The following is a 57383-nucleotide window of genomic DNA, read 5'->3' as shown; positions in this document are numbered from 1 at the left end:
ACCAGGTCACTGTCGCCGTTGCGGCACGCCCAGGCCCACCCGATGAGCCGGCCGTCGTCGTCATGGCTCAGCCAGGCATCCCGGTCGAGGTCCAGGGCCGGGTCGGCGAGCTGGTCGGCGATGTCGTCGAGGGGCGTGTCGACCGTACCGAGGACATCGAGGTCGGTGGCGGTCACAAGGTCGTGGATGGCGGCGGCGTCCTCAGCCCGTGGCCGTCTGATTGATTCCATGGTGGGAATTTTGCACAACACTCGTCCCGAACGCCGCTTGTTTTCCTGTCGGTCGTTAGGCTGGGTACGTGCCTGACGAACGGCCACTGCACATCGAGATCGCGACCCCGGACCCGACGACCGTCCGGGCCGTGCTGAAGGGCGACCTCGCCTATGACACGGTGGCGCAGCTGGCGGCGCTGGCGCCGGCCACCGGATACCGCCTGCTCGAGCTCGACCTGTCGGAGCTGTCGTTCGTCGACTCCTCCGGCCTGGCTGCGCTGATCCGGCTGCACCAGCAGGCCGAGCTCGCCGACGCGGCCCTGCGCGTGGTGGCGTTGACGCCCCACCTGCGCGGCATGCTGCGCATCACCGCGCTCGACCGGCTGCTGGCGCTGCCGCCGCCCTGACCGGGCCGCCGTTCAGCCGGCCGCGGGAGTGACCCGTTCCTCCTCGCCGGGCGGCGTGACCGGCGCGCCGCGCAGCGGGATCTCCTTGATGAACACCGCCAGCAGCGGCACGGCGACGGCGAACAGGATGGCCCAGCCGAAGACGCCGGAGATCGACGAGGCCAGCGACTCCAGGATGCCGGTGCGGACCTGTGGCTGCAGCTGGGCCAGCGCGCCCGGGTCCATCCGGCCGCCGCCCTTGACGGTCTCCTCCGCCGCCTGGGCGCCGAACCTGGTGGTCAGTTCCGACTGGAAGCCGTGGTTGAAGATCGCGCCGAACAGGGAGACGCCGAACGAGCCGCCGATGGACCTGAAGAACGTACTCGCGCTGCTGGAGACGCCGAGGTCCTTCTGCTCGACGCTGTTCTGCGCGATCAGCATCGTGGTCTGCATGAGGAAGCCCATGCCGAGGCCGAGCACGGCGATGTAGATGCCGGTCTGCCAGCTCGGCGTGCCGGCGTCCATGGTGGACAGCAACCACATGCCGAGCGTCATGACCACGCCACCGACGACGGGGTAGATCTTGTACCTGCCGGTGGCGGTGATGGCCCGGCCCACGAAGAGCGAGACGACCATGGACGCCGCCATCATCGGCAGCAGCAGGAGGCCGGAGTTGGTGGCGGTGGCGCCCTGCACGGTCTGCTGGAAGAGCGGCAGGAAGTTGATCATGCCGAACATGGCGAAGCCGAGCAGGAAGCCGACGACCGAGATCAGCGTGAAGTTGCGGTCGCGGAACAGGTTGAGCGGCATGATCGGCTCGATCGTCCGGCGCTCGACCTGCACGAACAGCGCCATCGTGACCACGGAGACCGCGACCAGGGCGAGGATCTGCCAGGAGCCCCACGGGTACTCGTTGCCGCCCCAGGTCGTGACGAGCACGATCGCGGTGATGCCGATCGACAGCAGGATCGCGCCGAGCCAGTCGATGCGCACCCGGTCGCGGTGGCGGGGCAGCTTGAGCCGGACCGCCAGCAAGGCGATCGCGATGGCGCCGACCGGCAGGTTGACGTAGAAGGCCCATCGCCAGTCGAGGTAGTCGGTGATGAAGCCGCCGACCAGCGGGCCCGCGATCATGGCCAGCGACATGACCGCCGCCATGATGCCCTGGTACTGGCCGCGCTCGCGGGGCGGGACCAGGTCGCCGATGATGGCCATGACGTTGACGATCAGACCGCCGGCGCCGAGGCCCTGCAGGGCGCGGAAGGCGATCAGCTCGGCCATGCCACCGTCGGGGCCGCCCAGCAGCGCCGAACCCGCCATGCCGCAGAGCGCGGACCCCACCATGAAGATGACGATGGAGATCATGAAGATGGTCTTGCGGCCGTAGAGGTCACCGATCTTGCCCCAGATCGGGGTGGAGACGGTGGTGCCCAGCACGTAGGCGGTGACGACCCAGGACAGGTGCGACAGCCCGCCGAGCTCGCCGACGATGCGCGGCATGGCCGTGCCCACGACCATGTTGTCGAGCATCGCCAGGGCCATCGCGAGCATCAGCGCGGGTAAGACGACCATGACTTCGCGACGGCGTCCGACTGCCTCGTCCACGACTTTCCCCCTGTGAGATCATGCTTACTTGCCGACCGGCAAGCCCCCGATAAACTAGATACTTACTTGTCGGCCGTCAAGTCGAAATAGGTGCACAGTGCGGGAAGACACGCGGACCCGAATCCAGGAGATCGCGCTCAGGCTCTTCACCGAGCAGGGCTACGAGGCGACCTCCCTGCGGGAGATCGCCGAGGAGCTCGGCGTGACCAAGGCCGCGCTCTACTACCACTTCAAGACCAAGGACGACATCGTCGCCGGTCTGGCCGACCAGCGGGTGGCCGAGATCGAGGAGTTGCTGGCCTGGTTCAAGGAGCAGCCCCGCACTCCGGAGGCACGACGCGAGCTGCTCCAGCGCTACGCGGTCCAGCTGAAGCGGACCCGCTTCGTGGAGGTCAACCGGTTCCTGGAGCGCAACCAGACCGCGATGCGCGACCATCCGAAGCTCCTGCGGATGCGCGAGGCCATGCTGGAGCTGACCGGGCAGCTGAGTGAGCCCGGCGATCCGCTCGCCACCCGGATCAGCCGGTCGATGGCGCTGTTCACGTTGCACGCCGGCAAGTGGCTGACACACGACGAGACCGTGCCGGAAGACGAGATCATCGAGGCCAGCATGGAGGTGGCGCTCCGGCTGCTGGAACCGTGACCGTGATTGGGATAGCCGATCGTGGGCAGGCTGCTTCACGCATCCGAACGGGAGGAGAAACGGTGGAGGCGACGATAGCGCTCCGGCTGCCCAGGGATGCGGCGAGTGTCCCGCTGATCAGGCAGATCTTCGAAGGCGCACTGCGCACTCTGGGGGTCGATCCGCAGGTCCGCGACGACATCGAGCTCATGCTCACCGAGGCGTGCGCCAACGTGGTCAGGCACGCCGCACCCAGCGACGAATACACCGTGAGCGCGGGAGTCTATGACGATCTGTGCGTGATCAGGGTCATCGACACCGGCGGCGGCTTCGACCCCGGCAAGCTCGGCGAGGCGCCCGCGGGCTCAGAGCACGGCAGAGGGCTGCAGATCATGCGCGCGCTGGCCGACGACATCCGCTTCACCAGCAAGCCCGAGCACGGGGCGATGGTGTGCCTGGAGAAACGGCTGACGTTCGTGCCAGGCGCGGTGGGACCGCATCTCATGACGAGCGACCACTCCGTATGACTCCCCGCCGGGTCGTCCCCGCCACGACGACGAGCGCGATCAGCACGACGACCGAGACGACGAAGAGGGCCACGAACATCAGGGAGAAGGCGATCGCCAGCGAAGCGATCATGCCGAGGATGGCCAACATCAGCCCACTACTTCCCCACTACCAGGACTTATACCTCTTTTGAGGATATGTCAGGGTTACCGGGGAGCGAGGTCGAGTCGGCTCGGCAGCAGGTCCAGGCGGCGGAGAATGACGCCCTCGCGCAGGGCCCACGGACACACCTCGAGCCGGTCGACCTCGAACAGGTCCATGGCCGCGTCGGCGACCACGGCCCCGGCCGCGAGCTGACCGGCCCGCCCCTCGGACACCCCCTGCAGCACGGCGCGCTCGGCGGCGGCCATCGTGGTGAGCTTGGCGGCCCAGTGGGCCATGTCCTGGCGTGACAACGAGCGCGAGACGTAGAAGCCGTCGCCGGACGGGGCCGCCCCGGCGATCCTGGCGAGCTGCTTGAAGGTCTTGGACGTGGCCACGGCCCGGGTGGGCTGGCCGAAGCGCACCACGTCGCCGACCTCGCGGGCGATCTCCGCGCGCACATGCCTGCGCAGGCCGCGCACCTCGTCGGGTGTGGGCGGGTCGCCGGCCAGCCAGTCGCGGGTCAGCCGCCCGGCGCCCAGGGGCAGGGACACGGCCACGTCGGGCTCCTCGTCGTAGCCAGCCGCGATCTCCAGCGAGCCGCCGCCGATGTCGAAGGCGAGCAGCCGTCCCGCGGACCAGCCGAACCAGCGGCGCACGGCCAGGAACGTCAGCCTGGCCTCATCACGGCCCGACAGGACCTCGATGTTCACCCCGCAGCGCTCGTCGATCCGGGCCAGCACCTGCTCGCCGTTGGCGGACTCGCGGACGGCGGAGGTGGCGAAGGCCAGGAAGTCCTCGACCCCCTTGTCCTCGGCGATGCGCAGGGCCTCCTCGACGAACGCGCCGAGCAGGTCGATGCCCTCGGCGGACAGCTCGCCCGCCGCGTTGAGGTGCTCGGTGAGCCGCATCTCCTCCTTGTGGGAGTAGGCGGGGATGGGCCGGGCACCGCGGTGGGCGTCGACGACGAGGAGGTGGACGGTATTGGAGCCGATGTCCAGCACGCCGAGTCGCATGGGACGACGCTACCGGTCGGCGACCGGCGCGGCGAAACCGGACATGACCGGCGCCGGGGGCGACGACGTCATGGCCGAGCGACTACCCTTCCAGGTGGTCACCACACATAAGGGGGCATGGTGGGCGCGTGCTGCGGTCCGAGCAGGAGCCCTGCCGCTCCGCCGTACCCGGCCGGGGAGCAGGCGAGGCCGCCGGAGCCGGGCCCGGCGCGACGAGAGCCGCCGCGCGGGATGGCGCGGGTGCCCGGCGGGACGTTCCTGATGGGCGGCGACGACCCCGACGGCTGGCCCGAGGACGGTGAGGGGCCGGTGCGCGAGGTTCGGCTGGCGGCGTTCCTCATCGATCCGGCCTGCGTCACCAACGCGCGGTTCGCCACCTTCGTCAAGGAGACCGGCTACGTCACGGAGGCCGAGCGGATCGGCTGGTCGTTCGTGTTCCGGCAGTTCGCCCGGCGCGGCGTCATGGACGCGAGGGTGCCGGGAGCCCCCTGGTGGGTCGGCGTCGAGGGGGCGACGTGGCGCTCTCCCGAGGGGCCGGGCTCCTCCGTGGGCGAGCGGCAGAACCATCCGGTGGTGCACGTGTCGTGGCACGACGCCCACGCCTACGCCTCCTGGGCGGGCAAGCGGCTGCCGACCGAGGCCGAGTGGGAGATGGCGGCGCGCGGCGGGCTGGAGCGCCGGAGATACCCGTGGGGCGACGAGCTGGCGCCGAAGGGGCGGCAGCGGTGCAACATCTGGCAGGGCCCGTTCCCGTCGGCGCCGAGCAGGGGCACGATGCCGGTGAAGTCGTTCCAGCCCAACGGCCACGGCCTCTACGACGTCGCGGGCAACGTCTGGGAGTGGACCGCCGACTGGTGGGGCACCACCTGGGAGGCGTTCGCCGAGAACCCTGCCGGGCCGGTCGAGGGCGCCGCCAAGGTGCTCCGCGGCGGTTCCTACCTGTGCCACGATTCCTACTGCAACCGCTACCGGGTCGCCGCGCGCACCGCCAACACCCCCGACTCCTCGACCGGGCACACGGGTTTCCGCTGTGCGGCCATACCCTGATCGCATGTCACGAACTCTGCGACTGTTGATCACCGGGGGCGGCACCGGCGGTCACACCTATCCGGCCCTGACCACCCTGTCGGCCATCCAGCGACGTCAGGTGGCGCACGACGTGCTCTGGGTGGGCACGGCCGGCGGCCTTGAGGCCAGGATCACCACCGAGCACGGCATCCCGTTCAAGGCGATCACCACCGGTAAGCTGCGCCGCCGGCCCAACCTGCGCGAGCTCGGCACCAACCTCGCCGACGTGTTCCGCATCCCCGTGGGCGTGATCCAGGCGGTGGTGCACGCCGCCCGCTACCTGCCCGACGTGGTGCTGTCGACCGGAGGGTACGTGGCGGTGCCGATCGGGGTGGCGGCCAAGCTGATCCGTCGGCCGCTGGTCATGCACGAGCAGACCACGGTCGTGGGGCTGGCCAACCGGATGCTGGCCAGGCTGGCGACCCGCATCGCGCTGTCGCACGAGTCGTCGCTCGAGTACCTGCCCGCCTCGGCCAGGGACAAGGCCGTCGTGACCGGCAACCCGATCAGGCCCGAGCTGCTGCACGGCAGCCAGGCGGCGGCCTACGACCTGTTCGGGCTGACCTTCGAGGTGCCGCTGATCTACGTGACGGGCGGCGCCCAGGGCAGCAAGCAGATCAACACGCTGATCGCGGAGATCCTGCCCGGGCTGCTGCCGCACGCCCAGGTGGTGCACCAGTGCGGGCCCGCCTGGATCGAGCAGATGCGCGCCATCCAACTGCCGCCAGAGCTGGCCGACCGCTACCACCCGGTGCCCTACGTCGGCGCCGAGCTGGCCGACCTGTACGCCGCCGCGGACGTGGTGATCGCGCGCAGCGGCGCCGGCACGGTGTCGGAGCTGACCGCCGTCGGCCGGCCGTCGGTGCTGATCCCGCTGATCCCGACGGGCGGCGACGAGCAGCGCAAGAACGCCGCCTACCTGGTCTCGGCGGGCGCGGCGCGGGCGCTGCTGGAGCCGCGTCCCACCGCGGACCTGCTGCTGGCGGAGCTGATGCCGCTGCTGGCCGATCCCGGGCTGCGCGGGTCGATGGCCGACGCGGCGCGCAAGCTGGGCCGGATCGACGCGGCCGACGTCCTGTGCGACGTGCTGCTCGACGCGGCGCACTGGCCGCGCTAGCCGGAGCCTCGGCGGGCGAGGTGGCGAAGTCCTCGTGGGCAAAGCTCAGGGGGCGAGGTGGCGGAAGGCCTCGTGAGCGGAGCTGACGCTGTCGCGCAGCGCCCGCTCCAGCAGGTCGGCCTCCTCGCCCAGCCTGCCCAGCTCGGGGACGGCCGCCTCCCCGGCGCCCGACTCGGCCAGCAGTTCCTCGTAGCGCGGCAGCCTGACGTTGAGCTGCTCGATCTGGTGACGCGCCCGATAGGCCCGCTCGGCGTCGGCGACGTGCCCGGCGTAACGTTCCAGCGCCTCGACGCGCGCCAGCACCGCGCCCTCGCTGCTGTCGAGGGCCCTGGCCAGCGGCTCGGCCACGGCGGCGACCTCGGGCGTCACACCCTCGGCGACGACCTCCTCGTGCTCGGCCCGGAGCGCCGACAGCTTGGCGAGCAGCCGGGCGATCTCCCACTCCTGCGCGGGCAGCATCACCGCGTTGCGCACGCGGTCCAGCAGCCCCTCGGCGTTGACCCGGGAGACCAGCACCGACTCGATCGCCGCCTGCGCGCGGGTCATGAGCGCGCGGGCCGCGTCGTCGAGTTCCTCGCGCAGCACGAACCGTCCCGCCAGCCGCCGCGCGTTGTCGTAGACCTTGAGCTCGGCCTGGCGCCGCCGCTCCAGCTCCGCGTCAGGACGCGGCCTGAGCAGCACGGTGACGACGAGCAGCGCCGCGCACATCATGATCAACACGAACGGGGTGTACCGCCCGCCGCGGAAGAAGTCGAGCGCGGTGGCGGCTGCCGCGAGCGCCAGCGCGACGGCGGTCAGCGGCGCGGCGGGGCCCAGGACGGCAACGTGCCGCCGGTGCGGAGGCGCCCACCCGGCGCGCATCCTCAGCAAGACCTTGCGATGGTCACGTAAAAGCTCGGCGATCTCGTCGGGCACTGCCGGATCCACTACCACCTTCGCATGACGGCCGGGCCCTCTACGGATCCTATGTAGCGGTCTGTCCCGGTGTCAGCCCTCCAAGTAACGGAACGCCTCGTGCGCGGAGCTCACGCTGCGCCGCAGCACGTGTTCCAGCGCGTCGGCGTCCTCGGCGAGCCGTTCGATCTCGGGCACGGCCAGCGCGTCGGCGCCGGACTCGGCCAGCAGCTCCTCGTAGCGCGGCAGCCGGGAGCGCAGCTCCTCGATCTGGCTCCGGGCGTGGAAGGCGCGCTCGGCGTCGGCGACGTGCCCGGCGTAACGTTCCAGCGCCTCGACCCGGGTCACGACAGCCGCCTCGCTGTTGGCCAGCGCCTTCTCCAGAGGCTCGACCACGGCGGCGACCTCGGGGGCGACGCCCCGGGCCAGCAGCTCGCGGTGCTCGGCGCGTAACGCGGACAGCTTGGCGAGCAACCGGGCGATCTCCCACTCCTGCTCCGGCAGCATCACCGCGTTGCGGGCGCCGTCGAGCAGGCCCTCGGCGTTGACGTGGGAGCGCAGCACCGAGCCGATGGCCTGCTGCGCCCGCGTGAGCACGGCCGCGGCCTCCGCGTCGAAGTCCTCCGGCAGCAGGTAGCGGCCGTCGTACCAGCGGGCCTGCTCGTAGACGCCGCGCTCGCGGGGCCGGGCGGTCACGGGCAGCTCGTTGAGGGAGGCCATCTTGATCAGGACGACCAGGACGAACATGCCCAGCAACACGAACCCGACCGGCGCCGCCGGCGACTCCAGCAGCACCGCCATCACGGCGAGCACCACGGGCGTGGCCGCCAGCAGCATCACGCTGGAGGTGCCGCGCCGCCGGCGCTCGGCGGGCGGCACGGCGGGCGGCACCCAGCCGGCCCGGAACCTGGACAGCAACGGGGCGTTGGCGCGCAGCACTCCGGAGATCTCCCGGGGCACTCCGGGATCCACTACCACACCCACGCTCTGCCCTGGCACCTGGCGCCCCCAACGCTCGCGATGTCCGGATCCTACGAGACATTTCGCTCGTGCGTCAGCCTCCCCGAGGACAGTCCGGGAAACCACCAGTTGCGCTCGCCGAGCACCTCCATGGCGGCGGGGACCAGGACCAGGCGGACCACGGTGGCGTCGACCAGCACGGCGGCGGCCAGCCCGACGCCCATGATCTGCAGCGCGCGGTCGTCGAACGCGCCGAACGCGGCGAACACGCAGAACATGATCGTGGCGGCGGCGGTGATGACCCGGGCCGTCCTGGCCAGCCCGGCCGTGACGGCCCGCCCGTTGTCGCGAGTCCGCTCGTACTCCTCCCTGACCCGGGAGAGCAGGAACACCTCGTAGTCCATCGACAGCCCGAACGTGATGACGAACAGCATCATCGGCACCCAGGCGTCGATGGGCCCGGAGGCGCCGCGGCCGAGCACGTCCCACTGGAAGACCGCGACGACCACCCCGAACGCGGCGCCGATGGACAGCAGGTTCACCACGATCGCCTTCACCGGCAGCACCAGGCTGCGGAACACGGCCATGAGCAACGCGAACGAGGCCAGCAGCACGGCGGCCACGGTCCACGGCAGCCGCTCGGCGGAGAACTCCGCGAAGTCGCCGGCGGCCGCGGTGGAGCCGGTCACCAGGACGGGCGCGGGCAGTTCGGCGCGCAGGCGGTGGATCAGCGCGGTGGTGGCCTCGTCCTGCGGCTCGCCGGTGGGCACGACCAGCGCGGCCCGCTCCCCCACGGCGTACGCCCGTGCCACGCCGGGTGTCCGCCGGGCCTGCTCGACGACCTGCTCGACGGCGATCGCGCCGCCGTCCGGCGCGATCGCCAGCACCAGCGGGCCCTGCGCGCCGGGTCCGAAGCCCTGGGCCAGCAGGTCGTGGGCGCGCCTGGTGGTGTCGGTGACCGGCCGGTCGCCCGCGTCGGACCAGCCGGCGCGCAGTTGCGTCGCGGGCAGTGCCAGCGTGAGGAGCAGGCCGAGCGCCAGCAGTCCGGCCGTCCACGGCCTGCGTTGCACGACCCTGCTCCACCGCGAGGACAGCGGCTCCTTCCCGGTACGGCGCGGCAGCGCGAACCTGTCGACCCGGGTGCCGATCATCCGCAGCAGCGCGGGCAGCAGGGTGAGGGAGGCGAGCATGACCATGAGCACCCCGCAGCCCGCGGCCAGCGCGACACCGCCGCCGAGCGAGGGGCCGAGGAACAGGATGCCCGCCCCGGTGGTGATCACGATGATCCCGGCGAACAGCACGGACCTGCCCGCCGTGCGCATGGCCTGTTCGACCGCCTCCTGCACACCGAGCCCCTCGTCGAGGCAGGAGCGGAACCGGGTGACGATGAGCAGCGCGTAGTCGATGCCCACGCCGAGCCCCAGCATGATCATGAGATAGACCGCGAAGCCGGGCGCCGGCACGACGTTCCGCAGCACGGTGAGCAGGGCGACGCCGCCGGTCACGCCGGTGATGCCGATGATCAATGGAAGGGCGGCGGCGACCAGCGACCGGAACGCCACCAGCAGCACCACCGCCGCGGCCACCAGCCCGGCGCCCTCGACGGCTCCTCCGGGGGTGAAGTCCGCCAGGTCGTCGCCGGCCAGCTCCGCGGTCACCCCGGGCGCGCGGAAGCCGTCACGAAGCTGCCTGATCCGCTCGGCGGCGCCGGAGCCGGAGAATTCGAGGGGGATGGCGCCGATCGTCCCGTCGGGAGAGATCTGCCCGTACAGCTCGTCGTCTCCGTCCGGCGTCTCGGCCGGCGTGGCCGGCCGGTCGGCCGGGCCCGCGTGCACGCCGGGGACGCTGTTCAGCCGGTCGACCAGACCGGCCACGGCCTGGCGCACCGCCGGGCCGCCGACCCCGGACGGGGCGGAGATCACGAGCGTGCCCGGCGGCTCGGCCGGCAGGTCGCCGAGCAGTTCGGCGGCCCGTTGACTCTCGGAGGCGGGGAGGGTGAAGTCGTCGTTCGCCGGGCCGGGCCAGGCGGTCGCGGCGGCGACCAGGGCGGCCGTCAGCGCGAGCCAGAGCATCAGGACGAGGCGCCGGTGGCGGGTGCAGAAGGCGATCATGCCGCCGACCGTAGAAACCGCGGACCCACCAGGTCGTCCACCCAGCGCGGACGACGTCGTACACCGAGCGCGGTATCAGGCGTGCCGGCCGGGGCGGACGAGGCCGGTCTCGTAGCCGAGCACCACGAGTTGCGCCCTGTCGTGTACGGCCAGTTTGCTCATCATGCGGTTGACGTGCGTCTTGACCGTGGCCGGGCTCATCACCAGCCGCTCGGCGATCTGGTGGTTCGTGAGGCCCTGGGTGACCTGGACCAGCACTTCGCGCTCGCGGCCCGTCAGCGGGGCCAGGCGGTCGGCGCTGACCGCGCCGGACCGGGCGGCGAACTCCTCGATGAGCCGCCGCGTGACGCCCGGGGAGAGCATCGCGTCGCCGCGGGCCGCGACCCGCACGGCGTGCCGGATCTCGGCCGGTTCGGCGTCCTTGACCAGGAAGCCGCTGGCCCCGGAACGGAGCGCCTCGTAGACGTACTCGTCGAGGTCGAAGGTGGTGACCACGACGACCCGAGTGCGGCCGGACACGATCCGGCGGGTGGCCTCCAGCCCGTCGAGGCCGGGCATCCGGATGTCCATGAGCACCACGTCCGGCGAGAGCCCGCCGGCCAGTCGCACCGCCTCCAGGCCGTCCGCCGCCTCGGCCACCACGCTCAGGTCGTCCTCGGTGTCCAGCAGGGCCCGTAGCCCGGCTCTGACCAGCGGCTGGTCGTCGGCCAGCAGGATCGTGATCACGCGGGCAGCCTGGCCACGACGCGGAACCCGTTCGAGGGGCCGTCGCCGGTGGTGAGCCGCCCTCCGACCGCGGCCACGCGTTCGGCCATCCCGGTCAGGCCGTGGCCGTACAGGTGGCCGTCCGGGTGGCCGTGCGGGTGGCCGCCTGGGGCATCGCCGCCGCCCCCGTCGTCGTCCACCTGTACGGTCACGGCGTCCGGCTCGTAGGTCAGGGTGACCACCGCCCGGGTGGCGTCCGCGTGCCGGATGGTGTTGGTCAGCGCCTCCTGCACCACCCGGTAGACGACCAGGTCGACGGCGGGTGGCAGCGGGCGCCGGGCGCCGACGACGGACAGGCCGACCGGCAGCCCGGCCCCGTCCAGCAGTCCGGGCAACCGGCCGGTGCCGGGCGGCGGCTGCCGCGAGCCGGGGCGGAGGACGCCGAGCACGCCCTTCATCTCGGCCAGGGCCTGGCGGCTGGCCGTACGGATGACCTGGAGGGCGGCCCGCGCCTCCGGCGGGCCGCCCGCGCGCTCGACGGCCTCGACGGCGACGGCGGCATGCAGCGCGATCACCGACACCGTGTGGGAGGTGACGTCGTGCAGCTCCCTGGCGACGCGCAGCCGCTCCTCCTGGGCATGGCGCAGCGCCTCCTCCTCGCGGGTGCGTTCGGCGTCGGTGGCCCGCCGCTCCACCTCGGCCGTGTAGGCGCGCCTGGCCCGCGACACCTCGGCGGGCTGGGCCACGACGAGCACGAGCAGCGCCCAGATGACCACCCCGGCCACCCGGTCCGGCTCCGGGTGCGGCGCCACCGCTGCCGCGGGCACGCCGATCAGGAACGCCGCGCCCGCCCAGCCGGCCGCCCGCCGGCCGGCGGAGATGGTCGCGAACATCGCGACCAGGGCGGGCGCGGGCCAGAACGCGTAGGCGTAGCCGCGCGCGAAGCAGACGGCCGCCACCGCCGCGCAGACGGCCAAGGCGACCTCGGGCCGCCGGCGCAGCCAGGCCAGCCCGAGCGCGGACAGGACCAGCAGCGCGTAACCGGGCAGGTCGAGCGGTGTGGCGGACGGCTGGTTGCCGTACGCCAGGGACGTCGAATGGACGACGATCACCGCCATGCCGCATACCAGCGCGAACGTTCTCACACCGGCACACGGTAATCCGCTCGCCTCCCTCGCGCGATACCGCCGGCGCGGTACCCGTGTACGGCGAGCGCGGCGGCGACGCAGGCGAACGGGATGGCGGGCAGCACGTAGCGGTGGTCGAAGTCGAGAGCGGCCACCGGCGCGACGAGCAGGAACATGGAGAACGTCCACGGCAGCAGCGCCGGGCGGCGCCGGCCGATCGAGCCCGCGCCACCGGCCAGCAGCAGCACGCCGAAGAGGGTCCCGTGCAGGAACCACGGATAGGGGTAGGCGGCCAGGATCGTGCCCCAGGGCTCGACCGAGCTCATGCCGCGGATGCCGGTGTCGTACTCGCGGCGGACCTTCCCGATGAGCCCGTGCTGCTCCGGCAGCGTCCACGAGCCGTGCGGGAAGGTGGACATGGGGGTGACCCGGTTCGGGTGCGGCACCGGGTCCCAGGTGAAGGCGAGTGAGGTGTTCACGACCACCTCGCGCAGGTAGTCCAGCGGCTGGGCGGCGATGGCCCGCACGGCGAAGCTCCTGGCCAGGTCGTTGTAGGCGAACCGGTCGCCGGGCAGCTGGTTGAGGGAGGCGCCGGGCGCCCAGACGTATTCGGAGGCGGCGTCCACGACGGTGCCGTTCGGGCAGAGCACGGCCTCCTTCGCGGGCGGCCGGATGATCGAGCAGTCGGCGAAGGTCATGGTCCGCGCCCACAGCGCGACGCCGTCGGAACCGCTGAGCGCGAACCTGCCGTGATGCTGGGCGTACCAGCCGGCGTAGGCGACCAGCGGCAGCGCCCCCGCGACCGCCGCGGCCACGATCCTCCGCCATCCCGCCCTCCGGATGAGCAGGTAGAGCAAGAGCAGCCCGAGCAGCGGCACCGCGGCCGTGCGGGTGAGACCGGCCAGCGCGAGCAGCAGCCCGGCCAGCGCGGCGGCCCGCGTGGAGACCCGCTCACGCCACATCACGACGAGCAGCGCCGCCACGACCAGGAAGATGACCTGCAGGTCGGACAGGATGGCGTGCTCCAGCCGCACGAACGACGGGTCGAACAGCACCGGCACCGTGGCCAGGCTCGCGCCCCAGCCGGGCAGCGACCGGCGGCGCAGCAGCACGTAGATCATCACCCCGATGCCCAGCCCCATCGCGTGCTGCACCCCGGCGACCAGCTCCACGCTGTGGAAGGGCCGCAGCAACCACAGGAACCAGGAGTAGCCCGCCGGGTGCAGGGCTCCCTGCGGTCGCAGGTGGAGGGCGGTGTCGAGGTAGGTGAAGGAGTCGTACCAGTAGAGCTGCGCGGTGTCGTACCCGAGCATGACGAGCACGCGCAGCGCGGCGGCCAGCGCGAGCACGATCACGAACAGCCGGTGCCCCTGGCGCTTCCGCGCGGTCACGCCGTGCGGGCGTGACCGGCTGAACGCCGTGAGGGTGTTGGCCATGGTTGTCCCCCGGTGACGGGGCCGGGCGGATCCCGGCCATAGGGGACGAAGTCCAGCGATTTCGCGATAACGTCGGCGTCACCGATTGTGGTTATGCCCGCGTTATGTCGGTGTGGGCACACTGGCGGACTCATGATCTTTGGGGCCAGGTTGTGTGTTCTGTTTTGGGGGGCCAGGTGCGAGTTCTGATCGCCGAGGACGAGCGCATGCTCGCCGACTCGATCGCCGAGGGGCTGAGAGGTGAGGCGCTGGCCGTCGACGTCGCCTACGACGGTGAGGCGGCGATCGAGCGGCTCAGCGTCCACGACTACGACGTGCTGATCCTCGACCGGGACCTCCCGCTGGTGCACGGCGACGACGTGTGCGGCACGGTCGTCGAGCGGGGGTGGCCGGTCAGGGTGCTGATGCTGACCGCCGCGGGCGACGTGCGTTCCAGGGTGGCCGGGTTGTCTCTCGGGGCCGACGACTACCTGCCCAAGCCGTTCGCGTTCGAGGAACTGGTCGCGCGGGTGCACGCCCTCGGCCGCCGGGCCAGGCGGGCCGACCCGCCGATGCTGGAGCGGGCGGGGGTCCGGCTGGACTGGGCGCACCGGCAGGTGTTCCGCGAGGGCCGGTACGTGCCCCTGGCCCGCAAGGAGTTCGGCGTGCTGGCCGAGCTGCTGCGCGCCCAGGGCGCCGTCGTCTCGGCCGAGGAACTACTGGAGAAGGTATGGGACGAGCACATCGATCCGTTCACCAACACGGTGCGGACCACGATGGCCAAGCTGCGCAAGAAGCTGGGCGAGCCCCAGGTCATCGAGACCGTGCCCGGCTCGGGGTACCGGATCCCATGAGCCTGCGCCTGCGGTTCGCGCTCGCCTGCGCCGTGGTCTTCCTGTTCGTCGGGACGCTGCTCCTCGCGACCCTCTACCTCGTGGTGCGGCAGAGCCTCGAACCCCGCTCGGGGCTCGGTCAGCCGAAGTACATCACGCTGGACATCGGACAGTACTGGCGGGGCGATCTCGGCTACGCGGTGGCCCAGCAGCGGGTCAGCCAGGTCCGCGCCATCTACCAGGACGACACCCTCTACACCGTGCGCACCCTCGGCTCGTTCGCGGTCCTGGCGGGCGCGGCGGGCGCCTTCGGGCTCGGCTGGCGGACGGCGGCCTGGGTGACGCGGCCGATCAAGGACGTCACCGAGACCGCGCGCCGCGTCGCGCAGAGCCACGACCTGACCGAGCGCATCGGCTACGACGGCCCGCGCGAGGAGGTGAAGGAGCTGACCGACATCTTCGACACCATGCTCGACCGGCTGGCCCGCTCGTTCGACGGGCAACGGCGGTTCGTCGCCAACGCCTCCCACGAGATGCGCACGCCGCTGACCATCAACAGGACGCTGGTGGACGTCGCGGTGCGCCGCCCCGACGCGACCGACGACGTCAAACGGCTCGGCGAGTCGCTGCTGCTGGTCAACACCCGGCACGAACGGCTCATCGACGGGCTGCTGGCGCTGGCGGAGGGCGAGCAGGCGGTGCTGGACCGGCGGCCGTTCGACCTGACCGACGTGGCCGAGCACGTGATGGACCAGGTGGCCGGAGAGGCGGCCGAGCGGGAGGTGACGATTCACCGGCTGCTCGACTCGGCGCCCACCACCGGGGAGGCGGTGCTGGTGGAGCGGCTGGTGCAGAACCTCGTGGAGAACGCGATCCGGCACAACCACCCCAAGGGCGAGGTGTGGGTGACGACCCGGCAGCGGGCCGAGCGCGTGGAGCTGGTGGTGGCCAACACCGGGCTGCACGTGCCGCCGTACGAGATCGAGGCGATCTTCCAGCCGTTCCGGCGGCTGCACGGCGACCGGCTGCGGTCCGACCGGGGCAGCGGGCTCGGGCTGTCGATCGTACGGGTCATCACCGAGGCGCACGGCGGCACGGTCACCGCCCGGCCCCGGGACGAGGGCGGGCTGACGATCACCGTGGAGCTCCCGGCCGCCTAGCGATCTTTGGCCGCCAGGTGCGCGCCCGGCCGGTGTCGCGTCCGGCCGGTGTCGCGTCCGGCCGGTGTCGCGTCCGCCGCGTCCGCCATCGCCGGTGCGCGCCGCCCGTCAGAGCGCGTCGGCGATCTCCGTCAGCGCCGCCGGGTCCTCGATCGTGGACGGGGCGCGGTAGTCGCGCCCGTCGGCGATGTCGCGCATGGTGCCGCGCAGGATCTTGCCGGACCGGGTCTTGGGCAGCCGGCCGACCACCACGGCCCGACGGAAGGCGGCGACCGGGCCGATCCGCTCACGGACCAGCGCGGCCAGCTCCCGCTCCACCTCGGCCGGGTCGCGGTCGGCGCCCGCCTTGAGCACCACGAAGCCGACCGGGAGCTGCCCCTTGAGCTCGTCGGCGACGCCGATCACCGCGCACTCGGCCACGTCCGGGTGGGCCGCGATGACCTCCTCCATCTGCCCGGTCGACAGCCGGTGGCCGGCCACGTTGATGACGTCGTCGATGCGGCCCATCACATAGAGGTAGCCGTCGTCGTCGAGGTAGCCGCCGTCGCCCGTCAGGTAGTGGCCGGGGAAGCGCGACAGGTAGGACTCGGTGAAGCGGGCCTCGTCGCGGAACAGCGTCGGCAGGTTGCCGGGCGGCAGCGGCAGCCTGATGGCGACCGCTCCCTCGGCGCCCGGCGGGCACTCCTGGCCGGAGGAGTCGAGGATGCGCACGTCGTAGCCGGGGACGGGCCTGGTGGGCGAACCGGGTTTGATCGGCAGCGCCTCGATGCCCACGCAGTTGGCGGCGATCGGCCAGCCGGACTCGGTCTGCCACCAGTGGTCGATCACCGGGATGCCGAGCAGGTCGCTCGCCCAGTGGTAGGTGTCGGGGTCGAGCCGCTCGCCGGCCAGGAAGAGGTAGCGCAGCATCGACAGGTCCCACTTTTGCGCGAAATTTCCGGACGGGTCCTCTTTCTTGATGGCCCTGATCGCGGTCGGCGCGGTGAACAGGGTCCGCACCCCGTGCATGGCCACCACCCGCCAGAACGACCCCGGATCCGGCGTGCCGACCGGCTTGCCCTCGTACAGCACGGTCGTACAGCCGGCCAGCAGCGGCCCGTAGACGATGTAGGAGTGGCCCACGACCCAGCCGACGTCGGAGGCGGCCCAGAAGACCTCTCCCGGGGCGGCGCCGTACACGTGGGACATGCTCCAGTGCAGCGCCACCGCGTGACCGCCGTTGTCGCGGACCACGCCCTTGGGCGCGCCGGTCGTGCCGGAGGTGTAGAGGATGTAGAGCGGGTCGGTGGCGGCCACGGCCACGCAGCCGGCGGGCTCGGCGTCGCGCACGGCCGACGCCCAGTCGAGGTCGCGCCCCTCCACCAGCGCCGCCGGCGCCTGGGGCCGCTGCAGGATCACGCAGCGCTCGGGCCGGTGCGTGGCCTCCTCCAAAGCGGCGTCCAGCAGCGGTTTGTACGCGACCACCCGGGACGGCTCGATGCCACACGACGCCGACAGCACCACCACGGGCCTGGCGTGGTCGATCCGGACGGCCAGCTCACTGGCGGCGAACCCGCCGAACACCACCGAGTGCACGGCGCCCAGCCGCGCGCAGGCCAGCATGGCGATCACCGCCTCGGGCACCATCGGCATGTAGATCACCACGGTGTCGCCCGTGCCGACGCCCAGGTCGCGCAGCAGGCCGGCGGTCCGCGCCACCTCGTCGAGCAGCTCGGCGTAGGTGTAGGCGAGCGCGGTGCCGGTGACGGGGCTGTCGTAGATCAGCGCCGTCCGGTCACCGTGGCCCGCCTCGACATGCCGGTCGAGGGCGTTGAAGCAGGTGTTGAGCCGCCCGTCGGGGAACCAGCGCCCATCGCGCAGGACCGTCTCGGGCGCCACCTCCCAGTCGATGCCCTCGGCCGCCTCCGCCCAGAAAGTCTCGGGCTCGTCGATGCTGCGCCGGTAGACGGCGTCGAAACCACTCACACGTCGATCAGACCAGCGTCCCGGCGGCGCGCGCAAGTCCCCATGCCTGCCAGGGTGGAAGGGTGAGCGATGATCTGATCCTGTCCGTGGTGACGGGCTCGCGGGCCTACGGCCTGGAGACCGGCGTCTCCGACACCGACCGGCGCGGGGTGTTCGTGGTGCCCACGCCGGACTTCTGGCGGCTGACCAAGCCGCCGACACACCGCGACGGCCCGCTGCCCGAGCAGTTCTCATGGGAGGTGGAGCGCTTCTGCGTACTCGCCCTCGACGCCAACCCGACGGTGCTGGAGTGCCTCTGGTCACCGCTCGTCGAGGTCGTCACCCCGTCCGGGGAGCGGCTGCGGGAGCTGCGGGGGGCGTTCCTGTCGCGGCGCGCGCACGAGACGTTCGCGGGCTACGCCGACGCCCAGTTCCGCCGTCTCGACCCGGCGGCGCCCAGGTGGAAGCAGGCCATGCACATGATCAGGTTGCTGCTCAGCGGGCTGCACCTGGTCCGGCAGGGCGACCTGGAGGTGCGGGTGGGCCCGCACCGCGACCGGCTGCTCGCCATCAGGCACGGCGAGGTGTCGTGGGCCGAGGTCGACGCCTGGCGCCGTACGCTGACCGCCGAACTGGCCGCCGCCGACAGCGTGCTGCCGGCCGTGCCCGACCGGGCGAAAGTGGAGGATTTTCTCGTCGGCGTCCGCAGGGATCATCTGTGAACCTCCCCGCCGGGCTGCCCGCGTGGTTGTCCGAGATTCCCGGTGAGCAGCCGTATCCTCTGGTGTTCGCCACGGTGAGCGGGGCGCACCTGTACGGCTTCCCGTCCGCCGACTCCGATGTCGACCTGCGGGGCGTCCACCTGCTGCCGGTCGAAGAGGTCGTCGGGCTGCGCACCGGGCCCGGCACGCTCGACCGCATGTGGACCCGTGACGGCGTCGAGGTCGACCTCGTCACGCACGACCTGGCCAAGTTCTGCGGGCTGCTGCTCAACCGCAACGGCTACGTGCTGGAGCAGCTCCTGTCACCGCTGGTCGTGGCCTCGTCGCCGCTGCACGAGGAGCTGGTCGCCCTCGCGCCCGCGTGCCTGACCCGCCACCACGCCCACCACTACCTCGGGTTCGCCCGGACGCAGTGGCGGCTGTTCGGGAAGACGGGCGAGCTGAAGCCGTTGCTCTACACCTTCCGGGTGCTGGTGACGGGCATCCACCTGATGCGGACCGGTGAGCTGGTCGCCGACCTGACCCGGCTGTTCCGGTACGGGCCGCCGTACCTGCCGGAGCTGGTGGCCGCCAAGCGCGAGGCCGAGCACGGCGGGGCGCCGCCCGTGCCGGCGGCCGGTGACGATGTGGCGCGGCTGACCGCCGAGCTGGAGGCGGCCCGGGACGCGTCCCACCTCACCGAGACGGGTACGGCCGCCGCGGCGCTGCACGATCTGGTGGTGCGTGCCCGGCTCGGCCGGTCCGCGACCTGACAGGGCGTCCCTAATCCGGCACGGCCCGACCGCGACCTGACAGGGCGTCCCTAATCCGGCACGGCCCGACCGCGACCTGACAGGGCGTCCCTAATCCGGCGCGGGGCCGTTCCAGCCCCGCGCCTGATCAGCTCCTAGCGGTAATGACGGCCCATGGTCACGGTTGGGGCGACAGGACCAGTCTGATGGCGAAGACGTCGTAGCCGGCGCGGTCGAAGGCCCGCGCCATCGGGACGTTGGTGACGTCGGTGTCGGCGATGATCCGGGCGGCGCCGCGTCCGGCGTGGAAGCGGGTGATCTCGGCGAGCAGGTCGTCCGCGTAGCCGTGGCCGCGATGTTCCGGCACCACGCCGAGGTAGCCGACGACCGGGCCCTGGTTGTTCGCGGACGGCAGCGCGACGCCTGCCAGGTCGCCGTCGGAGGTGAAGGCGAGCCGCCACCACGCGCGGTCGCCCGGCATGCTCCGGTAGTCGGCCACGTCCGCGCGGGCCTGCGCGTCGCCGTCCATCGTGGTCAGCGCCTGCCGGGTGTACGCGTCGAGCGAGCCGACGGCCACCCGGCGGAACGCCGCCACGAACGCCTCGTCGTCGGGCTCCGGACGGAAGACGAGCCGGTCCGGCTGCTCGGGCACCGGCGCGCCGGGCATCCACTGGTAGCGGAGCCGTTCCAGCTCCTCGGTCAGCCCGGCCCTGCGCCCCGCCTCCTGGCGCCAGGCGATGGCGGCCGTCGATCTCGGGTCGTCCCGCCAGCCCGTCCGCAGGAAGACGTGGTACGCGGGCGCCTCGCCGTACGCCTCGTGGGCGTGGCGCAGCAGGTCGGCGGCGAGGCCGACGCGGTCCTCGACCGAGGGGTGGACGTAGAGGCAGTCGAGCGCGAGCGGGCGGTCGCCATCGGGGAAGCCCCACCAGACGGCGCGGGCCCTGATCTCGCCGTTCTCCTCGGCGATCCAGACGCGCTCGTGCCGGTACTGGCGGTCTTCCAGGAAGGTGAGCAGGCGGTCGGGGTGGGCCCAGCTGATGGACTCGTCGACGACGCAGCCGAGCAGGCGGTCGAGGTCAGACTCGACCGTGGGACGGAAAAGCACGGTTCCTCCGAAGAGTGGGAACGGACGCGGTGAGCGTCCGGTCGTTGCGGGACATCTCAGCGCCTCCCTTCTTCCGACTTTTCGGGTACGGCGGACTTTAACCTAAACCCGGCGGGGGTGCGACAGGATGAGTTCCGTGGGCACCTACGACGACGACACCCTTCCCCTCCAGCCACCCATCCGCCTGCCGGCCACGCCCGAACTGGCCGCGGCCGTTCGCGCCACTCCCCTGGCCGCGGCTCTGCTCCGCTCTTCCGATCCCGCCGCTCCGGCCTCTGGGGCCGAACTGCCTGACGCCGTCGATGTCGATGCGCTCGGTGGTGCCGAGGTGATCGAGGTTCTGCGGCACGGGGACGACGAGGCGGTGCTGCGGGTCTGGGGGGACGTTCGCCGGCAGGTGCTCGGCGAGGCGCACCTCGTGCGGATCGTACGTTTGTTCCTCGGCCGCGAGACGGGGAGCGAGACGGCCGGCGAGACGGCCGGCACCTCGGCGGGCGAGGTGCCCGGCGAGTTCGTCTCGCTCGGCCTGACACACCCCGCGGAGCCGCCCGTGCTGACGCCGCTCGGGCTGTGGGCGGGGCGGCAGGTGATCGCCGAGGTGACCGGGCAGGAGATTCCCGTGATGGGGTCGCTCGCCACCGGCGACGCCGCCGCGCTGCTGCACGGCCTGCGCTGCTACCCCGAGCGCGAACGGCTCGAAGAGCTCACCGGCTGGCTGGCCACCCGCGAGAGAGGCAAGGCTGCGGAAGAGCTCGGCGCCGCGCTCATCGAGGCGAGCCCGCTGGGCCGGGCGATCGGCGTGGAGCTGCTCGCCACCGACCTCGGCGACGAGGGCCGCGAGGTGCTCGACAGGCTGCTCGGCACGCCACGGGTGGGAGCCGTGATCGGCGCCCGGCTGGGCCGCGACGATCGCCATCCGGCGCCCGACGAGATCGCCTGGGTGCTCGTGGACATGGCGGCGACGCTGCTGGAGTTCGGCGGGGAGTCGGACGAGGTCGTCGAGTCGGTCGGGATGGGCATGGAGCCCGAGGATCAGGCCGGCACGATCGCGCTGCTGGCACTCGGCGATCATCCGTGGACCGAGCAGGTGCTGCGCGTGTTCATCGACCGGCATCCGGATGCGCAGGTGTCGGCCGCGGCCCGCAAGGCGCTGCGCCGGCTGCACGGTCTCGCCCAGGCTCGCGGGTAGGGTCGGCGGGATGACAAAGCACACGATCACCCCGCAACCTGGTGCCATCCTCGGCAACACATACACCTGCGACTGCGGTCTCCACCTGGCCGACCGTATGACGGCCGAGGTGCACGCCGCCGAGCACCAGCAGTGCACGGTCTGTCTCGGGTCGGCCGAGGAGGTGGTGGCGCCGGATCTTTCGCGTGGCTGCACGGCCTGCGCGGGGACCGGCGGCCGGCGTGAGCAGATCACCTGGCAGCTGGCCTACACGGAGGCCGAGCAGCTGATCACGATGAGTGTCGTGCGGGGGGTGGTGGGTGAGCTCGACGGGCCCTTCCATCTGTCCCGGATCGCCGATCTGGTGCGGGCCGGGCTCGGGCTGCCCGCCGGGCGGTTGCCGGTCGGGCCGCGGGTCCGGGATCTGTTGCTGGAGTTGCAGGCTACCGGCGAGATCACCATGATGTCCGCGCCTGATGAGCTCATCGACGGTACTGATGTCGTGCTTTATCGGGATCCGCAGTGGCAGCGGGTGCGTACTTTGGGGCTTTGACGGGGTTGTGCGGGTGCCGCGGAGGCGGGTGGGCGTTCCGGCCGACCGCGATTGCCCGGGGGCTGGTGATGTTCGCCTTCGGCCTTACTTCGGGCGCGGGGGTACCTGGCACGGTCTTAAGTCGGCCGGAACGCCCACCCGCCTCCGCTCTACGGCGCCCCGCCGTCCTGTCCACCCGCCGCAGAACGGGCCAGGATCCGTCGCCCTCCTACTCGCCGATGCTGAAGCATCTGTTTCCGGGGATCGGACTGATTCGCCGTAGCTGAAGCTTTCACTTGCCGGCACAGTGCGGGCCGGGCGCCGTAGCCGTGGCGGGCGTCAGTGTTTGTACGTTTTCATCAGGCGTGGTGGTGACACCCTCAGTGAAGTAACGGCCGACGAAAGTCGATCCACCCGGTCAGGCCGTGCAGAGGATTTCGGCGTGGAGGATGGAGAGCCAGCCGTCGGGAGCGTCGGACCACTGGAGCCAGGCGTCGGAGATGCGGCGCAGGGCGGCGGGGGTGGCCACGCCGGAGGCGAGGGCCTGATCGGCCAGCGCGGAGTGCAGGATCCGGTCGGCCCACATGCCGCCCCACCACCCCCGGTCGTCCGGCGTGGCGAAGCACCAGGTCGACGAGGTGGCGGTGAGGTCGGTGAAGCCGGCGGCACGGGCCCAGGAGAGCAGTCGCCGGCCGGCGTCCGGCTCGCCGCCGTTGGCCCGGGCCAGCCGCTGGTAGAGCGCCATCCACTCGTCCAACTCCGGCAGGCGGGGATACCAGGCGAACGCCGAGTAGTCGCTGTCCCTGGCCGCGACCAGGCCGCCCGGCCGCGTCACGCGGCGCATCTCACTCAGGGCCAGGACCGGGTCGCCCAGGTGCTGGAGGACCTGGTGAGCGTGGACCACGTCGAAGGTGTCGTCGGCGAACTCCAGAGCGTGCGCGTCCGCGAGGGCGAAACTCACGTTGGCCGTGCCCGCGAGCCCGGCTCGGGTGAGCGCCAGTGCCTCCTCGGTCACCTCACACGCCGTCACGTGGCTCACCCTGGTCGCGAGGTCGGCCGTGATCGTGCCGGGGCCGCTGCCCACGTCGAGCAGACTCGTCTGCGGGGTGAGGTGGGGCAGCAGGTAGGCGGCCGAGTTGGCGGCGGTGCGCCACCGGTGCGAGCGCAGCACGGACTCGTGGTGGCCATGCGTGTATACGGCGTCCATCAGAACTCCCTGTCCCGGTACGGTGCCAGGACTCTACTCCTTGTCTCAAAATAAGAGAATATTTGTATCAGCATGCGAGAATCCGGCGGCGTCCCGGTTCGCCGTAGACTTGCGGCGACACAGTCCCAACCGGAAGGGCGTTGGTCGTGGGAGAGGTCCGGCCGATCGTTCACGTGGGCGACCCGGTGCTGCACGCGCCGTGTGAGCCGGTGACCAGGTTCGACGACACGTTGGCGGCGCTGGTGGACGACATGTTCGCGAGCATGTACGCGGCCGAGGGCGTGGGCCTGGCCGCCAACCAGATCGGCGTGGCGCTGCGGGTGTTCGTCTACGACTGCCCCGACGCCGACGACGAGCATCACAAAGGCGTGGTGATCAACCCGACGCTGGAGCTGCCTCCGGTGGGAGAGCGCCGGCTGGACGCGGGCGAGGAGGGCTGCCTGTCGGTGCCCGGCCAGTACGCCCCGCTCCCCCGCCCCGATCACGCCGTCGTCCACGGTTTCGACGCCGAGGGCGCCCCGGTCACCGTCGAGGGCACCGGCATGCTGGCCCGCTGCCTCCAGCACGAGACCGACCACCTCGACGGCCACCTCTACATCGACCGCCTGCCGGCCAAGCGCCGCAAGCAGGTGCTCGCGGCGTACGCGGAATCACGCGCGCCGAGCGTCTGACTGACGCCCAGAGAACCGGGTAGAAGGGTTCGATCGATGACAAATCGATCGGAACCCGCACCAGGAGGGACTCTCATGGCGAACACCGTGGCAGACGTGATGACGGCCCACCCCGCGACGGTCGAGGCCGACCAGTCCGTCGCCGTGGCGGCGGCGCTGATGCGCGACCACGACACGGGCGCCGTGATCGTCAACGACAACGGCCGGATCAGCGGCATCGTGACCGACCGCGACATCACCGTGCGACTGGTCGCCGCCGAGAAGGGTCCCGACACGCCGGTGCGCGAGGCCTACACGCCGGCGGTCGAGGCGGTCGGGCCCGACACCACCATCGACCAGGCCGTCCAGCTCATGCGGAGCCACGCCGTGCGCCGCCTGCCGGTCGTGGAGGACGGGCGCGCCGTCGGCATCGTCAGCCTGGGCGACCTCGCGAGGGAACGCGACCCGAAGTCCGCCCTCGCCGACATCTCGGCCGCCGAGGGCAACACGTAGATTGTCCGTGTGGTCACAGTCGAGGACGTACGACGGCTCACGTCGACCTTCCCCCGCTCCTCGGAGCACCTCATCAGAGACCGGATCAAGTTCCGGGTGGGCTCGATCGTCTACGTGGCGTTCTCGCGCGACGAGTCGGTGATGGGGTTCGCGTTCCCCAAGGAGGAGCGCGACGCGCTGGTCGCCGCGGAGCCGGACACGTTCATGCTGCCGTCGGAGTCCGACCTGCGCTACAACTGGCTGCTCGTACGCCTGTCCGCCATCGACGAGCAGGAGATGCGCGAGCTCGTCCTGGAGGCGTGGCGGATGGTGGTGCCGAAGAAGGTCTACGCCGCCTACGCCGGCTGAGCCGCAGTCCGCATCGCCGAGGCGGCCCGCTCACACGGGCAGCTGCGCGACACCGTCGAGCCGGACCTGGTCGTACAGCAGGTCCCTCGATTTCCCCTCTACCTGGAGGAGTTCGGGCTCCGTTGCGCTACCAGGTGACCGGCAGGCCGGCCACGCCGTAGATGGTGGCCCGCGGCCGCAGCGGCACCTCCTCGGCGGGTACGGCCAGCCGCAGCTTGGGGAAGCGGCGCAGCAGGGCCGGGTAGGCCAGCCGCATCTCCAGCCGGGCCAGTTGCTGGCCCAGGCACTGGTGGATGCCGTGGCTGAAGCCCAGTTGCTGCCCGGCCTGGCGGGTGACGTCGAAGCGGTCGGGGTCCGGGAAGCGGGTCGCGTCCCGGTTGACGGCCGGGAGGGAGATCGTCACGGTCTCGCCGCCTTTGATCGTCTGTCCGGCGAGCGGCACGTCGGCCCTGGCGACCCGGATCGGGCCGATGTGCGTGATGCTGAGGTAGCGCATCAGCTCCTCGACCGTGGTCTCCGCGACGCCGGGATCCGTGCGTACGAGGTCCGCCTGCTCGGGGCGGCACAGGAGCAGGAACGTGCCCAGGCTCAGCATGTTCGCGGTCGTCTCGTGCCCGGCGGTCAGCAGCAACGTGGCCACCCCAGTGAGCTCCTCGTGGTTGAGTTCGCCACCGGCGACCAGCTCGCTGAGCAGGTCCTGGCCGGGTTCGGCCCGCTTGCGCCCGACCATCTCGGAGAGGTAGCCCATCAGCTCGGCGCCCGCGGCACCCCGCTGTTCGATGGAGTTGTCGAGGTTCACCGCCTGCGCGGTGGTGTCCTGGAAGCGCGAACGCTCGCCGTATGGCACGCCGAGCAGCTCGCAGATCACCAGCGACGGGATCGGCAGCGCGAACGCGCGGACCAGATCCGCGGGAGCTCCCGCGCGGGCCATCTCGTCGAGCTGACCGTCGATGATCTCCTGGATCCTGGGCTCCAGCCGCCGCATCTTCCGCATGCTGAAGTGCCCGGTCAGCAGCCGCCGGTAGCGGGAATGTTCGGGGTCGTCCATCGCGATGAAGAAGCCTGGCGGGATCACCAGATCCGCCTGCCCCTCGGGCGGCGCCAGCTCCTTGATCGGCGGCGCGGCGCCCTGCGAGGTGTTGCTGAAGCGCGCGTCGTCGAGCACCGCGCGTGCCTCGGTGTAGCCGGTGACCAGCCAGCCGGGCCGCCCGTCGGCGTAGGTCATCGGGTGCAGCGGTCCGTGGAGCTCTTTCAGTGCGGCAGGCGGCTCGAACGGGTCCTCCCGGTCGAGCCGCAGCGTCTTGAGGGTTTCCATGTCTCTCAGGAAAACGCATAGACTGCGAAATTGCAATGTACGTATAAACGCAGAGCCTGCGGTAGGGTGGCGTCGTGGAAGGTCATCGCGAACGCAAGAAGGTCCGCACCCGCCGTGCGCTGCTGGAGGCCGCGGTGCGGCTGTTCAGCGAGCGGGGCTACGAGCAGACCACCGTCGCCGAGATCGCCGCGGCGGCCGATGTGGCCCCCCGGACTTTCTTCGCGTACTTCGCGAGCAAGGAGGATGTGATCTTCCTGCACGCCGACGATCGCGGGCAAACCATGCTCGACGTGATCGCCGGGCGGAAACCGGGAGAGCCCCTGAGCGCTCTGCTGAGCCGGATGTTCGAGGCCCTGGTGCGCAGCCTGGCCGAGGACGACGAACTGGACTTCGCGCTGTCGCCCCTGCGGGCACGGCTGATGTTCGCCGAACCCGCGCTGCGGGCCCGCGGGCTGACGCTCATGATGGAGGCGCAGCCCCGGGTGGCCGAGGCCCTGTGCGAGGTCTATCCCGAGCTGGATCCCGTGTCGGCAGGCGCGGCGGTCGGCAGCTTCATGGGCGCGCTGGCCGTGGCGGGGCTGGTCGCCCAGCAGCAGGGCGGCTCGAACGAGGACGTCCTGACCGCCGGGCGGCGCGGGATCGAGATCGCGGTCAACGGGTTGTCGAGCCTCGACGGGTCGTGACGCGTAGTCCGGTAACCGTACAGTCCCGCACGATGAGGTGCGGGGTGTCGGGCAGGCTGAAGCCGGCTTGCGGACGAACGGCTCTGTCGCCCCCGGTCCGGTCGAGTCCAGGGACGGCCGCCGGCGATGCGCGGCACCCGGATCCTGTCCAGCACTGGGGTGATCATCCGGAGCAGGACAGTGGCGCTCACGGCGGTCCGCGGATTGATTCGGCCGCGGGCTTGCAGCACTATCATGATCATGACTGATCGCGACTGGGTGGACTGGCACGACGACTACGACCGGCCCGGCACCCCCTTGCGGGAGCGGCTGCTCGTCGTGCGGCGGTGGATCCGGCAGTCCCTCGACGAGGGGGCCGAGAGTGTGGTCAGCCTGTGCGCCGGACAGGGGCGCGACCTGCTGCCGGTGCTCGCCGAGCATCCCGGTCGCGGCCGGGTGCGGGCGCGGCTGGTGGAGCTGGACGAACGCAACGTCCGGCTGGCTCGCGTCAACGCGCCCGAGGGCGTCGAAGTGGTGTGCGACGACGCCGCGCTGACCAGCGCCTATCTCGGCGCCGTGCCCGCCGATCTGGTCATCGCGTGCGGCATCTTCGGCAACCTCAGCGACGACGACGTCGAACGTACCGTGACCGTGCTGCCCCAGCTGTGCGCGCCCGGCGCGACCGTGATCTGGACCCGGCACCGGCGCGAACCCGACCTCGTGCCCTCGATCCAAGCGTGGCTCGAACGCGAAGGGTTCGAGCACGTCCACCTGGAGAGCGGCGACGGCTTCTGCGTCGGCGTGCACCGCTACACCGGGCCGCCGAGAGGGCTGGAGCCGGGCGGCCGGATGTTCACCTTCCGTTAGGAGGCGCTCCGGTAGAGGGCGGCGGTCAGTTTCGTGATCCGCTGGACCGAGGCGTTCCACGTGCCTCCGGCGGGGTGCGCGGTCAGGACCGCGAGGACGAAGCGGTCGCCCTTACCGGCCAGGCCGGTGGTGTGCAGCACCGGGCGCCCGTAGTCGGGGACGCCCGTGCCGGCGGCCCGTTGCGCGACCAAGGAGATCGACCCGCCCGAGACCGGAGCGCCCAGGACGGCCGCCCCGTCCAGGACCGGCTCGGCCGGGACGGCCGGGCCGCCAGAGGCTGTCGTGCCGGCTGACGGGCGGCAGCTGACCGGAGGGACTGCGCCGAAGCCCGACCAGCCCTGTTTGACCGCCCATGGCCGGCGGACGGCGCGCGGGATGCCGAAGGTCTGGTCGAAGCCGTCGGTGCCGCACGATGTGGCCTTGCGCAGGTGGCCGAGGATGGTGTCCCTGACCCGGGGCGCGGCCCGGTCGAGCAAATAGCGGTAGGTGCGCACGATGTCGTACGCGCTCAGCGAGGTGTAGCCCCAGAAGCCGGGGTGGGTGGCGGGCGGCGGGGCGGTGTCGGACAGACCGAGCTTGCGCGCCGTCCGCACGATGATGGCGCCCTTGCCGTTGCGCGACCAGAAGCTCGTGGCCGCGTCGTCGTCGCTGGACCGCAGCATGATCCTGAGCAGCCGGGCGTCGGCGGCGGGGACGGTCTTGTGCGACTCCAGGTAGTCGATCGCCATCAGGATCTTGACCACCGAGGCCGAGCGGTATCTCCGGTGCGCGTTGCGGTGCGCCACGATCCTGCGCTGCTGCCGGTCGAAGACGACCCAGGCCGCGGTGGTGCCGGCCGGGACGCGCGGCGGCCGGGCCGAGGGGGTGGCCGCCGCGCCGGGCGCCGGGACGCTCACCTTCTCGCTCGACGCGGGGGTGCCACCGGTGGCCGGAGCGGCCTGTGGGGCGGCGACGCAGCCAGCGGCGAGGGGCACGGCAGCCGCCATGGCGGCCCACGGCTTGATTCGCATCCGACATACCTACCAGACTCTTGACCTAGCCACAGAAACGGGTATAAACACAGGGGAAACCAACTGGAAACGGCGGTGAATCAACATCATGTACGCCGAGGAGCGGCAGCAGGAGATCCTCCGCAGGGCGCGGGCCGCGGGCCGGGTCGATGTGGTGTCCCTGGCCGACGAGCTCGACGTGACGACCGAGACGATCCGCCGCGACCTCACCGTGCTGGAGCGGGCCGGCGTGCTGCGCCGGGTGCACGGCGGCGCCATCCCCGTGGAGCGGCTGGGATTCGAGCCCGCGCTGGCCACCCGCGACGAGGTGATGACCGCGGAGAAGGAGCGCATCGCCAAGGCCGCGCTGGCCGAGCTGCCTGAGGACGGCTCGGTGATCATCGACGCGGGAAGCACCACGGGCCGCCTGGCGCAGGTGCTGCCCGCCGACCGGGAGCTCACGGTCGTGGTCAACTCGCCGCCGCTGGCGACCGCGCTGGCCACGCGCGGCAACCTGAACGTCATCATGCTGGGCGGCCGGGTGCGCGGGCGGACCCTGGCCACGGTCGACGACTGGGCGCTGCAGCCCCTGGCGCACCTGCACGTGGACGTGGCGTTCATGGCGACGAACGGCTGCTCGGTGACCAAGGGCCTGACCACGCCCGACCCGGCCGAGGCGGCGATCAAGCGGGCGATGGTCCGGGCCGCGCAGCGCTGCGTGCTGCTGGCCGACCACACGAAGTTCACCAACACCTACCTGGCCGGGTTCGCCGCGCTGAGCGAGATCGACGTGGTGATCAGCGACACGGGTCTGGACATCGCGCTGGCCGCCGACCTATCGGCGGCGGGCCCGGAGGTGGTGCGCGCGTGATCCTCACGCTGACGCTCAACCCGAGCCTCGACCGCACGATCGAGATCGCGTCGCTGGCCCGGGGCGCCGTGATCCGCGCCGCCGCCGCCCGCCTCGACCCCGGCGGCAAGGGCGTCAACGTCTCCCGCGCCCTGCTGGCCAACGCGGTCGCCTCGCGGGCCGTAGTGCCGTTCGGCGGCGACGAGGGCAGGCAGCTGGTCCGGTTGCTCGCGCTGGAAGGGCTCGACATGGTGACCGTGCCCGTGGCGGGCACGACCCGGTCCAACGTCACGCTGGCCGAGCCGGACGGCACGGTCACCAAGATCAACGAGCCGGGCACGGCCCTGACGCCCGCCGAGCTCGACACGGTCGCCGACGCCGTGCTGGCCGCCGCGCACGAGGCCGACTGGGTGGTGGCCTCGGGCAGCCTGCCGCCCGAGGTGCCCGCCGACGTCTTCGCGCGGCTGTGCCGCAGGTTCGCCGGGGCGGGCATCCACGTCGCCGTCGACACCAGCGGCCCGGCCCTCGTCGCCGCGCTCGGCGCCGGCCCGGCCCTGGTCAAGCCGAACCTCGACGAACTCGCCGCCGCCACCGGCCTGCCGATCCTCCGTGTCGGAGACGTGGTCGAGGCGGCGGACCTGCTGCGCGCGGCGGGCGCGCGCACCGTGCTGGCCAGCCTCGGCGCCGACGGCGCCGTCCTCCTCCAGGACCGGGGCGTCTGGTACGGCGAGGCGGCGGTGAGCGAGCCGCGCAGCTCGGTCGGCGCCGGTGACGCCATGCTGGCCGGGTTCCTGGCGGGCGGCGGCCGGGGCGAGGCCGCCCTGGTGGAGGCGCTGGCCTGGGGCGCGGCCGCGGTCCGCCTGCCCGGCAGCCGGATGCCCGGCCCGTCCGACATCGACCGCGCGCACGTCCGCACCGGCCCGCCCGACCTGACCCGCCCGCTGACCACCTGCCACCCCGCACCCGGCCGGGAGCCGCTGCCGCCAGTGCCGACGCCCTGACCTCCTCGACTCCCACCCCGGAGAGCCTGCTCACCCCCCTGAAGGAGCACGTGCAATGGCCGACACCTACACTCCCCCGGTCTACGGATCCGGAGTCAAGGCCACCGTCCAGCGAATCGGCGGCCATCTGGCCGGCATGATCATGCCGAACATCGGCGCGTTCATCGCCTGGGGCCTGATCACCGCGCTGTTCATCCCGACCGGCTGGCTGCCGAACCCGGCCATGGAGGCCATGGTCGGCCCGATCGTCAAGATCCTGCTGCCCGTCCTGATCGCCTACACCGGCGGCCGGATGGTCCACGGGCAGCGTGGCGCGGTGGTGGGCGCGGTCGCCGTGATGGGCGTCGTGGTGGGGTCGGACGTCCCCATGCTCCTCGGGGCCATGATCGTCGGCCCCCTCGCCGCGTACATCCTGAAATATGTCGACAAGTTCACTGAGCAGCGGACCAGGGCCGGGTTCGAGATGCTCGTCGACAACTTCAGCGCGGGCATCGTCGGCGGCGCCATGGCCGTGGCGGGCGTCTGGGGCATCGGCCCCATCGTCCGCACGGTCACCGCGGGAGCGGGCAACGCGGTCGGCTGGCTGGTCAGCAACGACCTGCTGCCCATCGCCTCCGTCCTCATCGAACCGGCCAAGGTCCTGTTCCTCAACAACGCCATCAACCACGGCGTGCTCGGCCCGCTCGGCATCGCCGAGGCCGCGCAGACCGGCAAGTCGATCCTGTTCATGCTGGAGTCCAACCCCGGTCCCGGCCTCGGCCTGCTCCTCGCCTTCCTGCTGTTCGGCCCGCGTTCGCTGCGCCCGAGCACGCCCGCCGCGATGATCATCCACTTCTTCGGCGGCATCCACGAGATCTACTTCCCGTACGTGCTGATGAAGCCGCGCCTCATCCTCGCCGTCATCGCCGGCGGAGCGGCCGGGGTGTTCACGTTCCTCATCACCGGCGCGGGGCTCGTCTCGACGCCGTCGCCGGGCAGCATCTTCGCCTACGTGGCGGTGACCCCGAGGGGCGGCTGGCTCGGCATGCTGGCCGGGATCGTGATCGCGACCGCGGTGACGTTCGTGGTGGCGGCGGTCCTGCTCGGCTTCGGCCGGGGCGAGAAGGAGCCGCCCGCCGAGGCCGGCCCCGAGCCCGCCGAGACCGCGCCGGTCACCCCGGCCCCGCAGCCCGAGCGGAGCGCGCACGCCAGCGAGAACGGCGAGGCCGCCGAAGAGTCGCCGGCCCGTCCCGTAGTCAAGGAGGCATGACCATGGCCGGTATCGACAGCAAGGACATTCGCAAGATCATCGTGGCCTGCGACGCCGGCATGGGCAGCAGCGTGATGCTGGCCAGCCAGCTGCGCAAGCAGCTCAAGGCGAGCGGCGTCGTGGTGGAGCACACGCCGGTCAACTCCATCCCGGACGACGCCGACGTGGTGCTGTGCCACGCCGGGCTCGCCGACCGGGCCCGGGCCTCCGCCCCCGGGAAGGTGCTGGTGCCGTTCCAGATCTTCCTCGGCGACCCGGCCGTGTCGAAGCTGATCGCCACGATCAGGAACGGCGGCGTCGTCGATGCGTGACGACCTGCTCGACCTGCGCGCCGTGCTGCTGCACGAGCGGGCGGCCGACCGTGACGAGGCGATCCGCCGCTGCGGACGCGCCCTGGTCGACGTCGGCGCGGTCACCGAGCCGTACGTCGAGGCCATGCTCGAACGCGAGCGGACCCTGTCCACGTACGTCGGCGAGGAGGTCGCCATCCCGCACGGCACGGCGGCCGCCAAGGAGGTCGTCCGGCACGACGCGATCTGCATCGTGCGCTTCCCCGACGGCGTCGACTGGGACGGCGAACGCGTGACACTGTGCGTGGGGATCGCCGCCAAGGGCGACGGCCACGTGCCGCTGCTGGCCGCGCTCGCCGACATCCTGCTCGACCCCGAACGCGCCAGAGCCCTCCGGGAGGCGACGGAGGTCCACCAGGTGGTAAAGGAGCTCATATGAAGGTCGCCAGATTCCACGCTCCCGGCGACATCCGCGTGGAGGACGCGCCGGAGCCCGTCGCCGGGCCGGGCGAGCTGAAGATCCGGGTGCGCAACTGCTCGACGTGCGGCACCGACGCCAAGATCTTCAAGTTCGGCCACCACCACATCCGCCCGCCGAGGGTGATGGGCCACGAGATCGCCGGCGAGGTGACCGGCACCGGCGAGCGGGTGCAGGTGATCGCCGCGATCCCGTGCGGCGCCTGCGCGGAGTGCCGCCGTGGCCGCCTCACCGTATGCCCGAACCAGGAGTCGATGGGCTACCACTACGACGGCGGCTTCGCCGAGTACCTGATCGTGCCCGCCAAGGTGCTGGCCGTGAACGGCGTCAACGCCATCCCCGACGGGGTCGGCTTCGCCGAGGCGTCGGTCGCCGAGCCGCTCGCCTGTGTGCTCAACGGCCAGTCGCTGGCGGGCGTGGGCGAGGGCGACGACGTGGTCGTCATGGGCGCCGGCCCGATCGGCTGCCTGCACGTACGGCTGGCGCGGGCGCGCGGCGCGGCCCGGGTCTTCCTGGTCGACGTCAACGCCGAACGGCTGGCGATGGCCGCCGCCCTGGTGTCGCCGGACGCGGTGATCGACTCCGACCCGGTGGAACAGGTGCTCAAGCTGACCGGCGGCCGGGGCGCCGACGTGGTCATCACCGCGGCGGCCTCGGGCGCGGCCCAGGAGCAGGCCGTGCGGATGGCGGCCCGGCAGGGGCGCGTCAGCTTCTTCGGCGGCCTGCCCAAGGACGACCCGTACATCAGGCTGGACTCCAACCTGGTCCACTACCGTGAGCTGACCATCGTCGGCGCGAACGGCTCCAGTCCCGCGCACAACGCCGAGGCCCTGCGGCTGATCGCCGGCGGCCTGGTGCCGGTGGCCGACCTGATCACCCACCGGCTGCCGCTCTCCCAGGTGCTCGACGGGATCGACCTCGTCAGCCGGGGCGCGGCCATCAAGGTCACGATCGAGCCCTGAGGAGGGTTGGCGATGGCACAACGAACGGTCACCGTGGCCGCGGCCAGCGGCCTGCACGCCCGGCCGGCCAAGCTGTTCGTGCAGGAGGCGGTGCGGCTGGGGGTGCCGGTGCGGATCCGGGCCGGCGAGCGGACGGTCCCGGCCACCAGCATGCTGGGGGTGCTGTCGCTGGGGGCGGTCCAGGGCACCGAGGTGACACTGGAGTCCGACGCGCCGGACGCCGACCAGGCCCTCGACGCGCTGGCCGCCCTGCTCTCCCGCGACCTGGACGCCGAGGAGGCGCTCGATGCCTGACCCCGACCGGCCGGACCGGGGCACGTCGGTGGCCGGTCCCGGCCCGCGGAGCCTGACGGGGCTGGGGGTCAGCCCCGGCCGGTCGGCCGGGCCGCTGATCCGCATGGCCGGGCCGCCGGCGCTGCCGTCACCGCGCGCCGTCGCCGACCCGGCGGCCGAGGTGGCGACGATCGCCAAGGCGCTGGAGGCGGTGGTGGCCGACCTGCGGCGGCGCGCCCAGGAGACCACCGACGCCACCGCGGCCGAGATCCTCGACGCGCTGGCCATGATGGCCGACGACCCGATGCTCCGGGAGGAGGCGGAGCGGCACGTGCACGACGGGCAGGACGCCCCGCACGCCCTCGACACGGCGTTCACCCACCACCGGGAGACCCTCGCCGCGCTCGGCGGCTACCTGGCGGAGCGGGCCGCCGACCTCGACGACCTCAGGCACCGGGCGGTGGCCGCGGCGCTCGGCCTGCCGATGCCCGGTGTGCCCTCCCCCGGCCACCCGTACGTGCTGGTGGCCGAGGACCTGTCCCCCGCCGACACGGCCGGGCTGGGCGAGGAGGTGCGGGCCCTGGTCACCTCGCTCGGCGGGCCGACCAGCCACACCGCCATCCTGGCGCGGGGCCGCGGCCTGCCCGCGGTCGTCGCCTGCCACGGCATCCTGGACGTGCCGGACGGCACGGTCGTCTCGGTCGACGGCGGCACCGGCGCGATCGGCCTCGGCCTCACCCCGGAGGCGGCGGCCGAGGTCGTCGACGGCGACCGGCGCGAGCGCGCCCGCCTGGCGGCGAGCAGCGGCCCCGGCCGGACGGCCGACGACCATCCGGTGAAGCTCCTGCTCAACATCGGCTCGGCCGCCGACCTGCGGCCGGGCGCCGAGGGGGTCGGGCTGTTCCGCACGGAGTTCCTGTTCCTCGATCGCAGGCAGGCTCCTGGGTTCGAGGAGCAGGTGACCGCCTACGCCGAGGTGTTCGCCGCGACCGGGCACGTGGTGCTGCGCACGCTGGACGCGGGCACCGACAAGCCGCTGCCGTTCCTCGGTCTGCCGTCCGAGCCCAATCCCGCCCTGGGCGTCCGGGGCCTGCGTGTGGACCGCGTACTGCCGGCCGTCCTCGACACCCAGCTCGACGCGATCGCCGAAGCGGCCCGCGTCACGGGCACCACGCCGTGGGTCATGGCCCCCATGGTCACCACGGTCGCCGAGGCCGCCGGCTTCGCCGGTCGCGCCCGCTCCCGGGGCATCACCCGGGTGGGCGTCATGGTCGAGGTCCCCGCCGCCGCCCTCCAGGCGCGCGAGCTGCTGGCCGAGGTCGACTTCCTCAGCATCGGCACCAACGACCTCAGCCAGTACACGTTCGCGGCCGACCGCCAGCACCCCGCCCTCGCCGACCTCCTCGACCCCCGTCAGCCGGCCCTCCTCAGGCTCATCGCGATGTGCGCGGAGGCCGGCCGGGCGGCGGGCAAGCCGGTCGGGGTGTGCGGCGAGGCGGCCGGTGATCCGCTCCTGGCCCCCGTCCTGGTCGGGCTGGGGGTGACGAGCCTGTCGATGGCCGCGGTCTGCGTGCCCGCCGTACGCGACGAACTGGCCCGCCACACCCTGGCCGACTGCCGCCGCCTGGCCGCCGACGAGTGACCCGGAGCAGCACGCCTGCAGCTTCAGATCCACATAAGGATCTGTTATATTGGCAGCATGGCTTGGGAAATCACGCTGCACGCCGATGTGAACGCCTGGTTTCTCGACGTCTGCAAGAACGACATCGCCACCGCGGAGAAGATTGAAGAGGCGCTGGACGAGCTCGCGACGCAGGGTCCGAAGCTCGGTCGGCCGCTGGTCGACCGGATCCACCACTCCCGCATCCTGCACAACCTCAAAGAACTCCGGCCTCGGGTGCCCGGTGAGGCGGAAATCCGTCTGCTGTTCGTGTTCGATCCCACCCGGGAGGCGATCGTACTGGTCGCCGGCGACAAGTCAGGGGAATGGAACCGGTGGTACCGGAAGGCGATTCCACTCGCCGAGGAACGCTACGCGGCCTACCTCGTCGAGAAGGAGAAGGAAGAACGATGAGCGAGTTCGTGAAGTGGTCCGATACCAAGGCGAAGGTCCGGGAGATCGATCCCGACTGGGACTCCCTCGAGCGGGTCGCCGCGCGTGAGATCAGCCGTGAGCGGCTGCGGGCCGAGCTTCGTGGTGCTCAGCTCGCCGACATGCGTAAGCGCATGGGCGTCTCCCAGAAGCTCCTCGCCGAACGCATGGGCGTCTCCCAGGCGCGCGTTTCTCAGATCGAGCACGGCCAGATCGGCGGCCTGGACACCCTCCGTTCCTATGTCGTGGCTCTGGGCGGGACGCTGGACGTGGTGGCCGACTTCGGGGACCACACGGTGAAGGTCGCCTGAGCTGAGGCATCGACGATTGGCAGCGCGCCGGGTGGAGGTGGCAGTCAGCCGAGTGTGTCGTCGGCCGCGGGCGTCGGGCTCGGCTCGGGGGTGTCCATTTCGGTGAGCAGGGCGAGGGCGCGGCTTCTCGTCGCATCGGCGGTCACGGGGTCTCCGTGGGCGGCCTGCGCGTCGCCGAGCGCGTTGAGCGCCCGTGCCTGCCACAGCGGGCTGGGAATCGCGGCGAAGATCCGGACCGCGTCCGTCAGGTGGCCGATCGCCTGGTCGGGCTCACCGCGCCGGTGGTGCGTGATCCCCAGGCCGGTGCGGATGCGGCCGTCGGTCAGGGGTTCGCTGAGCGGCCGGTTGAGGGCGAGCGCCTGGCGGAAGAGACCGGCGGCGGCTCCGTAGGCGCCGGTCTCCAGCCGCACCAGCCCGAGCGCGTAGCGGGCCTCGGCCTCCTCGCGCGGGTCGCCGAGCTGCTCGGCGATGCCCAGCATCTCCTTGAACATGGCCTCGGCCCGGTCCACCTGGCGTGAGCCGAGCTCCAGCTGGCCCAGCCAGTAGAGCACCTCCGCGCGGACCCGCCGGTCGCCGTCGCGGCCGACCGTGAGCGCCCGTTCGAGGTGCGGCCGGGCCTGGTCGAGCCTGCCCATCTCCACCAGTAACTGGCCCAGTGAACGCAGCAGGAGCGTCTCGGCGCCGCGGTCGCCCGAGGCGCGGTGGACCTCCAGCGCCTCCTCGTGCCGGGCGACGGCCTGGTCGTAGCGGCCGATCATGCCTTCGATGTGCGCGGCGATGCCCAGGGCGTAGACGCGCCCGCGCGGCTCGCCGACCTCCCGGAAGGTGCGCACCGCCTCGTCGAGCGCGACCGCCGCCTCTGTGTAGTCGTGCCGGTAGGCGCCCAGCATGCCCATGCCCATGAGCATGGTCGCCGTGCCGCGCTGGTTTCCGGCGCGGCGGGTGCAGGCGATCGCCCAGCGCAGGGTGTCCTCCCAGTCGTCGTTGTGGCCGCGGGTCAGGAACAGCGCGTACGTGCTCGCGACCAGGTCCCAGCACAGCTCGTCCAGCCGGTACTCGGCGGCCTGGCGCACCCCCATGACGATGTTCAGGTGCTCGGTCTCGTACCAGGCGAGGGGATCGTCGTCGATCCGCCCGGCCAGTTCCTCGACGGCGGGCGTCCACCGCGGCGCGGTGCCGTGCAGGGTGGCGAAGTCGCCGCCGGACAACGCGATGTGCGCGCGTTCGGCGAGCGCCAGCCAGCCGCCCAGGGCTCGGGCGACGGCCGGGCGGGGGTCCTCGGCGGTCATCTCCCGGGCGAACAGCCGGATGAGGTCGTGCAGGTGGTAGCGCCCGGGCACGGTGCCGGACGATTCCAGCAGCCGGACGTCCACGAGCTCGCCGATCAGCTTCCCGGCCTCGGCGATGGCGGCGTCGAGCAGCGCCGCGCACACCCAGGCGGCGAAGTCGGGCGCGTACAGGTGGCTCAGGAGATGCAGCAGGCGGCGGGCCGGCGGGCTGAGCCGCTGGTAGCTGAAGGAGAGGCTGACCCGCATCTCGAGGTCGCTGTGGGCGAGCTCGTCGAGCCGCCTGTTCTCGTCCGCGAGGCGGCCGGCCAGCTCCGTCACCGTCCAGCCCGCGTGGGTGATGAGCCTGGCTCCGGTGATGCGCAGGGCCAGCGGCAGGTGGCCGCAGAGCCGGGCCAGCTCGCGGGCGGCGGCGGCCTCGGCGGCGATCCGCGCGGCTCCCACCATCCGGCCGAGCAGCGCGACGGCCTGCCCTGCCTCCAGGACGTCGAGGTCGACCAGCCGCGCGCCCGGCAGGCCGGCCAGGCGGGAGCGGCTGGTCAGCAGCACGGCGCAGCTCGCCGTACCCGGGATCAGCGGGCGCACCTGCGCCTCGTCGGCGGCGTCGTCGAGCACCACGAGCACCCTGCGGTCCGCGAGCCGCGACCGGTACTCCTCGGCGCGCTCCTCCAGGCCGCGCGGGATCTCCGGCCCGGCGACGCCGAGCGCGCGGAGGAAGCGGGCGAGCACCTCGCTGGGTTCGGCCCGCTGGCCCTGCCGGCCACCGCGCAGGTTCACGTAGAGCTGGCCGTCGGGGTAAGAGCCGGACAGCCGGTGCGCCACGTGCACGGCCAGCGCGGTCTTGCCCACCCCGGCCTGACCCGCGATGCCCAGCACCGTCACAGCGCCGGTGTCGCGGCGCGCGCGCAGAGCCTCCCAGACCTGTCCCGCGATCCGGTCCCTGCCGGTGAAGTCGGCGATGTCGGGAGGCAGCTGGCGAGGGCGGACGGCCCGCGCCTGGGCGGGCGCGGCGAGGTCCAGCGAGCTGTCGTGCGTCAGGATCGCCCGTTCCAGCTCGCGCAGCTCGGCGCCCGGTTCGAGGCCGAGCTCCGCGACGAGCGCGGCGCGCGTGGCGCGGTAGACCTTGAGCGCCTCCGCCGTACGGCCGTCGCGGTAGAGCGCCAGCATGAGCAGCGCGGACAGCCGCTCCCGCAGCGGATGCTCGCGCACCAGGGCGGCCAGTTCGCCGGAGATCTCGTGGTGGTGGCCCAGACGCAGCTCGACCTCCAGGCACTCCTCCAGGACGGCCAGCCGCTGCTCTTGCAGGCGGCGGGCCTCGGCCACCACGAGGTGATTGTCGATGTCGGCGAGCGGCTGGCCGCGCCACAGCGCCAACGCGGCGCGCAGCCGGGCCGCCGCCTCCCGTTCGGTGGGCGCCCGGCGTCCCTCGGCGACCTGCGCCCCGAAGGCGAGCAGGTCGAGCTCGTCGGCCGTGGCGCTCAGCAGGTAGCCGTGGGGCCGCGTCGCGATCGTCTCGTCCGGGACGCCGCCGGTGGTCAGGGTCCTGCGGAGCCGCCCCACCCCGTTCTGGATCTGCCGGCGGGCGGTGGCGGGCGGGTGATCGGCCCAGACGGATTCGATCAGCGAGTCTACGGAGACCAGCCGGTTGGCGCGCAGGAGCAGCACCGCCAGCAGCTCCCGCTGGTTGTGGCCGAGCACGGGGACCGGATGGCCTAATGCCGTGACCTCCAGCGGGCCCAGGATTCCGAACCACGCGACACCGTGCACATTTCTTGCCTCCGATCGGGATTCGAGTCATGTGATGCGGAAGATCAAGTGTAGTAAGGAGAGATTGTCATTGCTTGTTGTGATTTGACAGATATTCAGACCGCATTCCTCTTTTGTGGTTATGGCGGATTTATGACGGCGCCTGGCGACACTGAGTCTCCCCGCCCGCCCCGCAGGGAGGCGCCATGTCCCGCCGGTCGTCCGCCACGGTCCTGTTCCCCTTGTTGACCACGGTCTCGCTGGTGCTGGCCGGCCTGACCGCTCCCTCCTGGCCGGCGGCCGCCGCCCAGGCTCTGCCGCCGGCCGCCGGGAGCCCGGCCGGATCAGCGGCGCCACCGGCGGACCCGCCGCCGGGCAGGCGAGCCGAGCCGGCGAAGCGGGTCAAGGAGCTGACCGGTCAGCGGACCGCCTACCGGCGGGTCTTCGCCCTGGCGGACGGGCGGGTCCAGCAGGAGGTGTCGGCGGCCCCGTTGCACTACCGCGACGGTGACGGCGGCTGGCGGGCGATCGACACCAAGGTGCTGCCGACGAAGCGGCGCGGGTTCGCGTTCGGCAACGAGAGCAACGGGTTCCGGAGTTTCTTCGGAGCCGAGGCCGGCGCGCTGGTGCGTTTCGAGGCCGGCGGCGGCGCGCTGACGTTCGGTGTCGACGGCGCGGAGCCCGGCCGGCCCGAGGTGCGCGACAGCGTGGTGACGTACGCCGGGGCCCTGGGTGAGGGCACCGATCTGGTCTACGAGGTGGGCCGGGACGCGCTCAAAGAGAAGATCGTGCTGAGCCGGCCGCCGGCGGGCGAGGCCGTCTACCGGTTCGCGGTGCGCGTGGAAGGCCTGCGTGCCTGGCAGCGCCCGGACGGTTCGATCGCGTTCCACCGCGGCGACTTCGACGGGCCGCCGGTGCTGGTGATGCCCAAGCCGTTCATGGTGGACTCCGCCGACGACGCCTCCTCGCCGTACGGCAAGGCGTGGAGCGGCGCGGTGTCGCAGTCGATGTCGTGGGACGGGGAGCGGCTGCACGTGACCGTGACCGCCGACCGTGGGTCGCTGTCGGCGCCGGGCCGCCGCTACCCGGTGGTCATCGACCCGACGGTCAAGATCGCGCCGCCGCCGACGCAGTCGCAGGACACGATGATCATGTCGGACTCGCCGGACACCAACCACGACGCCTCGTGGCGGCTGTCCGTGGGGACGACCGACAGCGGGGTGGCACGGTCGCTGCTGAAGTTCCCGCTGACCGAGGTGCCCTCCGGCACCAGGATCGAGTCGGCGCAGCTGCAGCTCTGGTACGACCAGCAGCACACCGCCAACACGGCCGCGGTGACCATCGAGGCACGGCGGGCCACGGGGACGTGGGACGAGACGAGCGCGACGTGGAACAACGCCTCGGCCCTGGTCGGAGAGCTGGGCGCCAACACCGCGCAGGTGGACGACGGCGACCCCTTACAGACGGCGGCGACGGGCTCGTGGACCGCCTCGGCCGGCGACACCCAGCACGCGGTCAACGGCGACTTCCTGGTCAGCAAGAACGCCACCACCGGCGACGCCTACACGTGGTATCCGATGGTGACCGAGCCGGGCACCTACCGGGTGGACGCGCACTACGTGACGGGGCCCGACCGGGCGGCCAACGCGCCGTACACGGTGTCGTACGCGGGCGGCACGGCCTCCTACCCCGTCAACCAGTCGGGCACCGGCGCCGCCGGCGTGTGGCGGACACTGGGCAGCCACCCGTTCGTCGCCGGCACCACCGGGACGGTGCGGCTGGGCGACGTCGCCGACGCGAGCAAGGCGGTCGTCGCCGACGCCGTGCGGCTGGTCAAGGAGGCCACGGCGGTCCGCCCGGCCGGGGACGAGAGCAGCGCCTGGCACTCCTTCAGCGTGCGCGGCATCGTGCAGGGCTGGCTGGACGGCTCGTACCCCAACCACGGGTTCGTGCTCAAGGCGCGCGACGAGAACACGCCCGGCGCGGGCGGCCCGCGCTACGAGGGCAGCGTCTACGCCTACAACGGCGAGACCGCGACCTACCCGAGGCTGGTGCTGACCTACGGCCGTCCGGGCGTCGAGGTGAAGCCGCCGCGGACGATCCAGGCCACCGGGGCGGAGCTGTCGTGGCCGGCCTACACGGACCCGTGCGCCTTCTGCCCCGACGACGACCTCGTGGAGTACCAGGTGCACCGCAGCGTGCACCAGACCTTCACCCCGTCGGCCGCCACGCTGGTGGCACCGCTCGCGCCGCCGGCGACCGGCTACACCGACACGTCCGCGCCGCCCACGGCGGCCGAGGATCCGGACCCGTTCGGCAACGCCTACTACTACATGGTCGCGGTCAGGACCCGTGACGGGCAGGTGACCCCGGGGCCGACGCAGCTCGTCCGGCTGCCCAAGGCGGGCCGGGTGACGAAGATCTACCAGTCGGGGGTGAGCGACACCACGCTGTCCTCGGCGCTGCCGGACACCAACCTCGACCGGCTCACCGGGCAGCCGTGGCTGTCGGTGGGCAACAACTCCGCCACCCACGCCACCACCCGGGCTCTGCTCAAGTTCCCCGACCTGGGCATCCCGTCCTCGGCGCGGGTGCTCGACGCCGAGGTGAAGCTGTGGACCGCCGGCGTGACCGGGTCCGCCGACGCCACCTGGGAGCTGCGCGGCCTGAGCCGCGACTTCACCGAGAGCACCGCCACCTGGAGCCGGGCGGCTCAGGGCACCGCCTGGACCACCCCGGGCGGCGACCACACCGCCGTGGCCGGCAGCGCCACCGGCTTCACCAACGACCCGCGCCGCCGAAACGTCAAGGCGACCTCGCTGGTGGCGCAGTGGGTGGCCAATCCAGCCACAAACCGGGGCATGCTGCTCAAGCTGGCCAACGAAACCACCCCGCTCTCACGCGCGATCTTCCTGTCCGGCGAGGCCGGCGAGGCGGAGCTGACCCCGCAACTGGTGGTCACCTACCTGCAGGCCACCCCGGAGAGCACCTACCACGTGCCCGACAGCCCGCCGGCGCTCACGGCCGACACGACCGCGACGATCCCGGCCACCGTCACCAACACCACCCCGGCCACGCTCAGCCGGGCCGACTGGGTGCTGTCCTACCAGTGGACGCGCCCCGACGGCACCCCGGTGAGCACCCAGCAACTGCAGACCCCGCTGCCCAGGGACCTGCCCACCGGCGACACCGTGACCGTCGCCGCCCAGGTCAAGGCGCCTCCCGCCTCGGCCGAGGGCAACCGGCGCGCCGACCATGTGCTGGCCTGGAACCTGTACAACAAGACCAGCGGCACCTGGCTCTCGGCCGCCCCGGCGAACCCGATCGCCGCGCTCAGCCAGACACTGGCGGTGCAGGAGCCCACGTCCGACCAGATCGGGCTGGAGAAGTTCTACGCCTACTCCGGCAAGGCCACCGGAGCCGGCGCCAGCCTGGTCACCAACCTGTCCGCCGGCAACGCGGTGTGGTCCTACAACGCCTTCACCAACCCCTCGCGCGGCGTGGCCACCTTCGTCCGCCTTGCCTACAACTCCGCCGACACCTCCGACTCCACCACCGGCTTCGGCTGGTCGCTGCAGGCGAGCTCCCTCGTACGGCTCGCCACGCCGCTGGACTTCCACCCCAATCCCAACCCGACCACCGTCACCCTGACCGACGGCGACGGCACCTCCCACCGCTGGACCTCCGACGGCGCCGGCCAGTGGACCGCCCCCGCCGGGGTGAACCTGCGCCTGCAACGGCTCGTCGTCTGCGGCAACAAGCAGGAGGAGCAGCGCGCCTGGGTGATGACCCGGCCCGACCGGACCCAGTTCTTCTACGACTGCCAGGGCTACCCCACGTCGATCGCCGACAACAACGGCAACCGGCTGGACTTCACCTACGAGGTGCGCAAGTCGAACAACCAGCCGACCAAGTTCCTGCGCTACCTGACCGACCCGGCCGGCCGGCGGACCCTCACCCTCGACTACCACGCCAAAGGTGAGGCCTACGACTACATCGACGACACCACCTGGACCCGGAAGTCGGGCACCTCTCTGACCAACCCGCACATCATCGACCACGTCAAGCAGATCACCGACCTCTCCGGGCGCAAGCTCACCTTCGCCTACACCGACAAGGGCCTGCTCGGCGAGCTGATCGACGGAGCGGGGAGCGCCCAGCCGAAGGTGTTCACGTTCGCCTACGACATGACGCAGGGCAACAAGAACGTCAAACTCGTCCGGATCACCGACCCGCGCGGCAACGCCACCGCCGTCGGCTACCACTCCCGGCCCGAGGACCCGCCCGCGTTCAAGTGGCAGGCCAAGACCATCACCGACCGGCTCGGCGGCACCACGACCTTCGCCTACACCGACCCCGATGGCAACACCGGCAGGCAGATCCAGACCGTGGTCACCGACGCCCACGCACGCGCCACCACCTACCTGATGGACGGGCTCGGCCGGCCGGTGCAGGTCACGGACGCCAAGAACCAGGTCACCAAGCTGGGCTGGGACGCCGGCAACAACGTGGTCAGGCTGGAGGAGGCCAACGCCGCGGTCACCACCTGGGCCTACGACCCCAAGACCGGCTACCCGACCGAGATCAGGAACGCCGAGGCCAACAAGAACGGCTGGCCCGGCACGGTCCTCACCTACCAGACCGGGCTGAACGGCTACACCGCCGACCTGACCGGCAAGAGGTCGCCGGAGGGCCGCGCCTGGTCGTTCGGCTACACCCCCGCGGGGGACCTCGCCTCGGTGACCGACCCCGCGGGCACCGCCACGCCGGCCGCCGGCGACTACACCACGACCTACACCTACGACTCCTGGGGGCAGTTGCTCACCGCCAGGGACTCGGGCGGCAACACCACCAGCACCGCCGCCACCGACTTCGACCCCAGCGGGTACCCGAAGAAGATCACCGACCCGCTCGGCAAGTCCACCACGTACGCCTACGACCCGCGCGGCCAGGTCACCGAGGCGGTCGACCCGCTCGGCGCGAAGACCACCCAGACCTACGACGTCTTCGGCCGACCGCTGGAGCACAAGGCGCCCAAGGACCAGGCCGCGGGCGTGTTCGTCACCACCCCGGCGCCCGTCTACGACGCCAACGACAACGTCACCCGCTCCATCGCGCCCAACGGGGCCGTGACCGACGCGGTCTACGACAAGGCCGACCAGGTCTCCCACATCCTCGCCCCGAAGGACAACGCCTCCGATCCCGAGCGCAGGGCGTCGTTCACCTACGACAGGAACGGCAATTTGCTGACCCAGACCGAGCCCAAGGGCAACCTCACCCCGGCGGCCGGCGACCACACCACCACGTACGCCTACGACGAGCTCTACCAGCTCAGCTCGGTGACCAACGCCAAGGGCCACAAGCTCAGCTACACGTACGACAACGTCGGCAACCTGTCCAAGGTCTTCGACCCGCGTAAGAACGCCACCCCGGACACCGAGGACTACACCGCCTGGTACTGGTACGACCTGAACCACCGGGTGCGGGCCGTGATCGACGCGACGGTCAAGGCCAGGGTGACCGACTACGACCGCGATGGCCTGGTCGTCGCGTCCACCGACGAGACCGGCAACACGACCCGGATCACCCTGGACGCCCGCGGCAAGCCCGCCGAGGTGCGGGTCCCGCACAGGAACGACGGCGGCACCGTCACCTACCGGACCATCCGCTACGAGTACGACCAGGTCGGCAACCGCACCAAGGTCGTCACCCCGCGCGGCGCCGCCACCTCCGCGGCCGACGACTTCGTCCACCAGACCGTCTATGACCAGCTCAACCGGGTCAAGGAACGGCTCACCCCGTACGACCCGGCCGACGCCCGCTACAGGACGCCGGACCGGACGATCTACTCCTACGACGCGGCCGGCCGGCTGGCCACCGTGTCGGCTCCGCCGTCCAACGGGCAGACGGTCCGCAACGACACCAGGTACACCTACTGGGACAACGGCTGGGCCAAGACGTCCACCGATCCGTGGGACATCGCCACCTACTACGACTACAACGCCCTCGGCGAGCAGACGGTCCGCGTCCTCGGCTCGGCGGGCGGCTCCTCCAGCCGCTGGATGGTCTGGGACCACTACCCCGACGGCAAGCTCAAGTCCCGTTCCGACCTCGGCGTCCCGGTCGGCAATCAGGTCGTGCTGGTGGACGACTCCGACCAGCACAACGTCCGGCCCACCGGTACCTGGACGGCGGCGACCACGGCCGGCGGCTTCCACGGGCACGGCTACCGGACGCACGCGGCGGGCGCCGGCTCCGACGCCTTCGAGTGGACGCTGAACGTGCCGCAGGCCGGCGATTACCAGGTCTTCGTCCGGTATCCCGCGGTCGCGGGCGCGTCCACCACCGCCCCCTTCAAGGTGACCCGTCCCGGCGGTGTCACCGACAAGCCGGTCGACCAGACCAGGAACGCCGGGACCTGGGTGAGCCTCGGCACCCACGCCTTCACCGAGGGCAACGCCGCCAAGGTGTCGCTCACCCAGAGCGCCACCGGCGTCGTGGTCGCCGACGCGGTCAAGCTCGTACGGAACCACAGCGGCGACACCGACAACGAACGCAAGGACTTCGGCTACGCCTACGACCCGAACGGCAACCTGACCTCGATCACCGACACCAGCCCAGGACGGCGCGTCGACTCCTTCACCGTCGGCTACACCGAGCTGAACCAGGTCGGCGAGGTCAAGGAGCACAAGGACGGCACGGTCAGGAGCACCACGTCCTTCACCTACAACCCGAACGGCGCCCCGGAGACCACCGCCCACGACGGGCGGCACGCCAGGTACGACTACGACCCGCGGGACCTGGTGTCGAAGGTGACCAGCGGCAGGACCGCCACCGACCCCGCCCCGAAGATCACCACGTTCACCTACACCGACAGAGGCGAGCGGCTGCGCGAGGTGAAGGGCAACGGCAACACCGTCGACCACACCTACTACCTGGACGGGTTACCGCGCACCCAGGTGGAGAAGAAGCCCGGCGGCACCCTGGTGTCCGAGCACACCCTCGCCTACGACCTCAACGGCAACCGGGTCAGCGACGCCGCCAGGACCATGAACGCCGACGACCACGCGGCGCACCTGGCGACCACCGCCGCCTACACCTACGACCCCCGCGACCGGATCGCCACGCTCACCAGGACGGGTGCCGGCGCCGGCACCGAGAGCTACGTCCACGACGCCAACGACAACGTCGTCTCCCAGACCGTGAAGGGCGCCACCACCACCTTCGGCTACGACCGCAACCGCCTGCTCACCGCGGTCTCGGGCTCGGTCACGGCCGGCTACAACTATGACCCGTTCGGCAGGCTCGACACCGTCAGCAGCGCGGGCACGATCATCGAGCGCAGGGTCTACGACGGGTTCGACCGCCTCGCCGAACACCGCGAGTTCGAGGCCGGCGGCACGACGACCACCAGGTACGCCTACGACCCCCTCGACCGCACCGCGGCCAAGACCACCCGCGCCGGCACCGCCCAGGAGAAGACGACCTCCTTCGACTACCTCGGTCTGTCGGGCGAGGTGCTCGACGAGGAGGTCGCGGGCCGGGTCACCCGCTCCTACCAGTACTCCCCATGGGGAGAGCGCCTCTCCCAGATCAGCACCGGCGCCGACGGCACCGAGGAACCCGGCTACTACGGCTACAACGCGCACACCGACGTCGAGCAGCTCACCGGGCAGAACGGCGACACCCGGTCCACCTACGGCTACACCGCCTACGGCCAGAACGACGACGCCCGGTTCACCGGCGTCGACAAGCCGGACACCGCCGACCCGGCCAAGGAGCCCGATAGCCCCTACCGGTTCAACGCCAAGCGCTGGGACCAGGCGTCCGGCGACTACGACATGGGCTTCCGCGAGTACAGCCCCGGCCTGAACCGCTTCCTCACCCGCGACATGTACACCGGCGCCCTCGCCGACCTGAACCTGACCGCCAACCCGTTCACCGGCAACCTCTACGCCTTCGGCGGCGGCAACCCGATCTCCAACGTCGAGCTCGACGGCCACATCCCCGACGACTGTGTACGGGGCGGGCTGAGCTGTGGCACGGGGGACGACGGGACCTGGAGGGTCGAGCCTCGCGACCCCGGCCCGACGCCCGCCGAGCAGCAGGCCGCCGCCGAGGCCGCCGCGATCGCGGACATCACGGAGCTGGACGAGGCCTACGCGGCCGGCACCGTCGACAAGTACACCTACACCGACATGCTCGCCAGTGCGCTGGCGCAGTTCATGACGCCGAGGACGAGGGGCAGCGTGACCATCGCGGTCGGCATGTTCGAGACCCACGAGGGCGAGGAGGTGATCGCCGTGTCGTCCAGCGAGAGCCGCGCCAGCGGAGATCCGTACTTCCGCGCCAGCCTGGCCGAGTACCTGGAGACGCGGGACGACTTCATCCAGGTCGGAGGCACGGAGGGGCACGCGGAGATCAAACTCGTCGAGTTCGCGAAGTCGCAGGAGGGCTACATCGGCTCCGCCGGGGGCTGGAAGATGACGTCGGTCGGCGCGAGCCGGCCCATCTGCCAGGGCTGCGCGCGGGAGCTCTCCGACGAGACCTCCGCCATGACCCGGACCCGCCTGCGCGACCCGCACGACTGGTCCGCGCACATCTACCTCGGCTCCAGGGAGCAGGCCGCCGAGCATCACGCCACCATGGCGGCGACCAGCGTGGCCGGGAATCTGATGGACCTGCGCTCCCTGATCCTCAAATTGACGATCTACCGGAAGTGACCACAGGAGGTGAGGCCGCGGCCGAGTAGAGTCGGCCGCGGACCCCACCGGGGACACGGATCCATCGGAACACGGATCCATCGGAACACGGATCCATCGGAACACGGATCCCATCGGGACACGGATCCCATCGGGACACGGATCCCATCGGAAGGAGCACACGTGGCAGCGGCGGGCTTCCCGGCGTTCGACCCCCTCTACCGCCAGATGGTGGCCGCGTACGGCGTCGACGGGATCGAGTCGCGCACGGCCGGCGTGCTGCGCGGGCTCGTCGCCGGGTCCTCCGCGTTGAGCCCGGACGACCTCGCCCGGCTGCTCGCCGCGCTCGACGACACCGGCGGCGGCTCCGCCCGGGCGCTGCACGAGGAATGGGACGAGGCCTACCTGCGGCTCTCGGACGAGCACGGTGACGACGCGACCGCCCGGCCGGCGCTCTACCGCGGCCTGGAGAGATCCAGTCTGGCCTCGGCCGTGGCTGAGTTCAGGGCTCTCGACTGCCGCGAGTTCCGCGACTTCAGCGTGGTGATGCGCGAGCTGGGCGTGGGCCTGGACTGGGACCACGACCGGCTGATCGCCGCCGTCCGGGCGGAGCTGGCCCTGCCCGGCTGACCGTCGCGCCGCGTCAGGCCGGCCACCGTGCCGGCCCGGCCAGCAGCGCGCCGCGTCAGGCGCCGACCGGCTCGGGGTTGTGGGCGCGCAGGGTGAGCTGATCGTTCTCGACGTCCACCGTCACCCGGCCGCCTTCCCTGACCTCGCCGGTCAGCAGCATCGTGGACAGCCGGTTGTCCAGCTCCCGCTGCACCGTCCGGCGCAGCGGCCGGGCGCCGAACTCCGGCTGGTAGCCGCGTCCGGCCAGCCAGTCCTTGGCCGCGTCCGTGACCTCCAGCGCCACGTCCTGGCCGCGCAGCCGCTGCCGGGTGCGCTCCAGCATGAGCTCGACGATCTGCCGCAGCTGCTCGCGCTCCAGCCGCTTGAAGATGATCGTCTCGTCGATGCGGTTGAGCAGCTCGGGCCGGAGCGAGTGCCGGAGCAGCTCCATGAGCTGCTCCTCCATCGGCGTCTCCGCCTCCAGGATCATCTGGGCGCCGATGTTGCTGGTCATGATGATGATCGCGTGCGTGAAGTCGACCGTGCGGCCCTGGCCGTCGGTCAGGCGGCCGTCGTCGAGCATCTGCAGCAGGATGTTCATCACGTCGGGGTGGGCCTTCTCGATCTCGTCCAGCAGCACCACGCAGTGCGGGCGGCGGCGGACCGCCTCGGTGAGCTGGCCGGCCTCCTCGTAGCCGACGTAGCCCGGAGGGGCGCCGACCAGCCGCGAGACGGTGTGCCGCTCCTGGAACTCGCTCATGTCGAGGCGGACCATGTGGTCCTCGCCGCCGAACAGCGCCACGGCCAGGGAACGGGCCAGTTCGGTCTTGCCCACGCCGGTCGGGCCGAGGAACAGGAAGCTGCCGATCGGGCGCCGCGGGTCCGACAGCCCCGCGCGGCTGCGGCGCACGGCCTCGGCGATCGCCACGACCGCCTCGTCCTGGCCGATGACCCGCCGGTGCAGGTGCTCCTCCAGGCGTGTCAGGCGCTCGCGCTCCTCCTCGGTCAGCTGCGTGACCGGGATGCCGGTGCGCCGCGAGACGACTTCGGCGACGTCCTCCACCGTCACCATCGGCACCTCGTCGCGGCTCTGCTGGGCGCGCCGCAGCTCGGGGCGGAGCTTGTCCACCTGCACGGTGAGCTCCTTGGCCCGGTCGAAGTCCTCGGCGGCGACGGCCTGGTCCTTGTCGCGGCGCAGCGCGTCGAGCCGTTCCTCCAGGTCGCGCACGTCGTTCGCGGGGGTGCGGGAGCGCAGCCGTACGCGGGCCGCGGACTGGTCCATCAGGTCGATGGCCTTGTCGGGCAGGAAGCGGTCGGCGACGTAGCGGTCAGACAGGACGGCGGCGGCGCGCAGCGCCTCGTCGGAGAGCCGCACCTGGTGGTGGGCCTCGTAGGCGTCGCGCAGGCCGCGCAGGATCTCGACCGTCTCCTCGACGGAGGGCTCGGGGACGAGAATCGGCTGCAGGCGGCGTTCGAGCGCGGCGTCCTTCTCGATGTTCTTGCGGTACTCGTCGATCGTGGTGGCGGCGATGACGTGCAGCTCGCCGCGGGCCAGGGCGGGCTTGAGGATGTTCGCGGCGTCCATGCCGCCCTCGGCCGCGCCGGCGCCGATCAACGTGTGCGCCTCGTCGATGAACACGATCGTCTCGTCGGCGTGGGCGCGCACCTCGTCGATGACCTTCTTGATGCGCTCCTCGAACTCGCCCCGGTACTTCGTCCCGGCCACCATGCCGGTCAGGTCGAGCCCGATGACGCGGCGGTCCTTCAACGTGTCCGGGATGCTGCCGTTGACGATGCGCTGCGCGATGCCCTCGACGATCGCGGTCTTGCCCACGCCCGGCTCGCCGATGAGCACGGGGTTGTTCTTGGTACGCCGCGACAGTACCTCGATGGCCTGCTCGATCTCGTCCTCGCGACCGACGACCGGGTCGAGCCGGCCCTGCCTGGCCTCCTCGGTCAGGTCGCGGCCGTACTCGTCGAGCGAGGGCGTGTCTCCCCCGCCGGCGCCTCGGCGCTCCTGGCCGCCGGCCACCGCCTTCTGCAGGGTGTCCAGCGTGACGTTCTGCTCCTGCAGGAGTTCGGCCGAGGTGGAGCCAGGGTTGGCGGCCAGGGCGAGCAGCAGGTGTTCGGGGCCGATGTAGGAGGAGCCGAGGGCGCGGGAGATCCGCTGGGCGTCCAGGATCGTCCGCTTGGCGGCCGGGGAGAGCGTCGACGGTGGCGAGAGGGGGCCCGCGCCTTCGCCCGTGAGGGCGCGGACGCGGTCCTGCAGCCTGCCGATGTCCACGCCCGCGGCCTGCAGCTGAGCACGCGTCTGCTCGGTCTCGGTGAGCGCCTGGAGGAGGTCTAGGGCGTCCAGGTCGGTCGCGCCGCGCTCGCCCGCGCGTTCCATCGCGCCCGTCAGGACCTGGCGCGCGGAGTCGCTCAGCAGCTTGCCGATGTCCACCCGTTGCACGCTCGGCCGTGCCGGTGGCCAGGAGTCACCGAAGATCCGGCCCGTCAGTTCCTCGAACCGGCTGAACGGATCTCCCCCAAAAAACGACCTATCCGACATCGGGTGTTCCCCTCTCAGGTACTAGGGGAACCCTTGCCGCGTACGTCACAGAACATAGCCAACGGCCAGACGGCGAACCGCAAAGAGTCGGCGACCCTCCTCAGAGCCAGCCCGCCTCGGTGGCGATCCGGACCGCGTCCTGCCGGGTGCGAGCGTTCAGCTTGGTCACGGCGGAGGCGAGGTAGTTGCGCACCGTGCCGTAGCTGAGGTGCAGGTCCCCGGCGATGTCCCGGGGCGCGGCGCCGGCACCGGTCAGTCGCAGGACGTCGGCCTCACGGTCGGTCAGCGGGCTGGCGGGCAGGTCGAGCGCCGCGTAGGCGAGTTGCTGGTCGACGACCCGGCCGCCGGTCGCGACGGTGCGGATGGCGTTCACCAGATCCTGCGGCCTGGAGTCCTTGAGCATGAAGCCGGACACGTGCGCCTCGACCCCGCGCCGCAGGTTGCCGGGCCTGCCCAGCGCGGTGAGGATCAGCACGCGGCATTCGGGCAGCCGGGCGTGCAGGTCGGCCGCGGCGGCCAGCCCGTCGAGCACGGGCAGGTCGATGTCCAGCACGGCGACGTCCGGCCGGTGGGCCAGCGCCGCGGGCACGATCGCGTCGCCCGTGTCCACCTCGGCGACGACCTCGATGCCCTCCTCGTATCCGAGCAGGGCGACCAGCGCCTCACGCAGTATCCGAACATCCTCTGCCACGAGCACACGAATCACGTGTCGCATACTAAGCGTGATAAACAACGCAGGTGACGGGAGACGAAGGGAGCGGACGGCCACAACTCAGGCCCTCGACCGGCTGGGCGCTCGTGCTCGGCTACATCGCGCTCCTGGTCCCCGCCCGCTTCACGATCGTCGTCGCCATGGCGAACGCGCGAGGACAGTCCTCGCCGCTCAGCCTCGGGATCTGCCTGGGCCTCATCCTGGCCGTCGTCGCCCTCTTCGCCGTGGTCGCCCGGGGCGGGCGGCGCGCCGTTCCCGTTCTCGGAGTGGCGACCTTCGGGCCCTACCTGCCCTTCCCCATGTTGTGGGGGCCCATAGCGGGGCCGCTGGCCGCCGCCATGCCGCTGAGCGTTGCGGGTCCGGCCGGATGGCTGCTGTTCGGCGGGGTGCTGCTGGCCGACACCGCGGTGGCGGCCGTGCTGCACGGCCCCGACCTCGCCACGGTGGCCAGCTTCACGATCATCGACATGAACATGGGGCTCACCCTGTTCGCCCTGGTACGGCTGGCCGTGCTGCTCACCGAGACCCAGGCGGCCAACCGGCAGCTCGCCGAGCTGGAGGCGGCCAACGAGCGCCTGCGCGCGACCGGCGACCTGCGCAGGGCCATCGGCGCCCGGCTGGTCCACATCCTGCGCATCTCCCGCCGGAGGCCGCTCACCCCCGCTGTGCTCACCGGCATCGCGGAGATCTCCCGCGAAGCGGCCACGGAGGCCCGAGGGGTGGCCGCCGCCCGCCGTGAACCGCTCCCCGAGGGCCGGAGCGACCTGCCGGACGAGTCGACCAGGCTCTCGCGGTGGGCCCTCATGGCGATGACCGTCAACATCGCCGTCATCGTGCTCAACAACGTCGCGAACGACGTCGCCACGACCCCGCGCCACTGGGCGGTCGCCGTCGTGGTCGCGCTCCTGGCCGTCGGATTCCAGCTCTACCACGGTGTCCCCAGGGCCTCGGTCGCTTCGGCCTGGCGCTGGACGCTCCCGCTGCACATTCTCGTCGTCGGCGCCGCCACCCTCTACCTGGGCAACGGCACCCTGTCAGCGCTGCTCGGCCTGGCCGTGGCCAACACCCTGCTGTGGCTGCCCGCGCGCTGGTCGGTGCCCGCGGTCGCGGTCGGCACCGCCGCCACCGGGTTCCTGATGAGGCTCTACCCGGACGTGGGCGGCTACGAGCTCTACCAGGTCGCCTCGACGATCGGCATCACCGTCGGCGTGTTCGGCTTCAACCGGTTCCCCGAGGCGGCCCGGCACCTGCGCGACCTGCGCAGGCAGAGCGCCATGAGCGCCGTGGTCGCCGAGCGGCTCCGGATGGCCAGGGACGTGCACGACCTGCTCGGCATCACCCTGTCGGCCATCACCCTCAAGGCCGAGCTGGCCCTGCGGGCGATCGGCGACGACCCCGGCAAGGCGGCGCTCCTGATGGCGGACGTACACCCGCTGGCGGTGCGCGGCCTCGCCGACGTGCGCTCGATCACTTCCGGTGGCGCCGAGCTGAACCTGCGGGAGGAGATCGAGTCCGCCCGCTCACTGCTCGACTCCGCCGGAGTCGAGGTCCGGGTGGACGCCGCCACCGTGGAGCCCCGCCCGGTGCTGGCCACGGTCCTGCGCGAGGCCGTCACCAACGTCGTCAGGCACGCGGCGGCGCGGCGGTGCACGATCGCGGTGGAGACGGACGACGACGAGGTACGGCTGCGCGTCGCCAACGACGGTGTGACGCCGGCCGTGCCGGGGACCGGCGGCAGCGGGCTGGCGAGCCTGGCGGCCAGGGTCGAGGCCGCGGGCGGCACGTTCGCCGCAGGCGACCAGGGCGACGACACGTTCGCCCTGGTCGCGTCGGTGCCCCGCTAATCCCGACCGTGCTGTTCCCGACCGTGCTGATCCTGACCGTGCTGATCCTGGAGGAGACCGGAGAAGAACGCCCGGACGTCGCCCGCGTAGACGTCGGGTGCCAGGTGGGCCGCGTAGTGCCCCCCGCTCTCGTACGTGTGCCACTGCGCGATGTTCCTGTGGTCACGTTCGGCGAAGCGCCGGATGGACTGGAAGTCGCCCTTGGCCGAGGCCAGCCCGATCGGCGTCGTGGTGGGCTCGGCCGGCGACGGGGCGGCCTTGGCGTTCTCGTAGTAGAAGCGGATCGCGGAGCCCGCGGTGCCGGTGAGCCAGTAGAGCGCGACGTTGGTGAGCACGAAGTCGTCGTCGAGCTCGTGGTCGAACAGCTGGCCGTTCCAGCCCAGCAGCCCGACCGGCGAGTCGGCGAGCGCGTGGGCCAGCGTCTGCGGCTGCTGGGAGTGCAGGACGTTGAAGGCGCCCGCCTCCTCCCAGAACCATCGCAGCACCCCCATCGCGGCCTGCTCCTCCTCGGTCAGGTCCGTGAGCTCGGCGGGGTCGCCGGAGGGGAAGGAGAAGATCTGCGTGACGTGCACGCCCACCACGTTGGACGGGGCGTGGCGGCCGATCTCCGGCGACACCATCGAGCCGCCGTCGTTGCCGACCGCGCCGTAGCGCTCGTAGCCGAGGCGGGCCATCAGCTCCGCCCAGGCCCGCGCGGTGCGTACGGTGCCCCAGCCGCTCTCCGTGGTCGGCCCGGAGAAGCAGAACCCGGGCAGCGACGGGATGACCAGGTGGAAGTCCTTCGACAGGGGCTCGATGACGTCGAGGAACTCCACGAACGAACCGGGCCAGCCGTGGGTGAGGATCAGCGGCAGCGCGTCAGGCTTGGCGGATCGTACGTGGACGAAGTGGATCCGCTGCCCGTCGATGTCGGTGGTGAACTGCGGATGGGCGTTGAGCCGGGCCTCCCAGGCACGCCAGTCGTAGCCGTTGCGCCAGTACTCGGTCAGCCGCCGGACCCGCTCGACGCTCACGCCATAGGCGTCGGGGAACTCGTCGGTGAAGCGGGCGAGGTCGAGCCGCGTCTGCAGGTCGTCCAGGTCCGCCTGGGGGATCTCTATACGGAAGGGAGTGACGTCTGAACTCATGCCTCAATCCTGGAGAAGGGCCGTCCCTGCCGGTAGTTCGCGGTGCACAGGTTCGGCATGCGGAATGCACAGCACTCCCGCACGGCGCTCCCGCACAACGCTCATGTACAGCGCCACGTCCGGCGCCGCGTCCGGCTGAGACGGTCAGCGCGGCCCGCGTCCGCCCGCGTCCGCCCGCGTCCGCCCACGATGATGATCCGGATCAGGCCGTGATGTCATGGGGGAATGGACTTCCCGCAAGCCCCGGCACCGGCCTTTCTCTTCGATCTCGACGGCACCCTGATCGACAGTGTCTACCAGCACGTGATCGCCTGGCGGCAGGCGCTGTCCGGGATGGGGATCGACCTGTCGGTCTGGCGGATCCACCGGCGCATCGGGATGAGCGGCGGCCTGTTCGTCAGCGCGCTGCTGCGTGAGACCGGGCTGAAGCTGACCCAGGAGCAGATCGACGAGTTGCAGAACACGCACGCCGACGCCTACACCGAGCAGGCCGGCTCGGTCAGACCGCTGCCCGGCGCTCCGGAGTTGCTGGCCGAGCTGACCTCGCGCGGTGTGCCGTGGGCGATCGCGACCAGCGGCTACGCCCGGACGGCCCGGCTCGCCCTGGGCCTGCTGGGCCTGCCGGAGGACACCCCGCTGGTCACCCGCGACCGGGTACGCCGGGCGAAGCCGGATCCCGACCTGTTCCTGGCCGGTGCGGCATTGCTCGACGTTGACCCGCGGCATGCCATGGTGGTGGGCGACAGCGTCTGGGACCTGCTCGCGGCCCGCCGGGCGGGCTCGCTCGGGATCGGGCTGCTGTCCGGCGGTTACGGCAGGGACGAGCTCGAACGCGCCGGCGCCTTCCGCGTGTACGCCGACCCGGCCGACATGCTGGACCGGCTCGACGAGCTGGGCGTGCGCCAGAGCGACTGACGGCACGGAACAGACGCGGGCCAGACGCGGGACATGACCGGAACAGATGCGGGACATGACCGGAACAGGCGCCGAATATCCGGGCGAACCTCCGGGGCCTGATCGTGCGTATCCACGACAGAGGAGCTGAGATGGACTTGGCGGACATCGGCGTCACCGGTCTGGCGACCATGGGGCGCAATCTGGCACGCAACCTGGCGAGGCACGGCTACGCCGTGGCCGTGCACAACCGGTCGGTGAGCCGTACCCACGACCTGGTGAAGGAGTTCGGCGGCGAGGGCACGTTCGTGCCGTCGGAGGAGATGGCGGGCTTCGTGGCGTCGCTGAAGCGGCCACGGCGCGCGATCATCATGGTCAAGGCGGGCGCCGGCACGGACGCGGTGATCGGCCGGCTCGCGGCGCTGATGGAGCCGGGCGACATGATCGTCGACGGCGGCAACGCGCACTTCCTGGACACCCGGCGGCGCGAGGCGGCGCTGCGCGAGCTCGGCATCCACTTCGTCGGCACCGGCATCTCCGGCGGCGAGGAGGGCGCGCTCAACGGACCGAGCATCATGCCGGGTGGCTCCGAGGAGTCATGGGAGGCGCTGGGCCCGATCCTGCAGGACATCTCGGCCAAGGTGGACGGCGTGCCGTGCGCGGTGCACGTGGGCCCCGACGGCGCCGGCCACTTCGTGAAGATGGTTCACAACGGCATCGAGTACTCCGACATGCAGCTCATCGCCGAGTCCTACGATCTGCTGCGCCAGGCGCTCGGCGCCACCCCGGCCGAGCTGGCCACGATCTTCCGCGAGTGGAACCAGGGCGAGCTCGACTCCTACCTGATCGAGATCACCGCCGAGGTGCTCGACCAGGTCGACGAGGCCACCGGCAAGCCGTTCGTGGACGTCGTGGTGGACCAGGCCGAGCAGAAGGGCACCGGCCGCTGGACCGTGCAGAGCGCGCTGGACCTGGGCGTGCCGGTGACGGGCATCGCCGAGGCGGTCTTCGCCCGCGCCCTGTCGGGCCACCCGGAGCAGCGCCGGGCCGCCGCCGGGCTGGAGGGGCCGAAGCTGTCCGGGGTGGGCGGGCGCGAGCTGGTCGAGGACGTCAGGCAGGCCCTGTACGCGTCCAAGATCGTCGCCTATGCGCAGGGGTTCGACCAGATGGCCGCCGCCTCCAAGGAGTACGGCTGGGACCTCGACCTGGGCGCGATGGCCACGATCTGGCGGGGCGGCTGCATCATCAGGGCCAAGTTCCTCGACCGGATCCGCACCGCCTACGACGCCGACCGGGGCCTGCCGACCCTGCTGGCCGACCCGACGTTCGCGGCGGCGCTCAACCTCGCCCAGGAGTCCTGGCGCCGCGTCGTGACGACCGCCGTCCAGATCGGCGTGCCCACGCCGGGCTTCTCCTCGGCCCTGGCCTACTACGACGGGCTGCGCCGCGACCGGCTGCCCGCCGCGCTGGTGCAGGGGTTGCGCGACTACTTCGGCGCGCACACCTATCACCGCGTCGACCGGGAGGGCGCCTTCCACACCGACTGGTCGGGCGACCGCGTCGAACGCCCCGCCTAGCCACCCCGGCGTCACGCACCACAGCACCACAGCACCACAGCACCACAGCACCCCGGCGTCACGGCACCCCAACGTCACCACGTCACGACGTCACGGTCACCACGTCACGGTCACCACGTCACGGTCACCACGTCACGGTCACCACGTCACGGTCACCACGTCACGGTCACCACGTCACGGTCACCACGTCACGGTCC

At 71.8% G+C, this 57383-nt stretch carries 50 protein-coding genes (1 of these 50 cut by a window edge); 31 read left to right on the top strand and 19 right to left on the bottom strand.

Annotated elements, in window-relative coordinates; translation table 11 throughout:
* A protein-coding gene (locus AB0I38_RS26200) for a GNAT family N-acetyltransferase (RefSeq protein ID WP_358472447.1) crosses the window boundary here: on the bottom strand, nucleotides 1-230 show its 5' portion. It extends 709 nt beyond the left edge of the window; the window shows 230 of its 939 coding nt (coding positions 1-230); the start codon lies at nucleotides 228-230; the stop codon falls past the left edge of the window.
* A 68-nt stretch (nucleotides 231-298) separates the two neighbouring features.
* On the opposite strand from AB0I38_RS26200, the gene AB0I38_RS26195 reads away from it, so the two are divergent.
* Nucleotides 299-619, top strand: a complete 321-nt coding sequence (locus AB0I38_RS26195) for an STAS domain-containing protein (RefSeq protein WP_358472444.1) — start codon at nucleotides 299-301, stop codon at nucleotides 617-619.
* A gap of 12 nt (nucleotides 620-631) precedes the next feature.
* Here the strand turns inward: AB0I38_RS26195 and AB0I38_RS26190 are convergent, their stop codons facing one another.
* Nucleotides 632-2203 carry an MDR family MFS transporter gene (locus AB0I38_RS26190; RefSeq protein WP_358472440.1) on the bottom strand — a complete coding sequence of 524 codons (1572 nt, stop codon included), beginning with the start codon at nucleotides 2201-2203 and terminating at the stop codon, nucleotides 632-634.
* A gap of 97 nt (nucleotides 2204-2300) precedes the next feature.
* On the opposite strand from AB0I38_RS26190, the gene AB0I38_RS26185 reads away from it, so the two are divergent.
* On the top strand, nucleotides 2301-2846 hold the full coding sequence (locus AB0I38_RS26185; protein ID WP_358472432.1) for a TetR/AcrR family transcriptional regulator: 546 nt from the start codon (nucleotides 2301-2303) through the stop codon (nucleotides 2844-2846).
* Between the two features lie 62 nt (nucleotides 2847-2908).
* The gene (locus AB0I38_RS26180) at nucleotides 2909-3352 is read left to right on the top strand and encodes an ATP-binding protein (protein ID WP_358472430.1); all 444 of its coding nucleotides are present in this window, start codon (nucleotides 2909-2911) and stop codon (nucleotides 3350-3352) included.
* On the opposite strand, the gene AB0I38_RS26175 is transcribed toward AB0I38_RS26180, so the two are convergent.
* Nucleotides 3327-3482, bottom strand: a complete 156-nt coding sequence (locus AB0I38_RS26175; protein ID WP_358472429.1) for a hypothetical protein — start codon at nucleotides 3480-3482, stop codon at nucleotides 3327-3329. The two genes, AB0I38_RS26180 and AB0I38_RS26175, sit on opposite strands and share 26 nt — an antisense overlap.
* Before the next feature lie 56 nt (nucleotides 3483-3538).
* On the bottom strand, nucleotides 3539-4489 hold the full coding sequence (locus AB0I38_RS26170) for a Ppx/GppA phosphatase family protein (RefSeq protein WP_358472427.1): 951 nt from the start codon (nucleotides 4487-4489) through the stop codon (nucleotides 3539-3541).
* A gap of 231 nt (nucleotides 4490-4720) precedes the next feature.
* Here AB0I38_RS26170 and AB0I38_RS26165 point away from each other — a divergent pair, with 231 nt between their 5' ends.
* Nucleotides 4721-5536, top strand: coding sequence for a formylglycine-generating enzyme family protein (locus AB0I38_RS26165; RefSeq protein WP_358472424.1), 816 nt, complete (start codon nucleotides 4721-4723; stop codon nucleotides 5534-5536).
* 4 nt (nucleotides 5537-5540) lie between these two features.
* Nucleotides 5541-6674 (top strand): UDP-N-acetylglucosamine--N-acetylmuramyl-(pentapeptide) pyrophosphoryl-undecaprenol N-acetylglucosamine transferase, encoded by a 1134-nt coding sequence (locus AB0I38_RS26160; RefSeq protein WP_358472422.1) that lies wholly within the window; start codon nucleotides 5541-5543, stop codon nucleotides 6672-6674.
* 45 nt (nucleotides 6675-6719) lie between these two features.
* Here AB0I38_RS26160 and AB0I38_RS26155 read toward each other — a convergent pair whose 3' ends face one another.
* From AB0I38_RS26155 to AB0I38_RS26130, 6 genes are all read right to left on the bottom strand, one after another.
* The gene (locus AB0I38_RS26155; protein WP_358472420.1) at nucleotides 6720-7601 is read right to left on the bottom strand and encodes a hypothetical protein; all 882 of its coding nucleotides are present in this window, start codon (nucleotides 7599-7601) and stop codon (nucleotides 6720-6722) included.
* Between the two features lie 60 nt (nucleotides 7602-7661).
* Nucleotides 7662-8552: a hypothetical protein gene (locus AB0I38_RS26150; protein ID WP_358472418.1), complete on the bottom strand. Its 891-nt coding sequence runs from the start codon at nucleotides 8550-8552 to the stop codon at nucleotides 7662-7664.
* A 47-nt stretch (nucleotides 8553-8599) separates the two neighbouring features.
* Nucleotides 8600-10639 carry an MMPL family transporter gene (locus AB0I38_RS26145; protein WP_358472416.1) on the bottom strand — a complete coding sequence of 680 codons (2040 nt, stop codon included), beginning with the start codon at nucleotides 10637-10639 and terminating at the stop codon, nucleotides 8600-8602.
* 75 nt (nucleotides 10640-10714) lie between these two features.
* Entirely contained in the window at nucleotides 10715-11365 is a 651-nt protein-coding gene (locus tag AB0I38_RS26140; protein WP_358472414.1) for a response regulator transcription factor, read from the bottom strand.
* Complete coding sequence (locus AB0I38_RS26135; RefSeq protein WP_358472412.1) at nucleotides 11362-12489, bottom strand: sensor histidine kinase; 1128 nt, start codon at nucleotides 12487-12489, stop codon at nucleotides 11362-11364. Before AB0I38_RS26135 ends, AB0I38_RS26140 begins: the two co-directional genes overlap by 4 nt.
* Nucleotides 12486-13907 (bottom strand): hypothetical protein, encoded by a 1422-nt coding sequence (locus AB0I38_RS26130; RefSeq protein ID WP_358472410.1) that lies wholly within the window; start codon nucleotides 13905-13907, stop codon nucleotides 12486-12488. Before AB0I38_RS26130 ends, AB0I38_RS26135 begins: the two co-directional genes overlap by 4 nt.
* A 176-nt stretch (nucleotides 13908-14083) precedes the next feature.
* Between AB0I38_RS26130 and AB0I38_RS26125 the strand changes: the two genes are divergently transcribed.
* Together AB0I38_RS26125 and AB0I38_RS26120 are read left to right on the top strand one after the other, a co-directional pair.
* Entirely contained in the window at nucleotides 14084-14740 is a 657-nt protein-coding gene (locus AB0I38_RS26125) for a response regulator transcription factor (protein WP_358472408.1), read from the top strand.
* Nucleotides 14737-15879 (top strand): sensor histidine kinase, encoded by a 1143-nt coding sequence (locus AB0I38_RS26120; RefSeq protein ID WP_358472406.1) that lies wholly within the window; start codon nucleotides 14737-14739, stop codon nucleotides 15877-15879. The genes AB0I38_RS26125 and AB0I38_RS26120 overlap by 4 nt, the downstream gene beginning before the upstream one ends.
* Before the next feature lie 108 nt (nucleotides 15880-15987).
* Here AB0I38_RS26120 and AB0I38_RS26115 read toward each other — a convergent pair whose 3' ends face one another.
* On the bottom strand, nucleotides 15988-17844 hold the full coding sequence (locus AB0I38_RS26115; protein WP_358472404.1) for a propionyl-CoA synthetase: 1857 nt from the start codon (nucleotides 17842-17844) through the stop codon (nucleotides 15988-15990).
* A 62-nt stretch (nucleotides 17845-17906) separates the two neighbouring features.
* Here AB0I38_RS26115 and AB0I38_RS26110 point away from each other — a divergent pair, with 62 nt between their 5' ends.
* On the top strand, nucleotides 17907-18545 hold the full coding sequence (locus AB0I38_RS26110; RefSeq protein ID WP_358472402.1) for a nucleotidyltransferase domain-containing protein: 639 nt from the start codon (nucleotides 17907-17909) through the stop codon (nucleotides 18543-18545).
* On the top strand, nucleotides 18542-19297 hold the full coding sequence (locus AB0I38_RS26105; RefSeq protein ID WP_358472400.1) for a nucleotidyltransferase domain-containing protein: 756 nt from the start codon (nucleotides 18542-18544) through the stop codon (nucleotides 19295-19297). The genes AB0I38_RS26110 and AB0I38_RS26105 overlap by 4 nt, the downstream gene beginning before the upstream one ends.
* 157 nt (nucleotides 19298-19454) lie before the next feature.
* On the opposite strand, the gene AB0I38_RS26100 is transcribed toward AB0I38_RS26105, so the two are convergent.
* Entirely contained in the window at nucleotides 19455-20381 is a 927-nt protein-coding gene (locus tag AB0I38_RS26100; RefSeq protein WP_358472398.1) for a GNAT family N-acetyltransferase, read from the bottom strand.
* A gap of 127 nt (nucleotides 20382-20508) precedes the next feature.
* Here AB0I38_RS26100 and AB0I38_RS26095 point away from each other — a divergent pair, with 127 nt between their 5' ends.
* Nucleotides 20509-21570: a hypothetical protein gene (locus tag AB0I38_RS26095; RefSeq protein WP_358472397.1), complete on the top strand. Its 1062-nt coding sequence runs from the start codon at nucleotides 20509-20511 to the stop codon at nucleotides 21568-21570.
* Between the two features lie 10 nt (nucleotides 21571-21580).
* The gene (locus AB0I38_RS26090) at nucleotides 21581-22102 is read left to right on the top strand and encodes a hypothetical protein (protein WP_358472395.1); all 522 of its coding nucleotides are present in this window, start codon (nucleotides 21581-21583) and stop codon (nucleotides 22100-22102) included.
* Nucleotides 22103-22499: 397 nt separating this feature from the next.
* On the opposite strand, the gene AB0I38_RS26085 is transcribed toward AB0I38_RS26090, so the two are convergent.
* On the bottom strand, nucleotides 22500-23288 hold the full coding sequence (locus tag AB0I38_RS26085) for a methyltransferase domain-containing protein (protein WP_358472393.1): 789 nt from the start codon (nucleotides 23286-23288) through the stop codon (nucleotides 22500-22502).
* A 146-nt stretch (nucleotides 23289-23434) separates the two neighbouring features.
* Here AB0I38_RS26085 and def point away from each other — a divergent pair, with 146 nt between their 5' ends.
* From def to AB0I38_RS26070, 3 genes are all read left to right on the top strand, one after another.
* Nucleotides 23435-23959: a peptide deformylase gene (gene def, locus AB0I38_RS26080; protein ID WP_358472391.1), complete on the top strand. Its 525-nt coding sequence runs from the start codon at nucleotides 23435-23437 to the stop codon at nucleotides 23957-23959.
* 75 nt (nucleotides 23960-24034) lie between these two features.
* Nucleotides 24035-24451, top strand: coding sequence for a CBS domain-containing protein (locus AB0I38_RS26075; protein WP_358472389.1), 417 nt, complete (start codon nucleotides 24035-24037; stop codon nucleotides 24449-24451).
* 9 nt (nucleotides 24452-24460) lie between these two features.
* A complete protein-coding gene (locus tag AB0I38_RS26070; RefSeq protein ID WP_358472387.1) occupies nucleotides 24461-24799 on the top strand; it encodes an MmcQ/YjbR family DNA-binding protein in 339 nt (112 codons plus the stop codon).
* Nucleotides 24800-24926: 127 nt separating this feature from the next.
* On the opposite strand, the gene AB0I38_RS26065 is transcribed toward AB0I38_RS26070, so the two are convergent.
* Nucleotides 24927-26114: a cytochrome P450 gene (locus tag AB0I38_RS26065; protein ID WP_358472385.1), complete on the bottom strand. Its 1188-nt coding sequence runs from the start codon at nucleotides 26112-26114 to the stop codon at nucleotides 24927-24929.
* Nucleotides 26115-26188: 74 nt separating this feature from the next.
* On the opposite strand from AB0I38_RS26065, the gene AB0I38_RS26060 reads away from it, so the two are divergent.
* The gene (locus AB0I38_RS26060; protein WP_358472383.1) at nucleotides 26189-26797 is read left to right on the top strand and encodes a TetR/AcrR family transcriptional regulator; all 609 of its coding nucleotides are present in this window, start codon (nucleotides 26189-26191) and stop codon (nucleotides 26795-26797) included.
* Between the two features lie 240 nt (nucleotides 26798-27037).
* Entirely contained in the window at nucleotides 27038-27643 is a 606-nt protein-coding gene (locus AB0I38_RS26055; RefSeq protein ID WP_358472381.1) for a class I SAM-dependent methyltransferase, read from the top strand.
* On the opposite strand, the gene AB0I38_RS26050 is transcribed toward AB0I38_RS26055, so the two are convergent.
* Nucleotides 27640-28653 carry a hypothetical protein gene (locus AB0I38_RS26050; RefSeq protein WP_358472379.1) on the bottom strand — a complete coding sequence of 338 codons (1014 nt, stop codon included), beginning with the start codon at nucleotides 28651-28653 and terminating at the stop codon, nucleotides 27640-27642. The two genes, AB0I38_RS26055 and AB0I38_RS26050, sit on opposite strands and share 4 nt — an antisense overlap.
* Before the next feature lie 88 nt (nucleotides 28654-28741).
* Here AB0I38_RS26050 and AB0I38_RS26045 point away from each other — a divergent pair, with 88 nt between their 5' ends.
* The 10 genes from AB0I38_RS26045 to AB0I38_RS26000 are packed head-to-tail and all read left to right on the top strand — an operon-like array spanning nucleotide 28742 to nucleotide 36138.
* Nucleotides 28742-29503, top strand: a complete 762-nt coding sequence (locus AB0I38_RS26045; protein WP_358472377.1) for a DeoR/GlpR family DNA-binding transcription regulator — start codon at nucleotides 28742-28744, stop codon at nucleotides 29501-29503.
* Nucleotides 29500-30483, top strand: coding sequence for a 1-phosphofructokinase (gene pfkB / locus AB0I38_RS26040; RefSeq protein ID WP_358472375.1), 984 nt, complete (start codon nucleotides 29500-29502; stop codon nucleotides 30481-30483). Before AB0I38_RS26045 ends, pfkB begins: the two co-directional genes overlap by 4 nt.
* A 55-nt stretch (nucleotides 30484-30538) precedes the next feature.
* Nucleotides 30539-31732 (top strand): mannitol-specific PTS transporter subunit IIC, encoded by a 1194-nt coding sequence (gene mtlA, locus AB0I38_RS26035; protein WP_358472373.1) that lies wholly within the window; start codon nucleotides 30539-30541, stop codon nucleotides 31730-31732.
* A 2-nt stretch (nucleotides 31733-31734) separates the two neighbouring features.
* Entirely contained in the window at nucleotides 31735-32043 is a 309-nt protein-coding gene (locus AB0I38_RS26030) for a PTS lactose transporter subunit IIB (protein WP_358472371.1), read from the top strand.
* Nucleotides 32036-32461, top strand: coding sequence for a PTS sugar transporter subunit IIA (locus tag AB0I38_RS26025; protein WP_358472370.1), 426 nt, complete (start codon nucleotides 32036-32038; stop codon nucleotides 32459-32461). The genes AB0I38_RS26030 and AB0I38_RS26025 overlap by 8 nt, the downstream gene beginning before the upstream one ends.
* A complete protein-coding gene (locus tag AB0I38_RS26020) occupies nucleotides 32458-33462 on the top strand; it encodes a zinc-dependent dehydrogenase (protein ID WP_358472368.1) in 1005 nt (334 codons plus the stop codon). Before AB0I38_RS26025 ends, AB0I38_RS26020 begins: the two co-directional genes overlap by 4 nt.
* A gap of 12 nt (nucleotides 33463-33474) precedes the next feature.
* Complete coding sequence (locus AB0I38_RS26015) at nucleotides 33475-33756, top strand: HPr family phosphocarrier protein (protein ID WP_358472367.1); 282 nt, start codon at nucleotides 33475-33477, stop codon at nucleotides 33754-33756.
* Nucleotides 33749-35377 carry a phosphoenolpyruvate--protein phosphotransferase gene (gene ptsP, locus AB0I38_RS26010; RefSeq protein ID WP_358472365.1) on the top strand — a complete coding sequence of 543 codons (1629 nt, stop codon included), beginning with the start codon at nucleotides 33749-33751 and terminating at the stop codon, nucleotides 35375-35377. The genes AB0I38_RS26015 and ptsP overlap by 8 nt, the downstream gene beginning before the upstream one ends.
* 57 nt (nucleotides 35378-35434) lie before the next feature.
* On the top strand, nucleotides 35435-35809 hold the full coding sequence (locus AB0I38_RS26005) for a type II toxin-antitoxin system RelE/ParE family toxin (protein ID WP_358472363.1): 375 nt from the start codon (nucleotides 35435-35437) through the stop codon (nucleotides 35807-35809).
* Nucleotides 35806-36138 (top strand): helix-turn-helix domain-containing protein, encoded by a 333-nt coding sequence (locus AB0I38_RS26000; RefSeq protein ID WP_358472361.1) that lies wholly within the window; start codon nucleotides 35806-35808, stop codon nucleotides 36136-36138. Before AB0I38_RS26005 ends, AB0I38_RS26000 begins: the two co-directional genes overlap by 4 nt.
* 44 nt (nucleotides 36139-36182) lie before the next feature.
* Here AB0I38_RS26000 and AB0I38_RS25995 read toward each other — a convergent pair whose 3' ends face one another.
* Nucleotides 36183-39191, bottom strand: coding sequence for an AfsR/SARP family transcriptional regulator (locus AB0I38_RS25995; RefSeq protein ID WP_358472359.1), 3009 nt, complete (start codon nucleotides 39189-39191; stop codon nucleotides 36183-36185).
* A gap of 185 nt (nucleotides 39192-39376) precedes the next feature.
* On the opposite strand from AB0I38_RS25995, the gene AB0I38_RS25990 reads away from it, so the two are divergent.
* Nucleotides 39377-47893: a DNRLRE domain-containing protein gene (locus AB0I38_RS25990; protein WP_358472357.1), complete on the top strand. Its 8517-nt coding sequence runs from the start codon at nucleotides 39377-39379 to the stop codon at nucleotides 47891-47893.
* 162 nt (nucleotides 47894-48055) lie between these two features.
* Nucleotides 48056-48502, top strand: a complete 447-nt coding sequence (locus AB0I38_RS25985) for a hypothetical protein (protein WP_358472355.1) — start codon at nucleotides 48056-48058, stop codon at nucleotides 48500-48502.
* Between the two features lie 55 nt (nucleotides 48503-48557).
* On the opposite strand, the gene AB0I38_RS25980 is transcribed toward AB0I38_RS25985, so the two are convergent.
* Together AB0I38_RS25980 and AB0I38_RS25975 are read right to left on the bottom strand one after the other, a co-directional pair.
* Complete coding sequence (locus AB0I38_RS25980; RefSeq protein ID WP_358472353.1) at nucleotides 48558-51032, bottom strand: ATP-dependent Clp protease ATP-binding subunit; 2475 nt, start codon at nucleotides 51030-51032, stop codon at nucleotides 48558-48560.
* Nucleotides 51033-51132: 100 nt separating this feature from the next.
* The gene (locus AB0I38_RS25975; RefSeq protein ID WP_358472351.1) at nucleotides 51133-51738 is read right to left on the bottom strand and encodes a response regulator transcription factor; all 606 of its coding nucleotides are present in this window, start codon (nucleotides 51736-51738) and stop codon (nucleotides 51133-51135) included.
* A 32-nt stretch (nucleotides 51739-51770) separates the two neighbouring features.
* Here AB0I38_RS25975 and AB0I38_RS25970 point away from each other — a divergent pair, with 32 nt between their 5' ends.
* Entirely contained in the window at nucleotides 51771-53588 is a 1818-nt protein-coding gene (locus tag AB0I38_RS25970) for a sensor histidine kinase (protein ID WP_358472349.1), read from the top strand.
* Here the strand turns inward: AB0I38_RS25970 and AB0I38_RS25965 are convergent.
* Nucleotides 53585-54715: an epoxide hydrolase family protein gene (locus AB0I38_RS25965; protein ID WP_358472347.1), complete on the bottom strand. Its 1131-nt coding sequence runs from the start codon at nucleotides 54713-54715 to the stop codon at nucleotides 53585-53587. The two genes, AB0I38_RS25970 and AB0I38_RS25965, sit on opposite strands and share 4 nt — an antisense overlap.
* Before the next feature lie 225 nt (nucleotides 54716-54940).
* On the opposite strand from AB0I38_RS25965, the gene AB0I38_RS25960 reads away from it, so the two are divergent.
* Both AB0I38_RS25960 and gndA read left to right on the top strand, forming a co-directional pair.
* A complete protein-coding gene (locus AB0I38_RS25960) occupies nucleotides 54941-55630 on the top strand; it encodes an HAD family hydrolase (RefSeq protein ID WP_358472345.1) in 690 nt (229 codons plus the stop codon).
* 131 nt (nucleotides 55631-55761) lie between these two features.
* Entirely contained in the window at nucleotides 55762-57186 is a 1425-nt protein-coding gene (gene gndA / locus AB0I38_RS25955) for an NADP-dependent phosphogluconate dehydrogenase (protein WP_358472343.1), read from the top strand.
* The last annotated feature ends 197 nt before the right edge of the window (nucleotides 57187-57383 follow it).

The sequence above is a fragment of the Nonomuraea cavernae genome (assembly GCF_040655715.1).
Lineage (GTDB): Bacteria > Actinomycetota > Actinomycetes > Streptosporangiales > Streptosporangiaceae > Nonomuraea > Nonomuraea cavernae_A.
Note: the sequence above shows the minus strand (reverse complement) of the source record. Positions and strands in the feature narration are given on the sequence as shown.

What these genes read in the sequence shown, in the direction of transcription:
- AB0I38_RS26175 (WP_358472429.1), bottom strand. Translation starts at nt 3,482, where the DNA reads ATGTTGGCCATCCTCGGCATGATCGCTTCGCTGGCGATCGCCTTCTCC.
- AB0I38_RS26170 (WP_358472427.1), bottom strand. Translation starts at nt 4,489, where the DNA reads ATGCGACTCGGCGTGCTGGACATCGGCTCCAATACCGTCCACCTCCTC.
- AB0I38_RS26165 (WP_358472424.1), top strand. Translation starts at nt 4,721, where the DNA reads ATGGCGCGGGTGCCCGGCGGGACGTTCCTGATGGGCGGCGACGACCCC.
- AB0I38_RS26160 (WP_358472422.1), top strand. Translation starts at nt 5,541, where the DNA reads ATGTCACGAACTCTGCGACTGTTGATCACCGGGGGCGGCACCGGCGGT.
- AB0I38_RS26145 (WP_358472416.1), bottom strand. Translation starts at nt 10,639, where the DNA reads ATGATCGCCTTCTGCACCCGCCACCGGCGCCTCGTCCTGATGCTCTGG.
- AB0I38_RS26130 (WP_358472410.1), bottom strand. Translation starts at nt 13,907, where the DNA reads ATGGCCAACACCCTCACGGCGTTCAGCCGGTCACGCCCGCACGGCGTG.
- AB0I38_RS26120 (WP_358472406.1), top strand. Translation starts at nt 14,737, where the DNA reads ATGAGCCTGCGCCTGCGGTTCGCGCTCGCCTGCGCCGTGGTCTTCCTG.
- AB0I38_RS26095 (WP_358472397.1), top strand. Translation starts at nt 20,509, where the DNA reads ATGAGTTCCGTGGGCACCTACGACGACGACACCCTTCCCCTCCAGCCA.
- AB0I38_RS26090 (WP_358472395.1), top strand. Translation starts at nt 21,581, where the DNA reads ATGACAAAGCACACGATCACCCCGCAACCTGGTGCCATCCTCGGCAAC.
- AB0I38_RS26085 (WP_358472393.1), bottom strand. Translation starts at nt 23,288, where the DNA reads ATGGACGCCGTATACACGCATGGCCACCACGAGTCCGTGCTGCGCTCG.
- AB0I38_RS26075 (WP_358472389.1), top strand. Translation starts at nt 24,035, where the DNA reads ATGGCGAACACCGTGGCAGACGTGATGACGGCCCACCCCGCGACGGTC.
- AB0I38_RS26065 (WP_358472385.1), bottom strand. Translation starts at nt 26,114, where the DNA reads ATGGAAACCCTCAAGACGCTGCGGCTCGACCGGGAGGACCCGTTCGAG.
- AB0I38_RS26055 (WP_358472381.1), top strand. Translation starts at nt 27,038, where the DNA reads ATGACTGATCGCGACTGGGTGGACTGGCACGACGACTACGACCGGCCC.
- AB0I38_RS26050 (WP_358472379.1), bottom strand. Translation starts at nt 28,653, where the DNA reads ATGCGAATCAAGCCGTGGGCCGCCATGGCGGCTGCCGTGCCCCTCGCC.
- AB0I38_RS26045 (WP_358472377.1), top strand. Translation starts at nt 28,742, where the DNA reads ATGTACGCCGAGGAGCGGCAGCAGGAGATCCTCCGCAGGGCGCGGGCC.
- mtlA (WP_358472373.1), top strand. Translation starts at nt 30,539, where the DNA reads ATGGCCGACACCTACACTCCCCCGGTCTACGGATCCGGAGTCAAGGCC.
- AB0I38_RS26030 (WP_358472371.1), top strand. Translation starts at nt 31,735, where the DNA reads ATGGCCGGTATCGACAGCAAGGACATTCGCAAGATCATCGTGGCCTGC.
- AB0I38_RS26025 (WP_358472370.1), top strand. Translation starts at nt 32,036, where the DNA reads ATGCGTGACGACCTGCTCGACCTGCGCGCCGTGCTGCTGCACGAGCGG.
- AB0I38_RS26020 (WP_358472368.1), top strand. Translation starts at nt 32,458, where the DNA reads ATGAAGGTCGCCAGATTCCACGCTCCCGGCGACATCCGCGTGGAGGAC.
- AB0I38_RS26015 (WP_358472367.1), top strand. Translation starts at nt 33,475, where the DNA reads ATGGCACAACGAACGGTCACCGTGGCCGCGGCCAGCGGCCTGCACGCC.
- ptsP (WP_358472365.1), top strand. Translation starts at nt 33,749, where the DNA reads ATGCCTGACCCCGACCGGCCGGACCGGGGCACGTCGGTGGCCGGTCCC.
- AB0I38_RS26005 (WP_358472363.1), top strand. Translation starts at nt 35,435, where the DNA reads ATGGCTTGGGAAATCACGCTGCACGCCGATGTGAACGCCTGGTTTCTC.
- AB0I38_RS26000 (WP_358472361.1), top strand. Translation starts at nt 35,806, where the DNA reads ATGAGCGAGTTCGTGAAGTGGTCCGATACCAAGGCGAAGGTCCGGGAG.
- AB0I38_RS25990 (WP_358472357.1), top strand. Translation starts at nt 39,377, where the DNA reads ATGTCCCGCCGGTCGTCCGCCACGGTCCTGTTCCCCTTGTTGACCACG.
- AB0I38_RS25980 (WP_358472353.1), bottom strand. Translation starts at nt 51,032, where the DNA reads ATGTCGGATAGGTCGTTTTTTGGGGGAGATCCGTTCAGCCGGTTCGAG.
- AB0I38_RS25965 (WP_358472347.1), bottom strand. Translation starts at nt 54,715, where the DNA reads ATGAGTTCAGACGTCACTCCCTTCCGTATAGAGATCCCCCAGGCGGAC.
- AB0I38_RS25960 (WP_358472345.1), top strand. Translation starts at nt 54,941, where the DNA reads ATGGACTTCCCGCAAGCCCCGGCACCGGCCTTTCTCTTCGATCTCGAC.
- gndA (WP_358472343.1), top strand. Translation starts at nt 55,762, where the DNA reads ATGGACTTGGCGGACATCGGCGTCACCGGTCTGGCGACCATGGGGCGC.